At 31.1% G+C, this 57,671-nt stretch carries 42 protein-coding genes, 1 tRNA gene and 2 pseudogenes (1 of these 45 running past the window's edge); 31 read left to right on the top strand and 14 right to left on the bottom strand.

Going from position 1 to position 57,671, the window contains the following annotated elements; all coding sequences use genetic code 11:
• The 7 genes from C1I91_RS01030 to C1I91_RS01000 all read left to right on the top strand — a co-directional run.
• A protein-coding gene (locus tag C1I91_RS01030) for a DUF1189 domain-containing protein (RefSeq protein WP_128210828.1) crosses the window boundary here: on the top strand, positions 1–189 show its end. 612 nt of this gene lie to the left of the window's left edge; only the last 189 of its 801 coding nucleotides appear in the window; the start codon falls outside the window, past its left edge; the stop codon is at positions 187–189.
• A gap of 16 nt (positions 190–205) precedes the next feature.
• On the top strand, positions 206–1,429 hold the full coding sequence (gene pepT / locus C1I91_RS01025) for a peptidase T (RefSeq protein ID WP_128210827.1): 1,224 nt from the start codon (positions 206–208) through the stop codon (positions 1,427–1,429).
• Between the two features lie 386 nt (positions 1,430–1,815).
• Positions 1,816–3,144 carry a type I glutamate--ammonia ligase gene (gene glnA, locus C1I91_RS01020; protein ID WP_128210826.1) on the top strand — a complete coding sequence of 443 codons (1,329 nt, stop codon included), beginning with the start codon at positions 1,816–1,818 and terminating at the stop codon, positions 3,142–3,144.
• Between the two features lie 20 nt (positions 3,145–3,164).
• A complete protein-coding gene (locus C1I91_RS01015; RefSeq protein WP_128210825.1) occupies positions 3,165–3,737 on the top strand; it encodes an ANTAR domain-containing response regulator in 573 nt (190 codons plus the stop codon).
• Positions 3,738–4,401: 664 nt separating this feature from the next.
• Positions 4,402–4,581: a hypothetical protein gene (locus tag C1I91_RS01010; protein ID WP_128210824.1), complete on the top strand. Its 180-nt coding sequence runs from the start codon at positions 4,402–4,404 to the stop codon at positions 4,579–4,581.
• Between the two features lie 307 nt (positions 4,582–4,888).
• Positions 4,889–6,100: an exonuclease SbcCD subunit D gene (locus tag C1I91_RS01005; RefSeq protein ID WP_128210823.1), complete on the top strand. Its 1,212-nt coding sequence runs from the start codon at positions 4,889–4,891 to the stop codon at positions 6,098–6,100.
• A complete protein-coding gene (locus C1I91_RS01000; protein WP_128210822.1) occupies positions 6,101–9,241 on the top strand; it encodes an AAA family ATPase in 3,141 nt (1,046 codons plus the stop codon).
• 92 nt (positions 9,242–9,333) lie between these two features.
• On the opposite strand, the gene C1I91_RS00995 is transcribed toward C1I91_RS01000, so the two are convergent.
• Entirely contained in the window at positions 9,334–9,765 is a 432-nt protein-coding gene (locus tag C1I91_RS00995) for a nucleotidyltransferase domain-containing protein (protein ID WP_128210821.1), read from the bottom strand.
• 141 nt (positions 9,766–9,906) lie between these two features.
• Positions 9,907–10,782 carry a DegV family protein gene (locus tag C1I91_RS00990; protein WP_128210820.1) on the bottom strand — a complete coding sequence of 292 codons (876 nt, stop codon included), beginning with the start codon at positions 10,780–10,782 and terminating at the stop codon, positions 9,907–9,909.
• 621 nt (positions 10,783–11,403) lie between these two features.
• Here C1I91_RS00990 and C1I91_RS00985 point away from each other — a divergent pair.
• The 6 genes from C1I91_RS00985 (at position 11,404) to C1I91_RS00960 (ending at position 17,537) form a co-directional block, all read left to right on the top strand.
• Entirely contained in the window at positions 11,404–12,663 is a 1,260-nt protein-coding gene (locus tag C1I91_RS00985; protein WP_128210819.1) for an Nramp family divalent metal transporter, read from the top strand.
• Positions 12,664–12,995: 332 nt separating this feature from the next.
• Positions 12,996–13,925, top strand: a complete 930-nt coding sequence (locus tag C1I91_RS00980; protein WP_128210818.1) for a carbohydrate ABC transporter permease — start codon at positions 12,996–12,998, stop codon at positions 13,923–13,925.
• Complete coding sequence (locus C1I91_RS29915) at positions 13,925–14,746, top strand: carbohydrate ABC transporter permease (protein WP_128210817.1); 822 nt, start codon at positions 13,925–13,927, stop codon at positions 14,744–14,746. Before C1I91_RS00980 ends, C1I91_RS29915 begins: the two co-directional genes overlap by 1 nt.
• Positions 14,747–14,889: 143 nt before the next feature.
• Positions 14,890–16,245 (top strand): ABC transporter substrate-binding protein, encoded by a 1,356-nt coding sequence (locus C1I91_RS00970; RefSeq protein ID WP_128210816.1) that lies wholly within the window; start codon positions 14,890–14,892, stop codon positions 16,243–16,245.
• A 650-nt stretch (positions 16,246–16,895) separates the two neighbouring features.
• Positions 16,896–16,972 (top strand) — tRNA-Arg (locus C1I91_RS00965).
• A gap of 292 nt (positions 16,973–17,264) precedes the next feature.
• Complete coding sequence (locus C1I91_RS00960; RefSeq protein WP_128210815.1) at positions 17,265–17,537, top strand: hypothetical protein; 273 nt, start codon at positions 17,265–17,267, stop codon at positions 17,535–17,537.
• Between the two features lie 101 nt (positions 17,538–17,638).
• On the opposite strand, the gene C1I91_RS00955 is transcribed toward C1I91_RS00960, so the two are convergent.
• The 3 genes from C1I91_RS00955 to C1I91_RS00945 all read right to left on the bottom strand — a co-directional run bounded on the left by C1I91_RS00955 (position 17,639) and on the right by C1I91_RS00945 (position 21,088).
• Positions 17,639–18,796 carry a site-specific integrase gene (locus C1I91_RS00955; RefSeq protein WP_128210814.1) on the bottom strand — a complete coding sequence of 386 codons (1,158 nt, stop codon included), beginning with the start codon at positions 18,794–18,796 and terminating at the stop codon, positions 17,639–17,641.
• A gap of 45 nt (positions 18,797–18,841) precedes the next feature.
• Positions 18,842–19,039: a helix-turn-helix domain-containing protein gene (locus C1I91_RS00950; protein ID WP_128210813.1), complete on the bottom strand. Its 198-nt coding sequence runs from the start codon at positions 19,037–19,039 to the stop codon at positions 18,842–18,844.
• 198 nt (positions 19,040–19,237) lie between these two features.
• Positions 19,238–21,088 carry a DNA primase family protein gene (locus tag C1I91_RS00945; protein WP_238475905.1) on the bottom strand — a complete coding sequence of 617 codons (1,851 nt, stop codon included), beginning with the start codon at positions 21,086–21,088 and terminating at the stop codon, positions 19,238–19,240.
• Positions 21,089–21,675: 587 nt separating this feature from the next.
• On the opposite strand from C1I91_RS00945, the pseudogene C1I91_RS00940 reads away from it, so the two are divergent.
• A pseudogene (locus C1I91_RS00940) lies at positions 21,676–22,737 on the top strand (IS630 family transposase).
• Here the strand turns inward: C1I91_RS00940 and C1I91_RS00935 are convergent.
• The 4 genes from C1I91_RS00935 to C1I91_RS00920 form a co-directional block, all read right to left on the bottom strand.
• Positions 22,720–23,763, bottom strand: coding sequence for a hypothetical protein (locus C1I91_RS00935; RefSeq protein WP_128210812.1), 1,044 nt, complete (start codon positions 23,761–23,763; stop codon positions 22,720–22,722). The pseudogene C1I91_RS00940 and the gene C1I91_RS00935 sit on opposite strands and share 18 nt — an antisense overlap.
• Before the next feature lie 447 nt (positions 23,764–24,210).
• On the bottom strand, positions 24,211–24,405 hold the full coding sequence (locus tag C1I91_RS00930) for a helix-turn-helix domain-containing protein (protein WP_128210811.1): 195 nt from the start codon (positions 24,403–24,405) through the stop codon (positions 24,211–24,213).
• A 94-nt stretch (positions 24,406–24,499) separates the two neighbouring features.
• Complete coding sequence (locus C1I91_RS00925) at positions 24,500–25,378, bottom strand: hypothetical protein (protein ID WP_128210810.1); 879 nt, start codon at positions 25,376–25,378, stop codon at positions 24,500–24,502.
• Between the two features lie 30 nt (positions 25,379–25,408).
• Complete coding sequence (locus tag C1I91_RS00920; protein WP_164880402.1) at positions 25,409–26,362, bottom strand: zinc-ribbon domain-containing protein; 954 nt, start codon at positions 26,360–26,362, stop codon at positions 25,409–25,411.
• A 205-nt stretch (positions 26,363–26,567) separates the two neighbouring features.
• Between C1I91_RS00920 and C1I91_RS00915 the strand changes: the two genes are divergently transcribed.
• A complete protein-coding gene (locus C1I91_RS00915; RefSeq protein WP_128210809.1) occupies positions 26,568–26,897 on the top strand; it encodes a helix-turn-helix domain-containing protein in 330 nt (109 codons plus the stop codon).
• Positions 26,898–27,061: 164 nt separating this feature from the next.
• Here C1I91_RS00915 and C1I91_RS00910 read toward each other — a convergent pair whose 3' ends face one another.
• Both C1I91_RS00910 and radC read right to left on the bottom strand, forming a co-directional pair.
• Positions 27,062–27,367 (bottom strand): DUF960 family protein, encoded by a 306-nt coding sequence (locus tag C1I91_RS00910; protein WP_128210808.1) that lies wholly within the window; start codon positions 27,365–27,367, stop codon positions 27,062–27,064.
• 23 nt (positions 27,368–27,390) lie between these two features.
• Complete coding sequence (radC, locus tag C1I91_RS00905; protein WP_338032593.1) at positions 27,391–27,918, bottom strand: RadC family protein; 528 nt, start codon at positions 27,916–27,918, stop codon at positions 27,391–27,393.
• A 412-nt stretch (positions 27,919–28,330) separates the two neighbouring features.
• Between radC and C1I91_RS00900 the strand changes: the two genes are divergently transcribed.
• The 9 genes from C1I91_RS00900 (at position 28,331) to C1I91_RS00860 (ending at position 39,386) form a co-directional block, all read left to right on the top strand.
• On the top strand, positions 28,331–30,244 hold the full coding sequence (locus tag C1I91_RS00900; protein ID WP_128210807.1) for a site-specific DNA-methyltransferase: 1,914 nt from the start codon (positions 28,331–28,333) through the stop codon (positions 30,242–30,244).
• Entirely contained in the window at positions 30,241–32,454 is a 2,214-nt protein-coding gene (locus tag C1I91_RS00895) for a DEAD/DEAH box helicase (protein WP_128210806.1), read from the top strand. Before C1I91_RS00900 ends, C1I91_RS00895 begins: the two co-directional genes overlap by 4 nt.
• Positions 32,455–32,469: 15 nt before the next feature.
• Entirely contained in the window at positions 32,470–33,396 is a 927-nt protein-coding gene (locus tag C1I91_RS00890; RefSeq protein WP_128210805.1) for a hypothetical protein, read from the top strand.
• 386 nt (positions 33,397–33,782) lie between these two features.
• Entirely contained in the window at positions 33,783–35,213 is a 1,431-nt protein-coding gene (locus C1I91_RS00885; protein ID WP_128210804.1) for a hypothetical protein, read from the top strand.
• Positions 35,214–35,664: 451 nt separating this feature from the next.
• A complete protein-coding gene (locus C1I91_RS00880) occupies positions 35,665–35,901 on the top strand; it encodes a hypothetical protein (RefSeq protein ID WP_128210803.1) in 237 nt (78 codons plus the stop codon).
• 391 nt (positions 35,902–36,292) lie between these two features.
• Complete coding sequence (gene lepB / locus C1I91_RS00875) at positions 36,293–36,853, top strand: signal peptidase I (protein ID WP_238475904.1); 561 nt, start codon at positions 36,293–36,295, stop codon at positions 36,851–36,853.
• A 356-nt stretch (positions 36,854–37,209) separates the two neighbouring features.
• On the top strand, positions 37,210–37,581 hold the full coding sequence (locus C1I91_RS00870; protein ID WP_128210802.1) for an SdpI family protein: 372 nt from the start codon (positions 37,210–37,212) through the stop codon (positions 37,579–37,581).
• A 26-nt stretch (positions 37,582–37,607) separates the two neighbouring features.
• Positions 37,608–37,886, top strand: coding sequence for a hypothetical protein (locus C1I91_RS00865; protein WP_128210801.1), 279 nt, complete (start codon positions 37,608–37,610; stop codon positions 37,884–37,886).
• Positions 37,887–38,204: 318 nt separating this feature from the next.
• Positions 38,205–39,386 (top strand): cation diffusion facilitator family transporter, encoded by a 1,182-nt coding sequence (locus C1I91_RS00860; protein WP_128210800.1) that lies wholly within the window; start codon positions 38,205–38,207, stop codon positions 39,384–39,386.
• Positions 39,387–39,787: 401 nt separating this feature from the next.
• Here C1I91_RS00860 and C1I91_RS00855 read toward each other — a convergent pair whose 3' ends face one another.
• On the bottom strand, positions 39,788–40,579 hold the full coding sequence (locus C1I91_RS00855; RefSeq protein WP_128210799.1) for a glycoside hydrolase family 16 protein: 792 nt from the start codon (positions 40,577–40,579) through the stop codon (positions 39,788–39,790).
• A gap of 579 nt (positions 40,580–41,158) precedes the next feature.
• Here C1I91_RS00855 and C1I91_RS00850 point away from each other — a divergent pair.
• From C1I91_RS00850 to C1I91_RS00830, 5 genes and pseudogenes are all read left to right on the top strand, one after another.
• Positions 41,159–42,148, top strand: coding sequence for a polysaccharide deacetylase family protein (locus C1I91_RS00850; RefSeq protein ID WP_128210798.1), 990 nt, complete (start codon positions 41,159–41,161; stop codon positions 42,146–42,148).
• A 358-nt stretch (positions 42,149–42,506) separates the two neighbouring features.
• Positions 42,507–42,654: pseudogene (locus C1I91_RS29695) on the top strand (glycosyltransferase); the annotation flags it as partial.
• 116 nt (positions 42,655–42,770) lie between these two features.
• Positions 42,771–45,089, top strand: coding sequence for a glycosyltransferase family 39 protein (locus tag C1I91_RS00840; RefSeq protein ID WP_128210796.1), 2,319 nt, complete (start codon positions 42,771–42,773; stop codon positions 45,087–45,089).
• A gap of 344 nt (positions 45,090–45,433) precedes the next feature.
• A complete protein-coding gene (locus C1I91_RS00835) occupies positions 45,434–46,549 on the top strand; it encodes a response regulator (protein WP_128210795.1) in 1,116 nt (371 codons plus the stop codon).
• Between the two features lie 193 nt (positions 46,550–46,742).
• Complete coding sequence (locus C1I91_RS00830; RefSeq protein WP_128210794.1) at positions 46,743–53,144, top strand: immunoglobulin-like domain-containing protein; 6,402 nt, start codon at positions 46,743–46,745, stop codon at positions 53,142–53,144.
• A gap of 360 nt (positions 53,145–53,504) precedes the next feature.
• On the opposite strand, the gene C1I91_RS00825 is transcribed toward C1I91_RS00830, so the two are convergent.
• Positions 53,505–53,900: a DUF1259 domain-containing protein gene (locus tag C1I91_RS00825; RefSeq protein ID WP_128210793.1), complete on the bottom strand. Its 396-nt coding sequence runs from the start codon at positions 53,898–53,900 to the stop codon at positions 53,505–53,507.
• Positions 53,901–54,163: 263 nt separating this feature from the next.
• Here C1I91_RS00825 and C1I91_RS00820 point away from each other — a divergent pair, with 263 nt between their 5' ends.
• Positions 54,164–55,723, top strand: a complete 1,560-nt coding sequence (locus tag C1I91_RS00820) for an FAD-dependent oxidoreductase (protein ID WP_128210792.1) — start codon at positions 54,164–54,166, stop codon at positions 55,721–55,723.
• A gap of 294 nt (positions 55,724–56,017) precedes the next feature.
• Here the strand turns inward: C1I91_RS00820 and C1I91_RS00815 are convergent, their stop codons facing one another.
• Positions 56,018–56,752: an MBL fold metallo-hydrolase gene (locus C1I91_RS00815; RefSeq protein ID WP_128210791.1), complete on the bottom strand. Its 735-nt coding sequence runs from the start codon at positions 56,750–56,752 to the stop codon at positions 56,018–56,020.
• A 345-nt stretch (positions 56,753–57,097) separates the two neighbouring features.
• Here C1I91_RS00815 and C1I91_RS00810 point away from each other — a divergent pair, with 345 nt between their 5' ends.
• Positions 57,098–57,466, top strand: a complete 369-nt coding sequence (locus C1I91_RS00810; protein ID WP_128210790.1) for a VOC family protein — start codon at positions 57,098–57,100, stop codon at positions 57,464–57,466.
• Positions 57,467–57,671 lie beyond the last annotated feature (205 nt).

The raw sequence follows: 57,671 nt of genomic DNA, 5'->3' as shown, positions 1-57,671 counted from the left end.
GAGAATTTATATAAACTAGCTATCTATTCATTAACTTTACCAACAATAGTTGATATATTAAGAGTTGCATTTGGACTTAATGTACCACATTCTTATAAGATATATATATTAATAACTCTTATATACCTCGGTCTTGCATTAAAAGCAATAAAGGATGATAATAATAGAATGGAACTAAGTGAACTATAAGAAAAGAGGCGATATTATGTCACAAGTAATAGAAAGATTTTTGAAGTATGTTAAGGTTAATACTAAGTCTGATCCTACAACTGGTACTACACCTAGTACAAAGGGTCAATTAGAATTAGCTAAGTTAATAGTTGAAGAGTTAAAACAAATAGGTCTTGATGAGGTTGTATTAAGTGAATATGGATATATATATGCCACAATACCTTCTAATATAGATAAGCAAGTACCTACAATTGGATTTATAGCTCATATGGATTCATCTCCAGACATGAGTGGAGAAAATGTTAATCCTAAGTTTGTAGAAAATTATGATGGTGGAGATATAGTACTTAATGCTGAAAATAGCATAGTATTATCTCCAAAAGAATTTCCTGAACTATTAGAGTATAAAGGAAAAACCTTAATAACTACTGATGGAACTACACTTTTAGGTGCTGATGATAAGGCAGGACTTGCTGAAATAGTAACTGCAGCAGAATACCTTATAAATCATCCAGAAATAAAACATGGAAAGATAAGAATAGGCTTTACTCCAGATGAAGAAATAGGTGAAGGTGCAGATCACTTTGACGTAGAACTATTTGGTGCAGACCTTGCTTATACAATGGATGGTGGCGCTATAGGAGAATTAGAGTATGAGAACTTTAATGCTGCTGGAGCTAAGGTTACTATCAAGGGAAGAAATGTTCATCCAGGTAGTGCAAAGAATAAGATGATTAACTCTATGCTTATAGCTAACGAGTTTATTAACTTGCTTCCATCAGAAGAGGTACCAGAGAAAACTGAAGGTTATGAAGGGTTTATACACCTTACTGATGTAAAGGGAGAAGTTGAAGAAACTCATCTAGGCTTTATAATAAGAGATTTCTTTAATGACGGCTACGAAGCAAAGAAAAATAAGTTAAAGCAGATTGAAAAGTGCTTAAATGATAAATATGGTGCAGGCACTGTTAATGTAGAGTTAAAAGACCAGTACAGAAATATGAAGGAAAAGATTGAACCAGTTATGTATATAGTTGAGAATGCTATAAAGGCAATGGAGACTGCTGGAGTAAAACCACTTGTTAGACCTATAAGAGGTGGTACAGATGGTGCTAGATTGTCCTTCATGGGTCTACCAACACCTAACATATTTGCTGGAGGAGAGAACTTCCATGGTAAATATGAATATGCAGCAGTGGAATCAATAGAAAAGGCTGTTGAGGTTATATTAAATTTAGTAGACATATATTCAAAATAATACAAGTTATTAAGAATAAGTTTTACTGAACTGCCGTATTTCTGTAATATATAATTGAAGTGGCATATAAGTAAAATAGATATTAAAGATGTTAGTTTTTATAATTCTTTTGCTTGAGCATTGAATAGTTGGCGTCAGTATAAAACTAGTGAAAACTATTGCTCAATAATGATTAGCTGGCAGGCTTCAAGGTATATTAGATACAAGAAGGTATATTTACAATTTTTAATATCAATTGATATTGACAACTTTATAAGTACAGAATATTATTAATAGTATGATATAACTAAGGATTAATTCGATGAACAAAGGCGTTCTATATCGAGTCTAATAAAGGCTCTATATAGGCGTCTTTAATTATTATTAAGGGTAAAGGAGAGAATTTTATGTCTTATTCAAAAGAAGATATTGTCAGGCTTGTTGAAGAAAATGATGTTAGATTTATAAGACTACAATTTACAGATATTTTTGGAACTATGAAGAATGTAGCCATAACTTCCAGACAGCTAGACAAGGCTCTTAATAATGAATGCTTCTTTGATGGATCATCAATTGAAGGATTTGTTAGAATAGAAGAAGCGGACATGTATCTAGCACCAGATTTAGATACTTTTCAAGTAATGCCATGGTCTACACCTGATGGAAACATAGCAAGACTTATCTGTGATGTTTACACTGGTGATGGAAAGCCTTTCGCTGGTGATCCAAGATACATTCTTAAAAAGGTTATAAATGAAGCAAAAGAATTGGGGTATACCTTCAATGTAGGTCCAGAGTGTGAATTTTTCTTATTCCACACCAACGATGATGGATCTCCTACAACAAATACCCACGATAATGCAAGTTACTTTGATTTAGGTCATATAGATCTTGGAGAAGAAGCAAGAAGAGATATGTGTATTGCCCTAGAGCAGATGGGCTTTGAGATAGAAGCATCTCATCATGAAGTAGCAAGAGGCCAGCACGAAATTGATTTTAGATATGATAATGCATTGAAAACTGCTGATAACATTATGACTTTCAAATCTGTTGTAAAAACAATTGCTCAGTCTCACGGTTTACATGCGACCTTTATGCCTAAACCTATATTTGGAATCAATGGTTCAGGTATGCATATGAACATGTCTTTATCAAAGAATGGTGTTAATGCATTCTATGATGAAAAGGATGAGTTTGGAATAAGTAAGGATGCGTACAGCTTTATAGCTGGATTACTTAACCACATAAAAGGAATAGTTGCAGTAACAAATCCACTAGTTAACTCTTATAAGAGATTAGTTCCAGATTATGAAGCTCCTATATATGTTTCATGGTCTGCAAGAAATAGAAGTCCTTTAGTTAGAATACCAATATCAAGAGAAAACTCAACTAAGATTGAACTTAGATGCCCAGATCCATCCTGCAATCCATATTTGGCACTAGCTCTTTGTCTTGCAGCAGGATTAGAGGGAATAAAGAAAAATCTTACTCCTCCTAAGAACATAGAAGCTAATGTATTTGCTATGACTGAAGAAGAAAGAAAAGCAAATGGTATAGATAGACTACCAGACAATCTTTATGATGCTGTAGTAGAATTCAGTAAGGATAGCTTAGTTAAAGATACTTTAGGAGATCATGCATTCCAAGTTTATAGAGAAGCTAAGAATTTAGAATGGGATGACTATAGAACAAAGGTACATCAGTGGGAGATCGATCAATATTTAAGTAAATTCTAGTGGTAAATGGGGGGAAGTGCATGCTTAACAGTTATAAGATTGTATTAGGAACAAGCACTTTAAAAGCAGGTGGACAGATAAAAAGCCTTCTCCTTCAAAAAGGATTTAATGTTGATGGCATCTGCACTTCCGGAAGTATGCTCATAAGAAAAGCCAGGCTTACAAAGCCGGATATAGTCATTATAAATTATGAGCTTACAGATACAAATGGGGCAGAGGTTGCAAAAGTTATTTCAGGGGAAGCAATAAGCAAGGTAATACTTCTATGTACTTCGCAGCAATATAACCTAATTTCTAAGTGGACATCTCAGATGGGAATAATATGTATGCAAAAGCCCATAAAACCTAGCGGGTTCTTGCATACCGTAAGTGATATTATTGAAGAGATAGCCCAGAACAAGAGAGGGAAAGCTGAAGGAAGCACTAGACCAGTGGGGGATAAACTTTTAATAGATAAAGCAAAACAATTATTGATGAAAAAAGAAAACATCGAAGAAAATGAGGCCTACAGAAGGATTCAGAAGGAAAGTATGAATAGCAAGAGGCCTATGAGAGATGTAGCAAAGAGGATAATAAATTCTTATAAAGCATAAGCAATGGCGCTTAATTCATAGGTATATGGATTTTGCGTCTTTTTTTATTCTTTAGTAATTTATATAAAAGATAAAGTTATGGACAAGTATGTATAGACAGTATAAGTGTATATATAGGAGAAAGAATAAAAAAGAAAAATTATATCGCCTGCCAGATTTTCCTCATATACACTCGGAAAGGCAGATGCGCAAAAAATTCACTAAATAAAGTCGCTTCAGCGAATTTTTAAAATAAAAGTCATACAAACATAAAGAGATAAGGCAGACTTTATACTGCCTAAAATTAGTATGACTTGAAATTATAAAGTTAAGAGGGCTAATTTAATATAGAAATAGATATATACAGAGATGCAGGATTTCAATTTAACAGTTTATAGACCTGTTATAGAAATCAAAGCATCCAATAAAGAAAAAGTATAACCAAGTTAAATAATATAGCTTATGATTGTATAAATTTAATGTTTTTATGGGGATAATATAGCATTAAGTTTTTCCTATCAAAGCTGTATATTTAAAATATTACTATTTAACCTCCAATTTAATATTATTTTAATCAACGACAAATTATAAAGAGATAACCTGTACTTGAGTTCAAGTACGGGTTATTTCTTGTGTATATATTACAGTAAATGTTATTATATAAAATATAAGGAGATTATTAAAAATGAAAAATAATATTAAAAAGATACTCAGCAGTAAGTTCTGGTTTGTATTCCCTGTCTTTTCATTCCTTATAAATGACAATGTACTGTTAGTGATATTTTGGATGATTGTTTTAGTCACATTCCCTGTGGCATATTCTGCAAGCTGTAAGTCTAAAGTAAATCAAGCAGAAGTGAATTAATTACTTCTGCTTGATTTATTTTATTGTTAACTAGTAATAAGGCATTTTATTACCATAATTTTTTCATAAGGTTTTTTACATAGTTTTTTAGAGATTAGTTCAAAAAGAATATAGTGGTTGGTACTAATCTAATTGCATTAGGTCAATAATCTATAATATGAATTATTATGTAGAAGTATAAAATATAATTAGTATTTTACAGTATTTAATATGGGTCTATATAAGGTTTTAGTGATATTATTATTTATATATTACATGTTAAAATACGACTAAGTACATTATAGATAAGTTTTAGGAGGTGCATATAGTGAAGTTTATACATACAGGTGATTGGCACATAGGAAAGATAGTAAATGAAATAAGTATGATTGAAGACCAGCAGTTTGTTTTAGAGCAGCTAGTAAAGATAATAGAAGAAGAAAAACCAGATGCTTTAGTTATTGCTGGAGATTTATATGACAGATCGGTACCTTCTGTAGAGGCAGTAACATTACTAGATAAGGTGTTTTCTAAGATATTGCTTGAATTAAACACACCTATAATAGCTATAGCTGGCAATCATGATAGTGCGGAGAGAGTATCCTTTGCTTCTGGAATACTGACTAAGAACAAATTATATATTCAAGGAAACTTTAATGAAGGCATAAAGAAGGTTGAACTTGAAGATAGCCATGGAAAGGTTAATTTCTTTTTGATACCTTATGCAGAACCAGTGGTTATAAGGGAATTATATAAAGATCCAAACATTAGAACTCATGAAGATGCTATGAAGAAGCTCATAGAGGAAATAAAAAAGCAGTCAAACTATGGGGATAGAAATGTTATTGTGGCTCATGGATATGTTTCTTTTATGGGGGATATAGAGGAAGTTGCGGTAGACGACTTAGGAGAAGAAAAGAAGAAGAGAGCCGGTCTTGAGGTTTCCGACTCGGAAAGACCATTAAATATTGGCGGTACGGATCTAATAAGTGGACAAGTATTTGAAGGTTTTACATATACAGCCTTAGGTCATCTTCATGGACCACAAAAGGTGGGTTCCGATAGAATTAGATATTCTGGTTCACTTTTAAAGTACTCTTTTTCGGAAGCAAGGCAAAGAAAAGGTGTTACCTTGGTTGAGGTGGATGCTCAAGGAGAAGTAAGTGTTGATATAAAAGACTTTAAGCCTAGAAGAGATATGAGAACCATAAAAGGACCACTTAAGGAACTTATTAATCCAGAGGTATATAGAGGAACAAATACAGAAGACTATATATTTGCCGTGCTTACTGATGAGGGGGAACTTGTGGATCCTATATCAAAGCTTAGAGCGGTTTATCCAAACATAATGGGACTTAGCAGAGAAAATTCTATTCAAAAGGAAGGTAGTAAGACTGCAGCTTCCTTAGGATATAAGACTAAGGGAAAAGCTGAGCTCTTCAAAGAGTTTTATAAAGCCATAAGTGGAAAGGATATTGAAGCTGATAAGCTAGATATAATAACTGACATCATAAGGGATGTAGAAAGGGCGGTAAAGTAGATGAGACCTATAAAATTAACTGTTTGTGCCTTTGGCCCTTATGCTGATGAGCAAGTTATTGATTTTGAAGCTCTTAAAGGTAAAAATATATTTTTAATAACTGGTCCAACTGGGGCGGGTAAAACAACTATCTTTGATGCTATAAGCTTTGCTCTTTATGGAGAAGCTTCTGGAAGCAGCAGAGATAAGGACAGCTTAAGAAGTGACTTTGCCTCAGATGAAAATGTAACTTATGTAGAGCTTGAGTTTGAGCTTAGAGAAAAGGCATATAGGATAAAAAGACATCCACAGCAGTTAAAAAGAAAGGCTAGAGGAGATGGTTATACCTTGAAAACTGCAGAGGCGGAGTTAATTTTGCCAGATGGAACTGTTATAACTAAGGTAAATAACGTAGATGAAAAGATAAATGAAGTTCTTGGTATAAATAAGCAGCAGTTTAAGCAGATAGTGATGCTTCCCCAAGGTGAGTTTAGAAAGCTTTTAGAGGCTGAGAGTGTAGATAGAGAAGCTATATTTAGAAAGATATTTGGAACAGAAGCCTTCTTAGAGGTACAAAATAGGCTTGATATCCAGAGAAAAAAGCTCTATGGAGAGATAATGGATGTAAGTAATGAGAGAAGAACTTACATAAGAAACATAGATAGCGGTGAGGACGAAAAGCTAAATACCCTTGTAAATGCAGAGAACATAAATATTACAGAGGTATTGGAGCAGAGCAAGCTTAAGATAGAAGAAGATGAAGCTAAGGTTCTTGAAATAAGGAATGCTTTAGAAAAGGTGGTAAATGAGCAAGACAAATTACAGAAGCAGTTGTTTCAAGGACAAGAGATAAATAGAAAAATAGATAACAGCAAATTACTTAAGGAAGCCTTAGAGAAAGAATTAAGTAAGAGAGAAGAATATATTAATAAAGAAACCTCGTTGATATTGGCTAGAAATGCTTCTGAAGTAAGGCAAGTGGAAGAAATGCTTGAAGCTAAGCTTCAGGAGAAAAAGTCTAAAGAATATCTAATAAACCAAGGAACCATAAGTTTAGAGAATAGCGTAAAGCTAGTAGACGGTTCAAAGTTAACACTTGATAATGAACTAAAAAGAGAAGTTGATAAGAACAAGCTTTTAAGCGAGGTTTCACTGCTTAAAAGTTATGAGGCGAAGGTTAAGGAATACGAAGTTAAGAAGAAAAACATAGTAGAATTAGATAGAGTTATTAAGTCAAAGGATGAAGTAAGAAAAGACTTAAGACAAAAGCTAATACTTCAGAAAAAACTAATAGAAGAGAAAAACTTAAAGGTAAGGGAATTCCAAAAGGAGCAAGAAAATCTTTCAGTTAAGGAAGTACAGTTTGCAGCTAAGAAAACTCAGACTGATGAACTTAGGACTTTATACAGGTACTATCAGGATTATAATAAAGCAATCTCTTTATATGAAGCTGAGAAAAAGGGATTTTTAAACACTGAAATACAATTTAAGAAAACAAAGCATGATTATGAGTATATGGATGAACTGTTTAAGAAAGGTCAGGCAGGTCTTTTAGCTAAGGAACTTTCAGAAGGAATGCCTTGTCCGGTTTGTGGATCAACTGAACATCCAAGCCCTGCAAAAACCATTGAAGCTGTACCAACAGAAGATGAGCTAAAGCTACACAAGAATAATTTTGATAAGATAAATGAAGAGTATCAACAAAAGCTTCAAAAGCTTTCTGCTTTAAATGCTTCTTTAACTGAATTAGAAAATAAGTATAAAGAACAAGAAGATAAGCTTAAGGAAGTATTAAGTGGTAAGTTGTCAGACTTAGATATAAAAAGCAAGCTCAATAATACTGCTGAAGCCGGAAAGACACTAGCAAGTGATCTTGAGGTTTTAAATAAAGATATAGAGAAGCTAAAGAATAACATCAACTTAAAAGAAAAACTAGAGTTAGAAATTGATAAGTTGGATAAGGAATATGAGCTTGGAACTAGCAATATAGAAAAGTTAGATGGTGAATATACAGAGCTTTTTGGTAAGGTAAAGGCTGAACAGGAACTTTTAGTTAGCGTAGAAAATGAAATTCCTGAGAGTATAAGAGTTTTAACTGCCCTTGAAGCTAAGATAAAAGGTAATGAAAAAATTATAGAAGATATGATTCAAGCACTTAATAAAGCTCAAGAGGCTTTTAACAGAGCTACAACTAATAAGGCTTCTATAGAGGCAGAGCTTAATACTCAAAGAAATAATCTTAAAGAAATAGAAGAACAGGCAGTTAACTTAAAGGAACGGTTAGAGTTAAAGCTAAAATCTTGCGGATTTGATAGCTTTGATCAATATAAAGCAGCCTTTTTAACTATAGACAGTATAAAAATATTAGAAAAGCAAATAAAAGAATATAATGAGAACTTAAAATCACTTCAAGATAGATATGCTGCTTCTGAGAAGGAAGTTGAAAATCTAAATTATATAAATCTAGAAGAAATAAATACAAGTCTTCTTCAATTAAAAAATGAAGAAAAGCTTGTTAGAGATGATGAAAAGAAGATAGCTTTTAGAGTAAGTACAAATATAAAAGCATTAGATAAGATCCAGCAGCTTACAAGCTTGATTGGAGATAAAGAAGAAAAATACTCAAAGGTGGCGGAGCTTGCAAGAATAGTAAATGGAGATAATTCTGAAAGACTTACCTTTGAAAGATATGTATTAGCGGCATATTTTGATGAAATAATAGATGCTGCAAACTCAAGACTTTACAACATGGCTGGAGGAAGGTTTGTATTAAGAAGAAAAGAGGAAAAGGGTAAGGGAAGAAAACAAGAAGGCTTAGAACTTGAGGTTTTCGATAACTACACAGGAAAAGCAAGACATGTTAAAACCTTATCTGGCGGAGAAGGCTTTAAAGCTTCCTTATGCTTGGCCTTAGGTCTTGCAGATGTTATACAAGCTTACGCAGGAGGAATAAACCTAGATACTATGTTTGTAGATGAAGGCTTTGGTACCTTAGATCCAGAATCCTTGGACAATGCTATACAGTGTCTTATAGATTTACAACAGGGTGGAAGACTTGTTGGTATCATATCTCACGTTCCAGAGCTAAAGGAGCGTATAGATGCAAGACTTGAAGTCACTCCTGCTAGAGAGGGAAGTAAGGCTAGGTTTAATGTTCTATAAGATATTCTAAAGTAAGTACTTTTGCAAATTATTAAATAGAGCCAGTATAGGATTAGGTAAGCCCAATCTATACTGGCTCTAAAACTTATAACTTATAATAAGGTGTCATCTACGATAGCTCCAAAATAGCTATATTGTTCATCTATCTTTAGCATTCTTTCAAACTGTCTATTTTGTCTAGCGAATTTTAAAACGTAATGTTGAAAATCAAACCATCTATTTTCGTCCAATATATATTGTTCTTCACTATCAACAGCTATCCTTGCATATTTGCTTGAGAAATCACCAAATAAAATAAAGGTCAGATGTATATTATCATAATAATAATATTTCTTACATAAAGCTGAAATACTGTCTTCCATATATAGAGTATCCATAAAGGAGATGCCAGGTGCTACTATTATAGCTAAATCAATGTCGCTTCGGGCTTCTATCCAATACTTTGTACCATGACTTCCGAACTTACATATAGCTACTAGGTCATTGATTTTACTTAACTCTTCTATAAAATCTTTTCTTGTCACGTTAACATCTCCTTTAAATTTTAATTTCAACACAGTATTTAGCAGAGTATAACTTAATAATAAGATTTTTTACTATTATTTAGATTATACACAATGTGATTTATACTATACAAAATATACTGAAGAAGGGCAATATTATGCTTAAGGCTCTCTAGTATCGCCAAGGAAGAATAAGCCGATAGTTCCAGCTCCAGTATGACTGCCTATGACAGTACCTATGTAGTTAATAACTACGTCTTTGACCTTATACTTATCTTTTATCATTTGAGCTAAGTCTTCAGCACCTTCTAAGTAGTCGCTGTGACAGATAAATATAACCTGCTCTTCAGGATTTACTACATGTTCTTCAAACTTTTCAAATAACATCTTTATAGCTCTTTTACTTCCTTTTGCCTTTAAAAAGTTTTTTAGTTCTCCATTGTTATTTACATAGAGTACAGGCTTTATATTCAATAGACTTCCTATAGCTGCAGCTGTAGGGGATACTCTTCCTCCTCTTTTCAAGTGTTGAAGATCATCAACGGTGAAAACATGGCAAAGCTTCAGTTTATTATCTTCAAGCCACTGAACTACTTCTTCCTTTGACTTTCCTTCTTCTCTAAGCTTTGCTGCATAGTATACCAAGAGGCCATGTCCCATTGAAGCCGATTTTGAATCTACTACAGATATATCTGCTTCAGGATATTTTTCTAATATTTCCTCTCTAGCTATTGCCGCACTATTATAAGTTCCACTTAAAATCGAAGAGAAACCTACATAAAGAACAGGTAAGTTATTCTTTACAGCTTGCTCAAATTCTTCGTAAAATCTATAGCTGTTTACCTGGCTAGTGGTAGGCATAGAACCGCTTCTTATACTATCATAAAACTTCTTGTAAGAAAGAGTTTTACCAGAGTCTTCAACAAATTCTTTTCCATCCAGATTGCAAACAAGACCTAAGTAGTGGATATTTAGGTTATTAAGCATATCCGATGGTAAGTCACAGCATGAATCAGTGAGTATAATAAAGTCTTTCATATAATCGCTCCTTTACTAAAGATGAAGCTAATAGAATCTAATAGATATAAAATAGCTTGTGCTTAAAAGCACTTATCAATACTTATAATAAATATAAATTTACCTACAAGACAATAAGCTCACCTTGGTTCATATTTTTGGAAAAAATAAATTAAAATGATGTTAATAAGACCTAAAATTATTTATTTAAAAATTATATTATTTCATAATTAATTATACACAAAAAGTGTTAAATTTACTAAGTATGGTTAAACTTTTGTTATTTACACAGCCCTATCATATATTGACGATAGATTACATTGGGTTAGTAATATGATGATTTATCACCAACAGTTGGTCTATGTACAACAATTTTTAATTGGCTAATTCTAATATTATTGCATGACATAGCTTACCATCCATGTTAAAAGTATTATTATAATTTAGATAAGTAATTTTTTAACGATAATATACGTAGAGATATAATATAAAAGAAATCAATAGCATTAACATCTTTAATTGCATATAAATAAAAAGGGGTAATTTACAAATTTTATTAAAATATAGACTAATAGGATAAAGTGTGTTATTGTTTTATTAGATAATAACGATTATTATATAATAGCGTAAAGGAGGGATAGTATGAAAGTTAAAGACTTTTTCAAAAAAGAAGAGCGTAAGCCAAAGCATATGGCATTAGACTTCTTGAAATATATAGGACCAGGAATGTTAGTAACAGTTGGATTCATTGATCCAGGTAACTGGGCATCTAACATAGCTGCTGGTTCATCTTACGGATATAAGCTTTTGTGGATGGTTACTTTATCAACTATAATGCTTATAGTGCTTCAGCATAATGCAGCACACTTAGGAATAGTTACAGGTCTTTGTATATCAGAAGCTATAAACAAGCATATAAAACCTGTATTGGCAAGAGTGATAACTAGTACAGCGATTATGGCTGCTGTTGGAACTGCAATGGCAGAGATACTGGGAGCAGCAATAGCTCTTAAAATGCTATTTAATTTACCATTAAAAATCGGTGCTATATTAGCTAGCTTAGTTGTACTTTGGATGTTATTTACTAATTCATATAAGAAGCTTGAAAAAATTATAATAGGCTTCGTCTCAATAATAGGACTTGCCTTCATAGTAGAGGTATGGTTGGTAAATGTACACTGGGGAGAAGCAGTAAAGGGATGGGTAACTCCATCATTTCCATCAGGTTCTCTTCCTATAATAATGAGTGTTTTGGGCGCTGTAGTTATGCCTCATAATTTATTTTTACACTCAGAAGTAATACAAAGTAGACAGTGGAATCTTCAAGATAAAGATATAATGGAGAAACAATTAAAATATGAATTTATGGATACTTTATTCTCTATGATAGTAGGATGGGCTATAAACAGTGCAATGATTCTTGTTGCAGTATCATTCTTCGTAAATCATATGCAGGTAACTGAACTTGAACAGGCTCAGGTGTTATTAAAACCATTGTTAGGAAATGGAGCTGCAGTGATATTTGCAGTAGCCTTGCTTTTTGCAGGTATATCCTCCAGTGTAACAGCAGGTATGGCTGGAGCATCAATATTCTCAGGGTTATTTGATGAACCATATGACATACATGATAAGCATACAAAGATGGGTGTACTAGTAACAATAATTCCAGCTTTAATAATTATATTCTTCATATCTAATCCATTTAAGGGACTTGTATACTCGCAGATGTTATTAAGTGTCCAACTGCCAATAACAATATTTACACAAATATACCTAACATCTTCTAAAAAGGTAATGGGAGAATATAAGAATACTAGATGGGAAAATATTGTGCTTTGGATTATTGGTGCAATAGTAGCGGTATTAAATGTAGCTCTTCTTATAGACGGAATTATGGGATAGATCGCTAAGAATCAGATTAAGATTTATTAAAAATAATATAATGTTATTTTTATAAAAGATTGTTTGTATGAAGCAATATAGGCTTCATTTACAGGCAATCTTTTTATTTTGCTTTTAAAGTATCGTTTGGGTCAGCTTAGTAGTGATGTGAGGCTTGTATGAACTTCAGCAAAGCATCAATATACTATAAAGTTAAATTGTTATTAGTATAAGGATTTAATCAATCATAACGCTATGTTAATATATGTAAACTAACCTTAACTGTACCTCAATTAGTACTTAACATTCTTACAGTAACATTAAACCTGTAGTAATTATTAGGAGGTACGAAGATGCAACAAGCTATACAGGAGAAAACTTTAGATAAAGAGATTGTTATTCCAGTTCTTAGAGAAGTTAAAAAAGCTAAAAGGTTTTCTGTTAAGCCATATCTATATTTGCTTCCAGCTTTCATTACATTCATAACTTTTATATTTTATCCATTTTTAAAGACAATATATCTAAGCTTTACCATAACCAATCCTAGAGGAGAGGTCAAGTCCTTTGTAGGTATAGATAATTATAAAGATATCTTAACATCACCAGATTTTTTTAAAAGCGTTATAGTAACCTTAAAATTTGTTCCTATGCTTGTAATACCATCAATGGTAATTGGACTTATTTTAGCTTTGCTGGCTTATAGGAAAATAAGAGGGTCAGCGACTTATGAAGTAATGTTTTCCATGCCTATGGCAGTAGCTTCTGCCCCTGCAGCTATAGTGTGGACAATGTTATTTCACCCAAGCATAGGCCTTATAAATTATGTGTTAGGTACTAATATTGGATGGTTAACAGATGAAAAATGGGGTTTGATATCTGTTTCCATAGTTACTGTTTGGTTAAATATTGGGGTTAATTTTATATTTTTAGTTACTGGTTTAAAGGGTATACCAGAAGAATTGTTAGAGAGTTCAGATATAGATGGGGCAGGTTTCTTTAGAAAATTATTTAAGATGATAATACCATTAGTTTCACCAACCTTATTCTTTGTTTTATTCTTCAATGTGGTAAATGCTTTTCAAGCCTTTGGACAAATAAAGATATTAACCGGAGGAGGTCCAGCAGACTCCACTAATGTGCTAGTTTACTCAATATATAAAGAAGCCTTTATGAATAATCGTTTTGAAACAGCATGTGTTCAGTCCTTAGTATTATTCTTCATGATGTTAATAGTTACCTTACTTCAATTTAAGTTTGAAAAGAAGGGAGTACATTACAGCTAATGTTTAATAAAAGAAAGAGATTAACCTTATGGATAGTAAATATAATAATTGGGCTAATAATAATATTCCCAATTCTGTACGTATTGTCTCTTAGTTTTATGAATCAAGATGAGATACTATCACCTACACATAAATTAATACCATCAGCTTTAAGGTTTGATAACTATAAGCAGGTTATCGATTCTGTTCCAATCTTCCAGTTTATATTGAATAGTTTCGTTGTTTCCTTGGCGATAACAGTAGGGCAAATAATAACTTCAAGCCTAGCAGCTTATGCTTTTGTGTATTTCGAATTTCCTGGGAAAAAGTTTTTGTTTTTGGCTGTTTTATCAACCATGATGATACCTGGCGAAGCCATAATAATATCAAACTATCTTACAGTAAGCTCTTTAGAATGGCTTGATAGCTATAAGTCACTTATAATTCCGTACTTAGCTTCAGCAATGGGCATTTTTATGCTTAGGCAGTATTATCTAACCGTTCCAAAGGAATTAAAGGAATCTGCTCAGATAGATGGCTGTTCTGATTTTAAGTTTTTCCTTCAGATATTACTTCCTATATCTAAACCAACCTTGGGGGCTCTTGGAATATATACTTTCTTATCAACTTGGAATCAATATATGTGGCCACTGCTTGTGACCAATACACCTGAAAAAAGAACTGTGCAGATTGGTATAAGCATGCTTCAATTCTCAGAATCTCAATCCTATGGTCCGATTTTAGCAGGAGTTGTGATGATATTAATACCTTCAATAGTCATATTTATGATTGGACAAAAGCAGATGGTTAAGGGAATCATAGCAGGTGCGGTTAAGGGCTAATAGTAAGATTATAGAGTTCCTAACTTAAATTTTAAGTTTCAATATAGAAATTTATCAGCTAAAGACTACAACTTTAAGTTACCAAGTTTATTCGCATTAGCGATTAGTTATAAATCAGGTTTATATTTGAAAGGGGATTTAATATGAAAAAATCTATAATTGCCTCGATGCTAATAGCAGCATTAGGTGTAGGACTTTTTGCAGGCTGCTCTAAGAATGACAGTAAACAGGCTAGTGCAGACGGAAAACCAGTTGAAATAACCTTTTGGCACTCTATGGGTGGTGCTGGTGGAGATGCCATAAAGAAAATGGTTGAAGACTTCAATAAAACTCACTCAAATATTAAAGTTGCCGATCAATATCAAGGAGCTTATGATGATGCAATAAATAAGCTTAAGAGCTCTCAACAAGGTAATTCAGGTCCAGACGTAATGCAATTATATGACATAGGTACAAGATGGATGATCGACAGTGGATATGCTACTCCAGTACAAAAATTCATAGATGCAGAAAAGTATGATGTATCATCCTTAGAAAAGAACATAGTTGGCTACTACACAGTTGATAATAAGCTTAACTCAATGCCATTTAACTCATCAACACCAATACTTTATTATAATAAAACAGCTTTTAAGGAAGCAGGCTTAGATCCAGAAAAAGCTCCTAAGAATTTTGATGAATTAAAAGATATGTCCTCAAAGTTAACTAAGAAGGATTCAAGTGGTAAGATAACTAATTATGGTTTTTCTATGGCTATATATGGATGGATCTTTGAGCAATACATGTCAAAGCAAGGTAAGTTCTATGCAAACAATGAAAATGGAAGAAAAGATAAAGCTACAGCTGTAGACTTTGATAGCAATGGTGCTGGATTAAAGTTCGTTAAGATGTGGAAAGACTTATACGACCAAGGACTTTTAGGTAACTACGGAAGAAAGACAGACGATACTCAAAATGCCTTTGTAGGCGGTAAAGCTTTCATGTATATAGACTCTACAGCATCATTAAGCGGAGTACTTAAAGGTGTTAATGGAAAGTTTGAAGTAGGAACAGCAGCACTTCCAAACCTATCCGACGATGACAAGGGTGGCGTTTCTATAGGTGGTGGTTCTTTATGGATAATGGACAAGAAGGATAAGAAGGATGACAAGCAAAAAGCTGCTTGGGAATTCGTTAAGTTCATGGTATCACCAGAAGAACAAGTTTTCTGGAACAAGAGTACTGGATACTTCCCAGTAACAACAAAGGCTTATGATATTCAAGATATGAAGGATAACTTAACTAAATATCCTCAGTTTAAGACCGCTATAGATCAGCTACATGCATCACCACTTGAAGCAAGAGGAGCATTACTTGCAGTATTCCCAGAAGCTAGACAAACTGTTGAAACAAATATAGAAAGCATGCTTCAAGGAAAAGAAACTCCAGAGCAAGTTATAGACAATGCTGCGAAGGCAATAAATACTTCAATAGATAAATATAACAAATCAAACAAGTAAGCCATTAATATACACCAATATGTCATTACAACCACTAGAGTAGGAGCTTATACTAGAACAGCTTTTGCTCTAGAATGACATAAAAGTATTAATGATATATAGAAAACCCGCATTATAACTATATATTTATATGAATATATGATTATATAAATATAAGAATTTATAATTAAAAAGATAGTTATATAATCTTAGGATTATTTAATTATACTGCTACTCAGAATACCTGATATTTGCAATATGGTTCCTTTTTTAGATTATCTTATGTTGGGAGAATTAATAGTTCTATGATTATTGATTCTCTTATTTTTGTTTTTGATAGCAGGCTATGAGGGATAATAACATTATGTAGTGTAATTAACGTTTCTTGCTATAAAGTCATATTTCACACGTATTCTATAAATACAGGAAAGTAAGCTCTTAATTAAGGCTAATGAATAAAAAGCATACTTAGGAACTAGAATCAAATCGATATGAAAGGGTGTTATAGTATAATTATATAAGGTTAATAATATAGAAGAAATATAATGAAGTTCTCCATGTAGACATAGTAATTACAACGATTATAATGATTTTATACATACATGAAATTAGGTTTCTATTGATTTATGTAATCCTTTGTGATAAAATTATTTCGTTGTATAAATGAATATGCGGTGGTAGCTCAGTTGGATAGAGTAGCTGGCTACGAACCAGTTGGTCGAGGGTTCAAATCCTTTCCGCCGCACCAACAAACCTAGGAATATCAATGATTCCTAGGTTTTTTTATTCGTATAATATCAACTATATCAATTAAAATAACACAATTATAACACAACCACGTCAATAACATTAAATTTATGCATATATCTATGATAATAAAAATATTAATTTGAAGCATATTTTAGTATATAAAAATATGCAGAAGTTTTTTATAAATAAAAGAGGTATCTTTGTATGAGAAATACTAGTGTAGTCAAGAATTCGTATATAGACATATAGATGAATGATAGTGTCTAAAATATTTGTATAGGAGGTATATTATGTTTTTTCTTATACCAATTTTTGCGACAGTTGCTACAACAGCGGCAGCTGCTACGTCAGCAGTAGTTTCAACAATTCCTGTAGTAGGAACCATTGTAGCTACAGGGACTACAAGCTTGGGAACTATTGTAGCAGGAACTGTTGCTTCTGCAGCGACCGAGGCTGGGTTAACAGCTGCTACTTCTTTAGGAGTAGGAACAATTGCTGGGGGAAGTACCACCACCGCGGCTAATGCAACTGTAATTAAGGCTATTTCTGATATGGTTAAATAATATTTCTTGAAAAGATCTATATGCTAGTAATTTAGGTGCAAAAAAGAATTCTCAGTTCTGGGAATTCTTTTTTATATTTTATAACAATAGTTTATAGCTAACTAAAGTACATCATTAAGTAATTCAACAGCTTTAATTTTTTCATCTAAATGTACATGAGTATATATATTTGCAGTTATCTCTAATTTACTGTGTCCCAATAATTTCTGAACTGTTTTTAATGAAACTCCTCTTTCAAATAATCTTGTGGCATAGGTATGCCTTAGAGAATGAAATTTTTTATCAGATATATTAGCATTATTCAATATCCTATGAAAACTTCTAGATAAATTTCTACCGTCAATAGGATGACCTAATTCAGTTGCAAATACTAAGTCATTGTCATTGTATGCATCTCCAGCTTTCAGTTTTTCTTCTAATTGCCTTCTTTTATGATGATTTAGTTCGGAAATCATAGATGAAGGAAAAGGTACTGTTCTAGCGCTATTTTTAGTCTTAGGGGGTTGCTCTATGATTTCTGTTTTATTACCGCTAGTTGAATTAATTTTTGCAACTCTTTTAAGGGTTCTAGAGATCTTAATATTATTATTGATAAAATCTATATCACACCATCTAAGTGCAATGATTTCACCAAGACGTAGGCCTGTGCTTAAATCGAGTTTAAAAAGAGTGCGAAGTCTATGCTTACTATTATCTAGGTAGCTTAAAAAGGAATGTTGTTCTATTAATGAAAATGCTTGCACCTCTTCTTTTTCCTCAACTTTAGGCGTTTTTACGCCTGTGCATGGATTTATAATAATATATTGTTCTCTGCAGGCTTGATTAATACCTGATTTAAGCAGTTTATGCAGTGTTTTAACTATATTAGCACTTTTGTTTTTTGCTAAAGTGTTATAATAAGCCTGTACATGCGAAGATTTCAGATCTTTTAATTTGATAACTCCTATCTCTGAGTTTTTAATATAATTTCTATATATTCCATTGTATCGCTCTATCGTGGCTGGTCTACTGTCGTTTACTTTAAAATTAGTTAGCCAAAAATTCATCCATTCTTGAAGAGTTATTTTTTCATCTTTTGAAATTAATCCAAAAGTTGATTTACTTTTATAATCATTCATCTTGCTTATAACTTCAGATTTAGTTCTACCGTAAAATTGCTTTCTTTTTAGTTTTCCAGTATCGTCTCTTCCAATTGTTATTGTAGCTCTCCAGCCATTTTTATATTTATTAATTGAGCCTTCACCATTTGACTTCTTCATATTAGTTTACCTCCAATAATTTAATAACTATGGTAGAAAAGTGTTTTAAAAACACTTTCCTGCTTGATTAAACATCCAGTCATCCACCTTAGACCTTATAATTACATACTTTTTACCGCATCGAATTACAGGAAAATTAGTGGAATTAATTAATTCATATGCTTTATTTAATCCAATACCATATTCGGTAGAAAACTCCTTAACAGACATGGTTTTTTTAATATTTAAATCATTGTAATTCATAAATAAAACCTCCAAATATATTCTTCAATTTAATAGTATATAATTGTAATTAAGAATAATTACTTCAATTTTTAAAGTGATAAGATTCCAAATATAAATGGAACAAGTTCCATTTATAAGTTTTATTGTTAAGCTCAAATACTAGAGATGTGCTTGGTTTTGAATGATTTGTTCCAAAGTTCCATAGTTAAGAGCAACTTAATTTTCTAGGAGCTTTAAGCCTTCAAACCCATATTTATTCCCTTCAAATCTATTTAAACGCCTATATTGCAATTTGTATTTATCTTGTAGGATGGTCTTTAGATATTTTTTATCTTTGTTTGAAGGTATATCTATAAGATTATCATTACAATAATTTACAAGAGCTTCAAATAATTTATCAAAATGAACATAGCTATCTTTATCTAGTAAGCATTTATCATTAATAAACGATAAAATTGAATTACTATTTTGAACATAGTTATTTAAAATGTTTGATGATAGATAACACTCGGAAAATTTATATCCATTAGTAATGTAACGAATTAACCCATCTATAGCCCAAGAAAAGATAATGTCTTTTTCTAAAAGTAGTTTATGTACTAAATCTTTATCTTGGTTAGCCTCTGGTACGCTATAATTAAAAGGAATAATTATCAATCTATTGAAAAATGCTAAATTATTCTTATATGAAGATGTTTTTATCTCAGGAAGATTGTTTGTGGCAAAGAGCAATTTGCATTTATTATAGAACGAAAAAGGATTTTTAAATAATTTTCTAGCTGAAACTTTATCAGTTTCACTTACTAAAGCTTTAAATGTGCCAGTATCAACTATTTCTTTATCAGGAAGTTCGCTAAATATATTTATTAACTTTCCGTATAATTCAGCAACATACTTCTCATCTGATAAATTTTGAAGTGGAATATTTGATACATTATTTTCTCCACATATACTCGATATAACTTTAAGAAGGACGCTTTTTCCTGAGTTCGACTCACCAAATAATAAAAATGCTTTTTTAGCATTATTAAAATTTGAAAAAACATACCCTAGGACTTCTTGTATTAAAAATATTAATTCATTATTACCTCCTGTTATAGTTAAAATAAATCTTTCAAAAACTGTATTTTTAAGTGTGTAGTTAGGGTTATAACTAGCTTGTACACAATTAATAAAACAATATGAATTAGAGTGCTCTAATACATAAGGATGATGAGAGCTAAAAGCACTATTAAGATCCAAAACCCCGTTAATACAATTTATTAGATACTTTGTATCCATTAAGTTTTCAGTTCTTAATTGAATATTAGGATCTAATCTTATTGCAGCGTATATTTTTTTCAAATCAGAGGGTTCAAGAATATTTCTTATATTAGATGGAATAAATCTATTTATTTCAATAAGAATATCATCAATTGAAAGTGATTGATAATAACCATAATGGCAATTATATAATCTTAACTGTTCCATATTAATAAACGGTATTCTTGTCATAATGAGAATTTTTACATTTTCAACATTAATTCTTGGGTCTTTTGAATGTCTAAAAAAGTCAAGCTTATTAATACTACTGTTTACATTTGGATTTAAAATTTTATTTAATTCAGCAGCTTGAATTTGTTTCAATGCATCAGAAGTTATAACTTTTTCCTCACAGTTTTGCATTGGTTCTATTTTAGATGATAAATCTGAATTTATTTTATTGGTTTGATTGAAATTGTTAATTTCTTTGGGTGCGGTAGCATGAATGATCTTGCCCGTACTGTCGGGCATGGTCATAAAAGAACTTCTTTGCGAATTGTTATATATCTTTTCAAGATCTTGTAACTTCTTTTTGCAAGCATTAATCATTTTTTCTGAAAGCTCAGAACCATCATCATTAATAATAAGGTCATCTAATTTCATCTTGTGAAATTCATATGGATTTATATCGGTTTGACTAATGGCTTTACTCATTGATTTATTTTCTTCAAATCTAGTATCTGAAGATATGTTAGAGTTAGAACTATAAATTGTTGTTTTTAAACTATCTATTTGTTTGGAAATACCGAATGAATTAGTGGTCATATATACTCCTCCTAGCCTAATGAAAAATTTAATCTTATAATCTAAGTAGCCTTGTTTAATTAAGATTTTATAATAACAAAATAAGCTAGTCTTTACTTGGAAGAGATACAAGTGATAATTGCGAAAACAAAAACTCCCATTAATTAATATTAATGGGAGAAAAACGATAGATGTATTATTTATTGTTGTCGCTATGACTATATTCTTTTTTTAATGTTAATAGTAAGGTTTGTCCTAATAATAAATCTAAGTTGTGACGTATTTGTTTCCCAGACATAGAGGAATTAGGAGAAGTTAGTTGAATAAGAAGGTTTTGCTTATCTTCACAATCTTTTATTTTAAGGTTGTATATTTCATTGGCATATCTATTAATATCATTATTTAATGAATCTTTATGGCAGTTAGAAAGCTTTTGAATATATCTAGTAACATTTCTACCATCAATAACGTAATTTGATGATCCATATATATATATGTTGCAAGATGAAAATTTCGATATGATATTTAGGTAAGAACATCCATTAATATAAGATAACTAAAATATCCAAACTAGAATATAAAATAAAAATTATAGCGAGGTTTTAAATATGGATATTTTGATTCTTAATAAGATTGCTGGGCATGAAGATGATATAAACGAGTTAAAATCAGCTTTAAAAAAGACTAAAAACACAAGGTTATATAAAAGATATTCTGTTTTACTTAAGCATTTTGATGGATTTACAAATAGAAAAATAGCTGAAATGGAGAATCTAGAAGAACATACTGTTTCTACATATATAAAAAATTATAAATCAAAAGGAATAGATGGATTAAATATTGGCCACGGCGGCGGAGCGCAAAGAAAATCAATTCACTTCAAGAGAAGCTCATTGTAGAAACTATAACTACAAAAACTCCAGAAGATGTAGGCTTCGAATCTAAAATGAATTGGACTATTGAATTAGTGAGGCAATGGGTTATTAAAGAATTTAATATAAATATGTCACATAGAGGAATAGCATATGTACTTCATAGATTAAATTTAAGTTATACTAGACCTACTTACGTCTTAGCGAAAGCTGATAAAGAAAAGCAAGAAATTTTTAAAAGTGACTTTAAAGCTTTAAAAAAAATGCCTCAATGGCTTAGTTGATACCATCTTATTTGAAGATGAATCAATGATTAGAGATTATCAAGCAATTCAAAAGAGCTGGTTTATAAGAGGACAACAAAGGAAAATTCCTACGTTCGGTAAAAATGCAGGTGTTAAACTTATGGGAATATTGGATTACGAGACTGGTAACGTATATTGCGAGGAACATGAAAGATATGACGCTAAGATATTTAATGACTTTTTAGAAAACGTACTTAAGCAGTATCCAAAAGGAAAAATTGTTGTGGTATTAGACAATGCTAAGATTCATCATGCAAAGCTGATTCAGCCATTTCTTAATAGAGTTAAAGATAGGCTTGAATTGATGTTTTTACCACCGTATAGTCCAGAAATGAATCTTATAGAGGGGTTATGGGGATGGCTAAAGGCATCTGTTATTAACAATGTCTTTTATAAATCTCTGCCACAAGTTAGAACTGCAATTCAAAAGTTTATAAGTAACATAAATAAGGTTCCTACTCAAACAATAGACAGGCTATGTGTTAGATTGTAGAAACCAATTTGCAATATATATATTAAAATTTAATAAACCTTCATGGAGTTTTGATTTTACAAATCTAATATAATCATCTTTTAAACTGATTATGGATGAAGGTTTTAAGGCATCCTCAATATTTTCAACTGTTTTTTCTATGTTTTCATAATGTGACTCTAATTTTTGTAAACCCTTTGGTGGGATATAAGTTCTATTAAGAAATTCAGTATAACGACTTCTTATTTCATCTGTATTATCATTGGTAGCCTTAGTTTCATTTTTAAGTATATTATCCAAAAGATCTTTAGGTATATTGCTATTAAATGAGTTATCATTTCTGTAAAATTTCTTAAATCCTCTTTCTAATATAAGATCAATTGAGTATCCAGCGTTGCTTTCTAAGTTAATTTCGTTAGATGCGCTTATGTTAAGAATAGGTATATCTGAATTGTTTTTATAATTTTCAAGTTCGTTATAGTGCGTAAAGTATTGGTCAATCCACTGATCAATAGATTTAATTAAATCTATCATTATATTACCAGAACTTGAATTACTAAATAGAGTTATAGTAGCAAATAGAAGTGTTAAACGATCTAATAATAAAGGAGCATATTTAGATAGAGCATAGTTAAATTTGAAATTCTCATCATTTTTTATAAAGAATTTTAAATAGTCAGGAAGATTTTCTATATCTTTAATTATCGTATTATTATAATCAATTATATTAGTTGCTGTTACTTTATCTAAAGAATCCCTTCCGTCATATAGGGGGTTTTGGGTGAAATCTTTGAGCATTATACAAAATAAATCTGCAATATCGTATTGAATCTCATACTCTGCTTCCTGGATATTATCTCGTTTCAAGTTAGCTTTATCAATATTATATTGATTAATCATATTATCTAAACGCTCTTTAAAGCTATTTGAGGTTATGGTTTGACTTTTGTATTTTTTAACATATTCACTTCTTGAATAATTAATCTTTACTTTCTTTCTCCAATTAATTTTATTTTCTTTGGTTGATAATTTGTTTTCATTAGTCATTTGATTTTAATCCTCCCTAATTAATCTAAAACTTGTATATTATTACTTTATAACAAGTTATTTAAAGCTTCAATAGATAAATCAATTACATAATATATCTAATTCATATATACAGAGCATTATAATGATAATTAATAATTTTTTGAAGATTTATGAAGTATGTTAAAAGAAGGGATAGGGGTTAAGGGGAAAGGGAGAGAATGAAAAAATCCACAGGATTTTTGAATTCCAATTTCCCTTTCCCCTTAAAAAAAGTAGAGGCTGTCGCCTCTACTTAATACATATTAAATATTAATTATATGTTATCACATAAAAAAATAACTAATGCATTTTAAACAATATTAATCATAATAATTGAATGATAAAACCTATTAATTTCATGTAATGTTATATAAATATTGAAGAATGAAATAATTTAATATTTAAAAAGATAGCAGCAGTAAGCTACTATCTTTTTAGTCCACTATTAAATAATATATATTCCTCTAATGCTAATTTGGGTATTTTCCAAACACGTCCATGGCATGGTTTGAAAGCCTTTATTTCCCCAGAGTTTAATAACTCATAAGCTGTATTCTTACCAATTGACAACACTTCACAAAGCTCGTCTACATTTAATAAGTCATCATATTGATTAAACATAAATATCAACCACCTTTAAAGATTATATTTATATTTATGTTGGTTAGATATATGTATAAATACTCAATAAAAGTAATGATAATAAAAGATTGCTCTATTTCTTATGGAGCTCAAAAAAAGATCCCCCGCCATACAGTATTAGAGTATCATTATCTTTTATATAAAAGGTACATGAGCATGTATTATTTGAATTAAGTACAGTTATTTCAGTAATGGAGGTTCCTTTTACACCTAATTTATCAAATGGAATATTATAATTTATTTGAAAATCTTTATTAGAAATTACTGAACTTTTATATATGGGATTTCGAATAGTATCATTCATATCGCTAATATCATCGCCAAAGGAACTAGATTGATCTTTTGAAAAAATCAAAGTATTACCAATTATTTTATTAATATCATCATCACTATATGACCCTACTGCAGAATTAGTAACTAATTTACTAATAACCCACTGGCCATAAAAGCCTTCTTTAGTATCATTGGTGTTGTTAGTTTTATTAGAATTCTCATTTGCAGTGGTAGTTGTCTTTTGTGATGTTGATTCCTCAAACACTTTGCTTAATAGTGCAGCTGTTATCAATTGACTTTGTGGAACATCATTAAATGATAAAGCTCCTGCCTCAAATGTTCCAGACTTTACATCTAAGATAAATTGCATTCTTGCTTTAACTTCAACATTTTGATATGTACAATTACCAGTAAATTCAACAATATCTTTCCCATCATCAGACTTAAAGTATTTCCATGTTGGTGAAGCGAAAAACTTTTCAAAAGATGTACCATAAGGTGATTTTGGATAATCTGTAGGATGCCCGTTTTTAACCATAAGAACATTTTTGTTTTCCTTGTCTGATATGTTTTGTATTTTATCAGATGCATCTTTTTTTATGGTATTTAGCCCATTGTTTGAGCAACCAGAAATATTAAATAATAATAATGCAATAATTAAGAATAGTATCTTCTTCATATTGAAAACCCCCATTTGTTTTAAGAAATATTAATTGTATCTATAGTAAATATTGTTGTGATTTGGATCTCTGTCTCCATAGTTATCTAGTGTGTAAATTTCCATTCTTTGGCCATCTTCATAAAATTCAATAAAATACTGTAGATCATGATATTCTTGATCTGTTTTGTTCCAAACATGATAGATTATAGTATTGCTATTTGAAATACTATATTTTGTCCTAAAAGCCCCATTTCCTTCATCTTTGACTCCATCTGAAAATTTATTAATGAATGCAGAAATGTTAGGTTCATTCATACTCTGCTCAAGCACCCAATTACCTTCTATTAAAGATTCAACTTTCTCTTTTGTAACTTCCATAGGTTTTTCCTTGCCAGCGGTTAAATCAGTTATAACAATTGAGTTAACAGGGCTATGAAAGTCATTACAGATATATTCAATTGAAGTTGTATTGTCATTAAGTCTATATTCCATTATAAAACCATTATTATTTAATTCTTTAGTTGGATTACCAAGTTTATTTTTTACATCCTTAACTGATGTACCAACTGGAATGCCATTGGCATTCTGGCCTGAGCTTTTTATTTCAATAGAAGAAACTTTATTTTTATCTATAGTGAAATAAAAGGTTTTATAATCATATAATTCACCACTTTGAGCTCCGTCAATCTTACTTGGAGTTCCGAAGCTCTTCTTTATGTCGTCTTTACTCTTTCCTATGTAGCTTAATAAGTCAATTCCACTTTTTATATTATCCTTTGTTTCATTTGATGAATTAGAAGAAGGTGATTTAGATGTTTCTAAAGTATTCTTACCATTATCTTTACCTGTAGGAATAAGCATAACAATTATTATTAAAGCTATAATTGCAAAGATTATATAGCGTAGTTTTCTCCTCTTCAATTTTGAACCACAATGAGGACAAATTTTTACTGAATTACTTATTTCCTCTCCGCACATCTTACATATTTTTAATTTGCTCATAAAATACATCTCCTTATATATTTTGTTGTTTTAAGTTTTTTTGAAACCTATTTGGTAGTCACAATACTACAAAATAACTCACAATACTGTAATTATATGTATAAGTATATCGAAAACAATGCTTATAGTAAATGTTAATAACGCTAACAGCGTGTTAAAATGCAACCTTTTTACTTATAAAGTATAGGTTGAGGGGTGAGTTTTAATGGATTATATAAAGTTAGGTCAAAGAATCAAGGAAGAAAGACTAAAGTCAAGATTAACTCAAGAGCAACTAGCTGAAAGTATAGATATTTCAAATTCATATATCGGGCAAATTGAAAGAGGTGAAAGAAATTTATCTCTTGATACCTTAATTAGACTAGCAAATAGGTTAGGTGTCACTATTGACTATTTATTGCAAGATTATATAAGTGTAAATGATGATAATTTTATTGATCAGATTAACCAGATTATTAATGGAAGAGATTCTAGACAGAAGAGAATGGCTTTAGATTTGCTAAAAGTAATGTTTTCTCATATTGATGATTTATAGTGTGTAGATTCAAGGAAATTAAGTTTGTCTATGATCCTTTATATGTTCCGAATCTCTCGCGAGGATTACCTATCAGAATAGGTATCCCATATATAATATATAATTAAAGATTTGTATAAAACCAACATGATTAATTGATTATTATTTAATAGAATTAAGAGTGCTTAATACTCTTCAGATAACATCATAGTTGAATATTCTCCACTGTCTATAACAAATATTTTTGCATTTATGACGTTGATGGAATTCAATTTATATTTCCTTTTATGTTCAGGAATTTCTTGCCTATGTTCAATAATTTGAATATGTTGTTCATTATACTTTGGTTTAGTAAGTGTAAATACTTGAAGATAGTCTAATTGAATATCTTTATTTTTTAACGAATTTATAGAATTCCACATAAAGAGTTGTAATTCTAAAGGTATACTTTCTTGTATACCCTTAGTTATATATTTATCATTATTAAACATGAATTAAGCTCCTTTCTACTTTTCTAAATAACTCCTCTTTCTTTTAAACTCACATGATTACTAAATCCAATAATTACATGATCAAGAACATCTATACCTATAATCTTTCCAGCTTCTTTTAGTCTAGTTGTAATGTTAATATCCTCTGATGAGGGGGATGGGTCACCGCTTGGATGATTATGAGCTATTATAACAGAAGCAGCATTTCCTAATATGGCAGCCTTAAAAACTTCTCGTGGATGCACTAGAGAGCTATTTAAAGTACCTATACTAGCAATATTAATTAGAGTAGGTTGATTTTTACTATCTAAACAACATACTACTAGCATCTCTCTATCTGAGTCTTGTAAGAACGGACTTAGCAAGTCAGCGGCATCATCAGGAGAGTTTATATTTCTGTTTGAATATAATAAGCTACCTTCCTTAACCATTTTTATTGAGATGATATTTACTCTCTTTGATGAAGCTCCTTTTTCTTGTGGATTCACATTTAAATCCATAATAGTTTCATTTTTATTCATTTTACTTATACAGTATAGTTTGTTGGACATTTTTTGCTCCTTTCAAATTTAAGTTGTATTTCTACAAGTAAATTACTTTATTCATAGAGATAATATATGTTTGAAAAAAACATAAATTTCAAATTTACTGGTAGAATTAGCGAGAGTAATATAAAGTGTTGAAAGATATATTTTCAATTTTAGTAAAATGATGTTAGTAAATCCTTGAGTTATAGTAGAGACATAATCTTAAATATGCTATACTTTAATGGTTATAACTGACCAAGTTATGTTACAAATAGTATAAGATTTCGTATCTAAATCTTATAAATTAATAAGAGTATCTCAAGCAGATTATGTTTACTTGGAAGGTATTATAGACAGTGTATATAAGAATTATAGAAATAATATAAGCTTATAGAGAATTTTATGGGCTAGTGTAGATAAAATAGGAGGAAATTTTATGACAAATATATCAAAGAAGAAACGCGAAGATATGATTTATTTTCTTACTCAACTTAGAGAATTGCATAATGATGATGCATCAATAATAGCTTTTAATGAAATTCAAGCGGCTTTAACTGAGAAAAAGTACGGATTAGTTTGGGAAGAGCATACCGAAAGAGTTGATGAGGAACTAAAAACAAAGATTCCAGTTTTTACGGAAGTAAAAGAAAAGAAAATAAACTTATCTAGTAGTGAAGAATATAATTTTTTACTTGAAGGGGATAATCTTCATAGTCTATATTTATTAGAAAAAACTCATTTAGGAATGATTGATGTTATATACATAGACCCTCCATATAATACAGGAAATAAGGATTTTAGATATGATGACGACTATGTAGATGAAGAAGATGGTTTTAGACATTCTAAATGGCTTTCATTTATGTCAAAAAGGTTATGGATAGCTAAATCATTATTGTCAAAAGATGGAATTATATTTATAAGTATTGATGATAATGAGCAGGCGCAATTAAAGATGTTGGCAGATACTATATTGGGGGAAAATAATTTTATTATTGAGATGCCAAGGCAGACTAAGAAAAGTGGAAAAACAACAGGTTCATTTTCTAAAAATCATGACTATGTGTTAGTTTATGTTAAAGAAAATAAGGATGTGTTCATGATGCAGGAACATATTGATGATGATTATAAGAACGAAGATGAATTTGTAGATGAGAGAGGAAAATATAAATTAAATCAAACATTGGACTATGATAGTTTAACATATAGCTCCAGTATGGATTATCCACTTGAGGTCGAAGGAGAAGTTTTCTACCCAGGGGGAGATTATGAAAAGTATATTGAAAGGCAAAAAGGTAATCATAAGAGAGCTGATTGGGCATGGAGATGGAATAAAAAGTTGTTTGACTTTGGTTATGATAATGGGTTTATTGTTATTAAGAGGAAAAATGATGGAACTGCTAGAATATATACAAAAACATATCTAAATGCGAAGATAAAAAAAGACAAAAAGAGTAATTACTATATAGATTATGAGAAGAAAACGAAGCCAATGAGTTCTATAGAGCTCACTGAAAACACTTACTCAAATGATAGAGCTAAAAAAGATTTAGCTTTCTTTGGTTTAGAAGATGAATTTGACTACTCAAAACCAGTAGAGTTAATTAAAACATTAATAAAATGCCATAAAAATAAAGATGCAATAGTTCTGGATTTCTTTGCAGGGTCTGGAACAACTGGGCAAGCTACATTAATAGCAAATGTAGAAGACGGAGGAAATAGGAAGTTTATATTATGTACTAATAATGAGAATGGTATATGTGAAAATATAACTTATAAAAGATTACATGATACAATAACTAAATTTCAATGTTCTTTAGAAACCTCTGAATTACTATATGAGGCTTCATTTAATCAAACATTGCTTAAAAATGCTAATAATGTTTTATCTCAGATTGATACTATAAAAAAAGAGAATAAGGAGAAATTTGATAAAGTAAATGTTTCTTTTGAAGATAAAAAACTAGCTGTTTATGGTATTAATATTCAATCAGTAAATGATGGGATAAAAGCAAACTTAAAGTATTTTAAGACAGGTTATGTAAATAAGTTCGATGATCAAGATGCTGTGATTTCAGATGAACTTTCTTCATATATAAGTGAGATGGTTGAATTAGAAAATGGAATTGACTTGGCAACAGACTATTATAAACTAATTATATCTGAAGATTGTTTGGAGGATTTTGTAACAGATATATCAGCTGTGAAAAAATGCAGTAAGGTTTACATGTCTTCCGAAATTTTATTGACTGCAAAACAAGAAAGAGTTCTTAAAGAAAATGAAGTAGAAATTAATATTATTCCAGATTATTATTTTGCTAATGAATTAAGAGAGGTAGGGGAACTATGATAAATTTAATAAATGGATTGTTTGGATTTCAGGATGATTGCGTGAGTTACTTACTTGATAAAGCTTCTGATTCAAATAGTAAGCAGACAATTATTGTTAAGAGTCCTACTGGAAGTGGCAAAACTATAATGCTGATAGATTTTATTGATAAATATTCTAATAATATAGACCCTAATACATGTTTTGTATGGCTTTGCCCAGGTGATGGTGAATTAGAAGAACAGAGTAAAGAAAAGATGGAAAAGCTAATACCTAATTGTATAACAAATGATATAAATGATGCATTGCTGCAAGGATTTAATAAAGGAAGAACAATATTTATAAATTGGCAAAAGGTTACTAAGAAAGGTAATAAAGCTATAACAGATAGCGAGCGCTCAAATTTATTTGAGAGAATTGCAGAGGCACATCGTAAAGGAATAAAGTTTCTAGTTATCATTGATGAAGAACATAGGAATAATACATCAAAAGCGAAAGATATAATAGATGCTTTCAATGCAAAAAATATTATTCGTGTATCAGCAACTGCAAACAAAGATAGAATGTCAGAGTGGTATGAAATTAATGAAATGGATGTAATAAGTTCAGGATTGATTACAAGAGCATTGTATGTAAATGAGGGAATAGAGAATGGTACGAGTTATGATATAGAAAATGAATATGACTATCTTATCAACCTTGCAGATGATAAGAGAAAAATCATATCAGAAGAGTATCAAAAACTCGGAGGGAAAATTAGACCACTTGTTATAATTCAATTTCCTAATTCATCCAACATGCTTATAGAAACAGTAGAGAAGAAGCTTGAAAGTATGGGGTATAGCTATACAAATGGTCTGTTAGCTAAATGGTTAGATAATGATAAAATTAATATATCAAGTATTACACCTAATAATGGTATTCCAGTATTTTTATTAATGAAACAAGCAATATCAACTGGTTGGGATTGCCCAAGGGCAAAAATTCTTGTAAAACTACGTGAAAATATGAATGAAGATTTTGAAATTCAGACTATTGGTAGGATAAGACGTATGCCAGAAGCAAGGCATTATGATAATGAGTTACTAGATTATTGTTATCTTTATACTTTTGATGAAAAATATAAAGATAGCGTTATGAGTGGTGGAAATGCATTTGAAGTAAAAAGAGTATTTCTCAAAGATAAATGTAAGACATTTACATTAACAAAGCAAACAAGGGATCTTGATTTTGATATGCTTGGTGATAAGGAGACATTAATAAAAGCATATAACTTTTTTATGGATAAGTATAAATTATCTAATGACTTTAAAAAAAATAGATATATACTAGAGAATAATAATTTTGTATTTGGAACTACATTAACAGAAAGTGTGCGTCAAGGAAAGTTTATAAAAATTGAGGATATTGCAAGGGATAACTTAGGAAGTTTTTTGGATGTTAATTTTGAGGTGAACACTCATGGTAATGGTATAGATTTACTTCATTCAATAGATATGATTAAGCGTGAGATAGGAATGACAAGTGAGAAAACAAGAACTGTACTAAGACATCTATTCTTTTCAAAGAGTAAGAGCAAATATAAGCTTCTAAAGTTAGAAAATCGTGAGTGGTATGCATTTATTATAAATAATCGTTCACTTTTACGTAATGATTTTGCAATTTTAACAGCTGAAAGTGTTAGACAGATGAGTATGGCTTTAATTCCAAAGATAAGTGAATTTAAGATACCACTTGAAGAATTATATAGGTATGATCCTTCAGACACAGATGTAGAGCAAATGTTGAGCAATGCCTATCAAAAATATGATAGTAGCATGGTTGTAGAAGGTGTAAGATCGAAGAGTGAGCGATTATTAGAGAATTATTGTGAAAATAATGATAACGTAGATTGGGTATATAAAAATGGGGATAAAGGATTACAATACTTTTCTATAGTTTATACGACATCATTGCAACATCAGCAATTATTTTATCCAGACTATATAGTTAAGTTAAACAATGGTGATGTTTGGATACTTGAGACAAAAGGTGGAGAACAATATGGACAAGATAAAAATATAGACAAGCAGGTCCGTAATAAATTCAATGCGTTTAAACATTATGAAAAGTATTACCATGTTAATTGGGCATTTGTAAGAGATAAGAATGAGAAACTTAAATATAACAATACTGAGTATTTTGATGAATTATCTAATGATAATTGGAAGCCACTAAAGGATTTATTTTAAGGAGGTGTCATTGATATGCAAAAAAGTAGAAAGTATAATTACTCTCAGATTGATTCTAATGTTATAATGTTTGTAGCAAAAGATCAAATATCTAGATATACAAATGATAATCTTGAAAGGATTGCCAGTAACACGGCGAATACTTGGCAAAGGGACAGAAATGAAGATGAACTTTTAGATAATACAATTCAAGGTAAGATTGCTGAAGACATGTTTGGTGACTTTATTGAATTTTATCAGACTCAGCAAGATATTATTTATACGTCTTATGATGAATTCAGAGAGGATGATTTTGAAAAACATGCACCTATAGATGGAATACTATGCAAAGCTATCAATGATTCTTTGAGGGATGGAATTAAAAGGATAAATGAGGATATACGAAATGGTGGCAAGTTCGGGAAAATATCTAATGAGACTAGAGCGTTTTTAAAATCAAAGCAACTATATACCGTTGAAATAAAATCTTCCATTATACCTATAGCAGATTATAATGGTGTAGATAAAAGTAATTTTAGCAACGTATATCAACAAAGGAATCTTATAAAAAACCTAAGAAAGAGGGATATGTTTGTTTATCCTGAGTTTACAAGAACATTAGGAAAGACAGTACATGATTTTAAGAAATATTGTGAGCATGTAGGTGAAAATAACAGAGACTTTAGAGGAATTACAGGGGAAGATTTAATACAAAGAATAATTAAAAAAGAGTTAGAAACTAAGTGTAGCATATACACAAGAATTTTTTTTGATTTTGAAAATACCAGTTCAATAATTGGGTATATCACAGGGTACGCTTTAGGGAGTGATTTTTTTATAGAACCTGAAATAATGAATATATCTAAAAAGAATAAATCAGAAAGTGCAATTTATTATAAGTTTCCAATAGAAAAATGCAAAAATATGTTGCAAATTTTTAATGATACTAGAATTTGGCGATAGTTAATGTAATATATTTTTAATCACAGAGCCCAGTAGAAGGTTATATTTTCCGTCTTACTGGGCTCATTTGTTATTGAAGGGTTACTTTTAAAATTACTATTATTAATTGAGTATTTAAATTTTTAGTTATGCTACAGAATTTTGAGTGGATAATATTAATGTTATAAAAATATGCTTTTTGAAAGTTATATTTATATCTATAATTATCCACTTTTGTTGATTTTTGCGGTATAATGTTATATTATCAATACATAAAAAATAATAATCATTTTATATAATAGTATCGTTTATTTATAGAAGTATAAATGTTCACATATGTAAAAAATAGAATGTTTCTTATTTTAAAATTAGCAATTTTATATAATATTTGTATTGGGGGAAAAGAGATGTCAGATGAATTGATTTTGGTTAGCAAAGATCAATTAATTACGTCAATTAGTGATTTTAATGATCCACTTACTAGTTATTTAACTAGATTAAATCTTCCTATTCAAGGTGTATTATATCCAATAAACGAAAGAAAAAAAATAATTAATGCACTTGAAGAAGCTTTGGATATCTTGCCTATAGAAGAAAGAGAAAAGGCAGTATATCTTACTAGATTTACTGCCTCAGTAATTGCAGGATTATTTGATGGAGCAATTACTTACTTATGGAATGAGACTATTAAGTCTTTAAGAAAAATGGTTGCAAATTTTGACTTAGAATTTTTTTATAAGATTTCTGAGAGCATAAATAGTAGATATAAAGGATTAATGTCTTTTGAGGATTTATCAATAGTAAGCGAATACGATCTATTAACTGTATGTAATAGAATGGGATTAATAACAGACCATGTATTTGAAATATTTAAATTTATAAATTATATGAGAAATCATTCTAGTGCAGCACATCCTAATGAGAATAGTATAAATGCATATGATATACTTAGTTGGCTTGAAAATTGTATACAATATGCAATTAATGCTACACCTAATCATTCTGCTATTAAATTAAAGCAACTACTACATAATATTAGAAAAGAGGATATCCCAATTAATGATGCAGGTATAATTGGTGAGAGTATAGCTAATTTACCACAACAGATGGTAGATGATTTATTGTGGACATTGTTTGGGTTATATACTGATCCTAAGACTATTAGCGGAACTACTAAAAATATTACACTTATCAGTAAATTTGTATGGAATGCTAGTTCAGATGATAAAAAATATGAAGTTGGAGAGAAATATGGATATTTCAGAAAAAATGCTGATATACAAAGAAAAGAAAGAGCTGATGAGTTTCTAAAAAATGTAGGTGGTACTAAATATAAAGATGAAGATAGCATTGCATATGAAATAAGAGATAAATTAAACAGCCTCCGTAGTGCACATTTTTCAATGAATAATTTTTATAATGAATATCCATGGGCTAAAATGCTACAAGAATTAATTCCTGAAAGCGGTATAATTCCTGATTCTGTCTTAAAAGAATGGGTTAAGGTTATAACTATTTGCTATATTGGAAATGGACTAGGTTATAGGGATGGAATAGATGAAAGTGCAGCGTATTATTACAACGAATATATAAATAGTTTTGGAGACAGGGAGATAAATGAACTATTGAACCTTATGAATGATCAAGAGTTATTAAGTGATATACATATTTCAAAGCCAGAAAGAAGATTCAAGAGTTTATGCAGGATTCTACATGAAAAAACAAATAATATTTTCCTTAAAAACTGCTTGAAATTTATAATAGATTTCTCAAGTAGTTTAGATAAAGTCTATATGGTAACTGAATATAAGAATAAACTACAATTAATAAACTTATAAGCAGTATACAATTATTTTAAATTATCTATAATTATAAGCATTAGATGGTTATAAAGTAAAAAGAGAATGATGTTAAAGCTTAAATATAACACAACTATAACACAACATGAAAAAAATGACATAAGAAATTATAATTTAAAATAATATCAAAAGTAGTAGAAGTGTTATAGTATAAAGGATTTATATATAGGATAAAACATAAAGAAATATATTTCCACGTTCCAGTTGGTCGGGGGTTCGAATCCTCTCCGCCGCACCAAAAGGCTCTTAAAGCTTGATAATTCAAGTTTTAAGGGCTTTTTTGATATAAAAAGTTGTCAAAATGTAATTAAAGCAGTACTTAAGTGGAATATAATATATATAGAGCGGTTATAGTATCGTTAAATGTAAATAAGTAATTATACATAATAGGTTATACAATTATGATTTTATTTTTTGGAGGTAAGAGTAGGTGTTTGCTGGAAGCGGGATTTTTTCTATGTTGATTACAATTTTAATTTTGTCATGTCTATTATATTGGATATTAAAAGTTATAAAGATTTCAAGTGTGAAAATAATGTTATTTGGAATAGCTTTAATTGTTTTTTCAAACTCTGTATTAAAAGGAATGGTATTATATGGAGCAGATGATTTCATTTCAGTTATAGGATTAAGTTTTTGTTTAGCTGGCTTGATTAAGAAAGATTGAAATACTTTTTCAAAAGAACATCCCAAAAGCAATAAAGTAATTGGAACAATTAATATAGGAACAAAAAAATATAAGAGATAAAAAACTCGTAACAAGATACGAATTTTCTATCTTTTTTAGGTAGTACCTTATAATAAACCTTATTTATAATTATAAAATCCATCTTTAAAAGTTTTTAAAACATTTAAATTTCAATATAAATTACAAAATAGTGGTTTCAGATAGGAAGAAAATGTGTTAATATAATTACATAATTTACAATATATGTAATTAAACTAATTCAACACTATTTAATAATATGTTTGAATAATACATTTTTAACTGTGTATAAAGGCAGATATTAAGTGCCTATGTATTTTAGAAAAATAATAATTGAAAGGTGGATTAAATAATGTTAAAGGCCATAAATAAGAAAAGTAGTGTAATGAAACGAATTATAGATATAATAAAAGACTATGTAATACCTATAGCAGCTGCAGTGTTAATTGCTTTCCTAGTAAATAAGTTTTTATTATATAAAGTTTATGTTCCCTCAGCCTCCATGTACCCAACTATTAAAATAGGAGATCAGATAGTGGTGACAAAGGTTTATGATAGAAGTAAGTTGCAAAGAGGCGATGTTATCGTATTTCATTCCAAAGAATTGAATGAAGACCTTATAAAAAGATTAATAGGGCTTCCTGGAGATACAGTTGTTATAGACAATGAAGGGAAGATGACTATAAATGATAAGGAATACTCAGAACCATATGTTAAAAATAAAGAAAATTTAGCTGGAAGTTTTAAGGTTCCAAAAGATAGTTATCTATTTATGGGCGATAACAGAGCAGAATCAGATGATGCTAGAAGGTGGAAACAGCCTTATATAAATGGAGAAGAGATTATGGGAAAGGCTCGATTTATAATATATCCCTTTAACAGACTTGGAGGATTTTCTACCAAAGGCAATTAATTATAAAATGACACTTAAGCAAATTCATTAATAGTAGTCTAATTAAAGAAATATGCACCTTGTAAATAATAAAGGGTTTTAAAAGCCTTTATTATTTACAAGGTGCTTTTTTATCTATAAATAAGACGTGCTTTGCAATAGTATTTGGTAAAAAGTCAATGTACCATTCTTTAAGTATTCAATGATATTTAAAGCTAATGTAACTTAGTTTAACACTAAGGAGGAATAGTGTAATAAATGATATGGTTTGAAAAAATTGTAATATAAGTAAGCAGTAGTTATAATTAGCTTAATGAATACCTAATTATAAGAAAGATCATATAATTAGAAAGTATATTTTATATGAAGGTGATATTATGAAGATATTTTTTTCAATAGTGGTACTGATAATACCAGTGCTTATGTTATTTATAGGGCTTAGGTGGAGGAACAATCCACCGAAAGATATTAGTATGATTTATGGTTATAGGACTACTATGTCCATGAAGAATAAGGAAACCTGGGATTTTGCTCACAGATGTTTTGGTAAGGTATGTTTATATATTAATGTACCTTTAATAATAGTATCTCTAATATTACTAGTAATATTTATAAATAGTAATATTGATAAACTTGGGCAAGTAGTTGTAGCTATAGTATTAATACAGTTATCTGCAATCATTGTAGGATTAATTTATACAGAGAAAAAGTTAAAAAACAAGTTTGATAAAAATGGATTGCCTAGATAAGGTTTTACTAAGAAAGGGTGTAAAAAATGAAGACTTTTATATTAGGACTTATAGTTGAGGCTGTAATTATCATTGTTAGCTTAATTCTTAGACAAATGTGGATATTTACTAAGGCAAATGAAGTAATCTTTATATTTACTGTTATGATAGGGGCAGCGGGAAGTGGTTTGGGAGCAAGATCTTATCCTTTCGTTGCTCAAAAGAATGATGAGGAACTTGATAGATTAAAAGTTCTTAGAAAATATGCTTATTTTGCAGCTCCTATGTTTGTAGCACTCTTAGTAAATTACTTGTACATTGATTAAATAGCTAGCTATACTTTGTAGAAGTAAGGTTTATTGGGATTTACAAGCTGATAACTTGTTAAAGGCTATTACTCACCCATCAACTGGCTATCTTATCTTGTGCAAGTATGTGGATTTATATGGTATAATATTTAGGTGTAGTTTGCTGAAAGATGGATATACTGCTTATATTAAAGATGTATTTTAAACACTTTTACACTAATAAAGGTGCGATAAGATACTTATCTTTCAAAGTAGTACATGCATGGCAGTTTTATCAATTCACATGTAAAGAAACACAAGATATAAGAATAGAATAATAATTGGAGGTGAGTTTACTTGAAGTTTATATTTGATTATTTAATCAAAAGGTTTGTAAAGGACTATAAGAATATTAATTCTCAAGATGTTAGACAGTCCTATGGTTCTCTTGGAGGTAAAGTCGGTATTATAATTAATTCTTCGATCCTGATTATGGAGCTTGTTATAGGGCTACTTCTAAACAGTATAGCTATTACAGCAGATGCATTTCATAATCTTACAGATGCACTATCATCCTTAGTCACAATCATTAGCTTTAAGCTTTCCAATCGTCCAGCAGATGACAAGCATCCTTTTGGATATGGAAGAATAGAGTATCTTACAGCGTTGCTATTTGCGGGAGCTATATTGGTAGTAGGAGTGGAATTTTTAAGAAGTTCTTTTTTACGTATATTACATCCTGTGAGCGTTCCTTTTAACCTCATAAGCTTTGTTTGTATGCTATGTGCACTACCCTTACAGATATTTCTTAATAGGTTTACTAACTACATAGGTAATACTATTAATTCATCAGCTCTAAAGGCTTCGGCTTTAGAATCTTTCACTGATATATTAGTTTTATCTATGGTTACACTATCTTTATTGATAACTCGATTTACTACTTTTCCTATAGACGGATACGTGGGTGTTGTGGTATCAATATTTATCCTTCATTCAGGGTTTGAGCTTGGTAAGGATACGTTGGATACTATAATAGGAAAGGCTCCAGAAAAGGAATTTGTAGATGAGCTTATTAATAGTGTGTTAAGCTATGCACCTATAACTGGTGTACATGACTTGGTTATTCACAACTATGGACCTGGAAGGTACATTGCTTCTCTTCATGCAGAGGTTCCATATAATATACCTGTGATGGAGATTCATGATGTTATTGATAAGGCTGAAAAAGAGATTGGTCATCGTATGAATGTATATCTTTCAATACACATGGATCCTATAAAGACTGACAATCCAGAGACCGTTAAGTTAAGAGAAGAGGTATTTGAGCATATAGGCAAAATAGAGGGAGTAATATCTATTCATGACTTTAGAGTTGTTGGAGATTGTGATGAGAAAACTCTAATATTTGATGCAGTATTGGATAAACCTTATTTTGCTGAAGCAAAGGAAAAAGAGATTAAGCATAGGATAGAAGCAACTATAACTGAAATGTATCCATCTTATAAAAGTATTATAAATTTTGATAGAGAATTCTATTAAATTTGTACAACTTGTAGCCGAAAGCTATCATCAAGACTCCTATGGATTTTGAGAGGATAATTTGAATATGTAAGTTTTAATAGCAAGTGGTATAGCTATTCTTTATGAAACTTGTTCAAAGATAGTTAGGGCTAGAAACCTTATGGCATGTATAAATTTATATTTGTCGTTAAAACCACACAGTACCTAGAAAGGCGTATTGATTAGATATGCCTCTCTAGGTACTTTTTTTAGGCTATGTTTAATAATATTGTTGAAATTAAGTGGTTATGAAGGATATGCTATATGAATGAGCTACTAGGACAAAATTATATTAATTCTTTGCGTAAGCTCATCTAAGCATCGGATGACTGACCACTTAATTTCAACACAGTACTTTAACAGAGATTTATTTTAAAGTTCTATTGATATACTCTAACGTAATCAACTAGCATTTGAGCAGGGAAAGCAGTTGAGCCACTTGGGTTACCAGGCCAGCTTCCTCCAACAGCTAGATTTAATATTATAAAGAATGGCTTGTGGAACTCGTCAGTACCGTTTATGTTGTTTGCTATATTAGCTTCATTGTATTGAACTCCATCAACAAACCATTTTATTGAGTTAGTATCCCATTGTATTGCATAGGTGTGGTATTGAGTTACATCAATATTACCGGATTGATTTCCATAGGACGCATGACCGTTGTTATCCCAGTGGATAGTACCGTGAACCACACTTTCAGAATTGATATGCTCCATTATATCTATTTCTCCACATCCTGGCCATCCGACTTGGGTTATATTTTGACCAAGCATCCAAAAAGCAGGCCAAAGACCTTGTCCATTAGGCATCTTTATTCTTGCTTCAACTCGTCCATAGGTCCAGTTTTTAAGACCTTGAGTTTTTAATCTAGCTGAAGTGTAAGCTGAACCGCCATAGTTTTCTTTTCTAGCCTCTATAATTAGATTGCCATTTGCTACTCTGGCATTTTCAGGTCTGTTTGTATAATATTCAAGTTCATTATTTCCCCAACCTCCTGCACCTGTTTCAAAGGTCCAATTTGAGGTGTTAATAGAGCTGCCATTAAACTCATCACTCCAAACTAAGTTTGAAGCAGTAGCAGCTTTAACTGGAGTTGAATTGGTGTAAGGCATAATAGATGCAGTAAGAGCAAGTATAGCTGGAATAGTAAGAAGTTTTTTAATTTTTAACATAATAATCCTCCTAAATATTTAGATTTTATTCTTTAGAAAAATATAGCCTGCCAGAATTTCTTCACCCATCTCAAGAAGAGTACAGATAAAGAGAACTACTGATGAAAGCTGCAGTTTCAATTATTGCTAAGGACAAAATAGTAAAAATCTAGGTGAGTTTATAGAATGTCTGGTATCGGTAAGATAATCCTCCTTTCTTTAATCTATTTTAAGAAAAGTGTAAAAGATAAGTTAATTGTTACGAATGTGATGCAACATTACTACATATAGAACAATATGTTTTCTATGTATGTGCGAATAGTTAGAAGATTAAGAATTTTATAAACTAATTATATCATAATATGTTAATAAGTGTATATATAAAAATAATTTATTTGTTATATTTTTAGTATTTACTGAAAATGTATAGGTGGTAAGTGATAATACATTAACAAGTTTTTTACGAATAAAGCATAGGTAATAATCATATCAATGTATAGAAATAAAGTTGAAAATAGATTTTATCGTACAATAATAAGATATCCTTCTGACAAATATGATTGTTCTTAAGATTAGTAAGATAATAGATTGGGGGAACCTATGTTGAAAAATAAGAAAGCTAGTAAGAATGCCTGGGTAAAAAGACTAACTACTATAATATTTATAATGTTAATTATAATGTCTTCAAGGTTTACTGAATTAAATAATATGATTGATAATAAAAAGAATATAGAAAATGGACAAGCAACCATACATAATCAGCAATTAAATATAGATGAGCAATTACCTAATAAGACTGATGATAAAGTAAGGGATATAAATAATGAAGAGGGACAGTTAGAGGTAAGAGCCAAAGCAGGGAATCCAGTATATAAAGTCATGACTGAAAAGTATGAATCTACAATAGAGATAAATAAGAATAGCTTTGATGCTTCTAAGATACAAGATCTATTAACGAAGCATATTAAAATAGAAGATGGAAAAAAGATTGCGTTTTTAACCTTTGATGATGGGCCGTCTACCACTGTAACACCTGAGATACTAAAGGTTTTAAAGGATAACAATATAAAAGCAACATTTTTTGTTATAGGAAAGCAGGTAGAGGACACGCCAGAAGCTAAGCGTATTTTGCAGGATATATACCATCAAGGGCATGCAATAGGTAATCACACATACTCACACAACTATTCTAAGCTTTTTCCTAAAGGTAGAGCCGATGCAAATGCTTTTATGGCAGAAGTAGAAAAAACAGATCAAATACTTAAAAGCGTATTAGGTGAAGACTTTACTACAGATATAGTGAGGTTTCCAGGAGGGCATTGTTCTTGGAAGGGAACAGAAGACTTGGACAAGCAATTAGCTGATAAAAACTATAAATATATAGATTGGAATGCCTTAGTAGGGGATGCTGAAGGTGGTCCAAAGACCAGAGAGCAACTTATTAAAAGATATCACCAGACTTTTGTAGGACAGCAGCAGGTGGTACTGCTCATGCATGACACCTATGGTAAAAAAAGTACAGCGGAGGCTCTTCAATATATAATAACTGACTTGAAAAATAAGGGTTACGAATTTAGGACTATCAGATAATTAATAGAGATGTATAGCTACACTAAAATAGTGAAGTTACACATCTTTTTATTTTGGCTCTGTTAAAGTACTGATTTGAAAGTAAGTAGTGAGTCATCTGATGCTTTAATGGGCCTGTGCTAAGGTCTCACTCGTATAGCATCTTCTTCTTAACCACTTAATTTCAATGAATATTATTGAACATAGCCTTTATTTTTTATATACAGTTAAGTGTTATTATTTTCAATGAATGTTTTGGTATTGTCTTTCACACAAAGTTCACATTTTATTTCGATATTAGTTAGATTATTTATTTTTATAATCTTAATCAAGGAAGCAGATATTAAAAGATTTCTTATGTATTGTAGAGGTGATTAAAATGAGTAAGGAAGTTAGTTATTCTGTTCTGATACCTTTGTATAACGAAGAGTTAGTGGTTAGTGAAAGTTACAGAAGATTAAAGTTCGTAATGAATAAAACCAAGGAACGTTGCGAAATTATATTTATAAATGATGGTAGTAAAGCTAACACAAGAAGAAGCTTTAGTGAAAGTAAAGATAGGCCTACTTATATAGTAGAAAGCACAATGAATTATGATAGTGCAAATAAATTACATTAGTTTTATATTAGGGGAGGATTAGTGATGAAAAAGATAAAAGCTACTAAAGAAAATATAGCTTTAGCTTTAATAACAATATTATCAGCAGTACTTAACTTATGGAATTTAAGTATTGAGGGAACAGCCAATTCTTATTATGCAGCAGCAGTAAAGAGTATGACTATGAGCTTTAAGAATTTCTTCTTTGTATCCTTTGATCCAGCTGGGTTTGTAACTATAGATAAGCCACCTTTAGGGTTCTGGCTTCAAGCCATATCAGCGAAGATATTTGGATATAGTGGTTGGAGTATAATATTACCTCAAGCTCTTGCTGGAGTAATATCGGTGGTATTAATATACCACATAGTCAAGAGAAGCTTTGGAAGTGCAGCTGGTCTTATATCAGCCTTAGCACTAGCAATAACACCAGTATTTGTTGCGGTAAGTAGGAATAATTCAGTTGATAATACACTTGTTATGGTGCTTTTACTAGCATGCTGGGCGCTAACAGTGGCAGCTGAAAAAGGGAAGCTTAAATATCTTATATTAAGTATGGTTTTAGTAGGTGTAGGTTTTAATATAAAGATGCTACAAGCATATATGATAGCTCCAGCACTTTATATAACTTATCTTCTTTCAACTGCAACTTCAATAAAGAAGAGAATAATAAACTTGATAATAAGTACATTTATACTTATAGCAGTTTCTCTATCCTGGGCAGTAGTTGTAGATTTAGTACCTGCAAGCAATAGGCCGTATGTGGATAGCAGTACTAACAACACTGTTATGGAACTTATAGTAGGGCACAATGGATTAGAGAGAGTTAGTTTAAGTAGTAGTAGCAACGGAAATGGCGGTCCAGGAGGTGGATCTGGTGCAAAAGGCGAGCGTCCTTCAATGCCACAGGGTAATTCTAATTCATCTTCAGCTACAACCGACAATCAAAGTGGAAATACTTCAAGTTCTACGCAAAGTAACCAAAGTGGAAGCAATAATCAAGGAACAGACAGTAATGCACAGGATGGAAATGGTCAGATGGCACCAGGAGGAAATGGACAGTTTACACCGCCAAGTGGAGGTATGGGACCAGGAGGTAACATGCAAGGCGGAGGAGGAATGGGCGGAGGCTCAGGACTACAAGGCTCCTTTGGAGGTCAAACTACTTCTAGCATAACAAGATTATTTTCAAAGAACATACTTTCAGATCAAATAGTTTGGTTTATACCACTTGCTATGTTTGGATTCCTAGCAGCAGCTATCAAGGAAAAACTAAGCTTTAGATTAGACAACATCAAAAAACAACAACTAGTTTTATGGGCAATGTGGTTCTTGCCAGTGTTTGTATACTTTAGCTTTAATACAGGAACTTTTCATCCATACTACTTAACTATGTTAGCTCCACCAACAGCCGCTTTAGCAGGCATTGGAATAACCTATATGTGGAAGATGCATAAAGAAGGAGGATGGAAGTCCTGGTTCTTGCCAGTAGCACTTCTTGCAAATGGATTAGCTCAAATGCTTATGCTTTACTACTTTGTAGATACTTCAAGCATAATAAAGATATTAGCAGCGTTAGTTATAGTGTTATGTTTTGGTTCTTCAATAGTCCTTTTAATATTAAACCTTATGAACATAGGTAAAAAGGAGCTTGAAGATGAAGCTAGTAGTAAAAAACATAGTAAGGTACTTAAATTAAAGAAAATACTAGTGAGTTTAGCAGTAGCAGGCCTTATGGTGACTCCTTTTGTAGGATCAGCGGCAACTTTAGTTTATCCTGTAAACAACTCTTTCCCGGCAGCAGGCCTAGAGCTTTTATCTGGAAGTTCATCAGGAGAAGGAATGATGGGGAAAGGTATGGAGAACACCAAGGATTCAGCTTTAGTTAGCTTCTTAGAGAAGAATAAAACAGCTAATCAAAAATACCTACTTGTTGTAGCTAATGCAAATTCAGCATCTGAGATAATAATTCAAACTGGAGAACCTGTTATGGCAATAGGTGGCTTCTTAGGTAATGATAAATCAATCACTCTAGATCAATTTAAGGAATTAGTTAAGAAGGGTGAAGTACGATATGTAATGACTGGTGGAATGGGTGGTGGAGGAAACTCAAGTGCTAGCAGTGAAATAATGAGCTGGGTACAGCAAAATGGTACAGTAGTTTCTTCTAGCGAATACAGTAACTCAACAGATGAAAATGCACCAACAGATAACAACTCAACTGCTGATCAATCAAGTAATTCAAAAGCTAATAGCAATTCATCAACGCAAGATGACCAGACTAATCAAAGAGATGGAGGGTTTGGAAGAAACTCTGGAACTCTATATGATTTACAAGCATATACAGATAGTGTATCTTCAAAATAGTATAGTGGGGTAATAAAAATACAACATACATGTAATAGCAGTAAATTGCTACTTGCATGTATGTTTTTTGATGTTTTCATTTTAGTATATACTTCTGTAAAAGTTATATCAGTTATTTGTACTCTGCTAAAGTGCTATGTTGAAATTATATATAGCCATTATTTGATATTTTGTTGATATAAGTTTAGTCATATTAAGGTGATTATAAAAAGTTTAATGGATTATATGAAAAAATATGTCTAATAGTGTAAGAAAATGTTAGTATATAATAAGGTGAAAAAATAAGTTTATTTACCAAATAATAAAGGGCTGAATTAAATGCTATGATTTTGGAGTAAAAAGGGATGAAGATATTAATTGCTGATGATGAGAATTTAGCGGTAGAATCACTTAAAATGATATTAAATGATTTTGAATTTGTAGAAATAGTTGGTGCATATACTGATATTATGAAGGCCATTGAGTTTACAAGGCATAATGAAGTTGATGCTGTATTCTTAGATATAGAGATGCCTAAAATTAAAGGAATTGATGCAGCTAACGTCTTTAGAACTATCAAGCCTGGTATAGAAGTGGTTTTTGTAACAGGTCATAGAAAGTTTGCTGTAACAGCTTACGAAATTAATGACATAGACTATATATTAAAACCAGTATCTGAGGAAAGAATTGAGAAGACCTTAGATAGGCTTAAACTTAAACTTAGTTTGGTATCCAGTGTTGGTATCAGCAAATTGAAGTTAATAAGATGCTTTGGTGATATAGATATTATTTTTAATGGAGAACCTAGTGATAATATAAAGTGGAGAACTTCAAAGACTAAGGAACTATTTTGTTTTTTAGTTCATAACAGAGATACTATGGTGCCAAGAAATAGAGTGCTAGAAATTTTGTGGCCTTATATGAGTAAAGATAAAGCAGCTGCTTTATTATCTACTACAATTTATAATATGAGACAACTTGTAAAGAACTTAAGAATTGAAGATCACTTCGAGTTTTCAAGTAAGGGTTATAAGTTTTTAACCAATAAGGTTAAATGCGATTTTATTGAGTTTGAGGAAGTTATAAGTGGCTTTGATCAAGTTTATGATGACAATATTAATGCATTAGAAGGTGCTATAGAATTATATACTGGCGATTACTTCGAAGATAATGATTTTGTATGGGCAATCTTTGAGAAGGAGAGATTAAAAAACTTATATATTAATACTTTAAAAAAGATGGCTAATTATTATGTTAATAAGGCAGAGTATAACAAGGCTTTAGTTAGTTTAAAAAGCATACTAATTAAAAATCCACTTCTTGAAGAAGTAAATGAACTTGTTATGGAGGTGTATGCTTTGATGGGAGATCTTAAGTCAGCTGAGAATCAATACCGACATTATTATGACATTGTTATTGAGGAGCTTGGAATAGAGCCTGGTTCAAGGATGAAGAAATTATTATATTCAATATTTCAATAATTAGAAAAGCACTACTATAAATTGATATTAAGTATCAAATTATAGTAGTGCTTTTTACTGCATAAGAAAATATAAAACTTTTAATATGCATTTTAATCACTTTTTTATATGTTTAGATTTTGTTTAGATGAAGTTGATAAAATTTATGTATTAATTATATTTTTTGTAAATTATTAAATAAAGGAGGAACATTATGAAGAAAAGACTTAAGCCAATAAGTTTTCTTTTAAGTTTTTTATTTGCCTTTCAGATTATTTTATCGAATGCAAATACCGTTGCTTATGCACTTACAAATCAATTGATAAGCTTTGCTTATCAAGATTTCAATGCCTTAGCTATGAACAATATGCTTACCTTACAAAGTGATGCAGCACTTGTGAATGGACAAATAAGACTTACTAGAAACTCTGGCAATTTAGCAGGAAGTGCTTTTTATAAGCAAAAGGTTTCGGTAGCTAGTGATAAATCCTTTAGCTCATTCTTCACTTTTCAGATGAAGAGCACTGGGTCAAGAGCAGACGGAATAGTATTCGTACTTGATACAAATACAAATAGCATAGGATCTACTGGAGCAGCTATAGGATATGGAGGTATTCAAAATAGTATAGGTATTGAATTTGATACTTATCAAAATACTGGCTATTATGATGTAACAAAAACTGCAAACATGAATGATCCTGACAATAATCATATAGGTATAAATGTCAATGGTAGCCCTGTATCAGTAGCTTCCAAGAGCTTAAAACCATTGGGGATAGATTTAGCTGATGGTGCTACCAAGTATGCTTGGGTTGACTATAAAGGAGATACTAATCAGTTGGAGGTCAGAATAAGTAACATTAATTCAAGACCAGAACTACCAACACTAGCTTATACAATAAATCTATCTCAGACTCTAGGTTCTAATGAAGTTTATTCTGGCTTTACAGCAGCTACTGGTGGAAGCTATGAAGAACATGACATAGTATCGTGGTATTTTGATTCAAAATATAATCCTATAGATACTACAAAAAATACATATATATCAGCACCTACAACGGTCTCTGTATCTGCGGCACCTTCTACAGAAGTTACTAATAATAGTACTGTAAATATAAATGTAAAGAATGCAGATGGAAGTAATGCTGCCAATATACCTGTTACCCTTACAACTGACTATGGGACATTAGATAGATATAATGTAATAACAGATGGCAATGGAAATGCTGCGGTAACATTTAACAACAGTAATTATAGCCCAGGAAATGCTGTAGTTAAGGCTGTAGCTCAAGGTGGGGCATATAATTCTTGTACTATTAATTATGTTGGAGTTCCTAGAATAAGTAACTTCACCAAAAATGGCGTTGGTGATGCATTAATGAATTTTACTAAATCTGATTTTTTAGTAACATATACTTCAATGTTTAGCAATTTAGCCAGTGTAATTATTAAATCACGTCCGGATAATGGGGTCCTTGCTTATGACGGGGTACCTGTAGGAGTATCACAAGAAATACCTATTTCATATATAGATAAGTTAACTTTTATACCGAATAAGTATTGGCATGGGAACACATCATTTGACTGGGCTGCTAGAAGTTCTATAGGGGCTATCTCTAATACAGCTACAGAAACCTTATCTATTTCAGCGGTAAATCATGCGCCTTCAACACCAGGAGGATTTACAACTAGTCTTTTTGATCAGCATCATAAAGCTGGTGATGTAATAACGCCTAAATGGGCAGCTTCTGTTGACCCAGATAATGATAAATTGACCTATGTTTTAGAATATGGTGCTGATGATAACTGGACCACAATATACTCTGGTAATGATTTAGAGTACACTTATACATTACCTAGTGGATATTCATCACCACATTCAGCATTTAGAGTAAAAGCTGTGGATCCAGGTAAGTTAGAATCTGGTTATACTTATTCAGAACCATTTGCTCAAGATAGCGAAAAACCTGTTATTAGACTAATAGGAATGCAATCTAGAACGATACAAGTTGGGTTAACCTATACTGAAGAAGGTGCAACTGCCTTTGATAATTTTGACGGAGATTTGAATGACAAGCTTGTCAAAACAGGATCAGTAGATACCAGCAAGGTAGGTGACTATGCTATCACATATACTGTATCTGATGCTGCAGGAAATACTTCTACTGTAGTAAGAGATGTTCATGTAGTAGATATAACTAAGCCTATAATAGCCTTAAAGGGTGATTCAGATGAAACTTTAGAAGTTAATCATGATTACGTAGAAAAAGGTGCAACTGCTACTGACAACTATAATGGAGATATTTCTAAGGATATAGTTATTAGTGGAACGGTTGATACTCATAAGCTAGGTGATTATGTTATATCTTATGATGTTAAAGATTCATCAAATAACAGTGCCGATACGGTTAAAAGAACTGTACATGTTGTAGATACAACTAAGCCTGTGATAACTATCAACGGTGACTCAGAAGTTACTTTAGAAGTTCATAATGAATATGTAGATGCAGGTGCTATAGCAAGTGATAATTATGACCCGGAAATTGCTTCAAGACTTTCAGTAACAGGAACTGTTGACAAGGATAAGCTTGGAGATTATACGATTTATTACAATGTAAAAGATATATCAAATAATACTGCTGATACAGTAAAAAGAACAGTACATGTAGTAGATACAACTAAACCTGTACTAAGCATAAATGGTAAGGAAGATATTACTGTAGAAGTTCATAATAATTATTTAGATGAAGGTGTAACAGCTAAAGATAATTATGATCAAGATATAGAATCAAAGGCAATAAAATCTGGCGAAGTTAATACAGACAAGCTTGGAGATTATGTTATATCCTATGATGTTAAGGACAGCTCAAATAATGTTGCTGCTACAGTAAAGAGAAACATACATGTGGTAGATACTACAAAACCTAATATTAGTTTAGTAGGAAAGTCAGATATAACATTGGAAGTTCATAGTTTATATGTAGATCTAGGGGCTGTTGCAAGTGATAACTACGACGAGAACTTAAGCTCAGCAATTGATGTAAATGGAAACTTAAATACAGATAAGCTTGGAGATTACACTATAGCTTATAATGTTAAAGATAGTTCGGGAAATAAAGCTGATACAATATTAAGAACCATCCATGTAGTAGATACAACAAAACCTGTTATAAAGTTAAAAGGTGAGGAAAGCCAAACTATAGAGGTTCATAAGAATTATGAAGAAGCTGGATTCACAGCTAATGATAATTATGACAATGATTTAACATCCAAGGTTTCAGTTTCAGGAGCAGTTAACACTGATAAGCTTGGTGATTATACTTTAAGTTATGACGTTAAAGACAGCTCAAATAACACTGCTATTACTTTAAAAAGAACAGTACATGTAGTGGATACTACTAAGCCTGTAATTACCTTAAAGGGTGATTCTGATATAAATGTTGAAGTTCACAAAGGGTATACTGATGAAGGGGTAAGCGCAGCTGATAACTATGATAATGATATAACTTCAAATGTAACTGTTAGTGGAAAAGTTAATACTGATAAAATTGGACAATATATTATAAGCTATGATGTTAAAGATAGCTCAGGTAATGTGGCTGATACAGTAAAAAGAACTATACATGTATTAGATACTACTAAACCTATCATAAGCTTAAAGGGAGAAACAGATAAAACTATTGAAGTACATGCTTCTTACGTAGATCCAGGTGCTATTGCAACTGATAACTATGATGAGGATATAACTTCTAAGATAATTAAGTCTGGAGAAGTAAATACTGATAAGGTTGGAGATTATAGTATAAACTATGATGTTAAGGATAATTCAAATAATGCTGCAGATACGGCTAAAAGAGTTATACATGTAGTTGATACTACCAATCCTATAATAGCCTTAAAGGGCGATTCAGATGAAACTTTAGAAGTTAATCATGATTACGTGGAAAAGGGTGCAACTGCTACTGACAACTATAGTGGAGATATTTCCAAGGATATAGTTATTAGCGGAAATGTTGATACTCATAAGCTAGGTGATTATGTTATAACTTATAACGTAAAAGATGCTGCTAATAATAGTGCTAGTACTGTAAAAAGAACAATACACATAGTAGACTCAACTAAACCAGTTATTGCCTTAAAGGGTGATGCTGAACAAACAATAGAAGTTCATAGTAAGTATGTAGACCCTGGCGTTGCTTTAAGTGATAATTATGATAATGACATAAATTCAAAATTGGTTGTTTCAGGAGCAGTTAACACTGATAAGCTTGGAGATTATACAATAGTTTACAATGTTAAAGATGGATCAGGAAATGCTGCTGATACAATAGTAAGAACAATTCATGTAAAAGACACAACAAAGCCAGTTATAAATATAGTAGGGGATTCAGTTGTTACAGTTGAAGCTCAGAACATTTATACTGATGGTGGTGCTACTGCAACTGATAACTATGACAGTAATCTTACAGATAGTATTAAAACTAAGGGAGTAGTTGATACTAATAAAATAGGTGAATACACTATATCATACGATGTGTCTGACTTATCTGGGAATAAAGCTGATACAGCTAAGAGAATAGTAAAAGTTGTAGATACGAAAAAGCCTATCATAGAGATGAAGGGTGATTCTGATATAACATTAGAGGTAGGAACAGAATATAAGGACCAAGGTGCTGTTGCTAAAGATAACTATGATGGTGATATCACTGGTAAGATAGCTATGGATAGTAATGTTAACACTAATGTTAAAGGCAACTATTTTGTAAAGTATAATGTTATGGACGCAAGTGGCAATGCTGCCAAAGAGGTTGTTAGAAACGTTCATATTATAGATAAGATAGAGAGCATTAGTCTATCAGGTGAAGTAGTGAAACAGGAAGATAATTCATTAATTGCAGGAGCAGATATAAGCCTTTATGATCTAGAAGGAAAACTTATATACAAAACTACTTCTGATTCAAAGGGAGTTTACTCATTACCTAATGTTAAGTTAGGTCAGTATATATTAGAAGCTCATGATAGCAATAACAACGTTACATCAGTACAGATTGATGCTAAACCTAATAGTGTCTTAGATCCTACTATGAAAAAAGATATAGCTCTAGTTAATTACAACATAGAGATGGATTCTAATCCAAATACAATAGTTGGAGATGGCGTTTCAACAACGAAGCTTAGCGTAGTTGTTAAGGACAAGAATGGAAACACTCTAAAGGGACTAAAGGTTGATTTTGATGCGTCAAAGGGTAGCTTCCCTAATGGGAATTCAGCTGTGACAGATAATAATGGTACAGCTTATGTAGATTATAAATCTGATAAAATAGAAAGCACTACAAGTGAAGTAATACCTGTAAAGGCTACTATCACAGACGCTAAAAATGGCTTAAGCACAAGTAGGCAAATTCTTGTAACCTTTGAACCTGGAAGTATCCAAGGTATCGTTGTGGATAATGAAACTGGAAAGCCTGTAAGTGGAGCAGCGATTGTGGTTTCTAAGGACTTTAACAATGATGGAATAGTAGACTTCTATTCTAAGATGGTTACTGATGAAACTGGAAAGTATAAGATTGCAGTACCTAAAGGTAATATTGGTTATGATGTTAATATTACAAAGCCAGTAAAGATAGGTGATGCTGTACAATTAAAGACTTTCAAACAGAACTGTGTAGCAGGAGATATAACTGGAGATAAGAAGGAAACTTATGCCTCAAATAATACCGTTGCTGGACTATTACTTACTAAAGATACTAATGGAAAAACAAGTGTACTTACATCATTTAGTGGTTTAAATATGGCTGTATTTGATAGCTCTAAGACTGACATAAAGAAAGGACAAGACATATCAAATGTTAAGCCAGAGATGCTAGCAACTATGGATAATAACCAAAATGAAGGTGGTTTCCAGGCTGATGGACTTTCAGTTGGAAAGCAATATGTTTTAGCTGTTTATTATACTTTTGCAAGTGGTCAAAAGATAATTGTTGGTACTGCAAATGTTAATGTAGCAGAAAGTGGCCAGATTAATATAACTAATGTATTAATTGACCCATATGGAACAATCACTGATAGTGCTACAGGAAAAGTAATTGATGGAGTACATGTCGTTCTTTATTATGCTAATACAGCTAGAAATATAGCTAAAGGAATAAAGCCAGATAGTATAGTAAATCTACCAGAAGTTAAGGGATTTAAACCATCTGACAATGCCAATCCTCAAGAAAGCAATGTTGATGGTGAATATGCATTTATGGTATTCCCAAGTACAGACTATTATGTAAAAGCAGATAAAGAGGGCTATGATACATTTAAGAGTCCTACTATATCTGTAGATAATGAAATAGTAAGATTTGATGTGACCATGAATAGAACCGCTAAACCTGTGGTACCAGTAACACCAGATAAGACTGAAGTAGTTAAAGCTACCCCAAATACAGTTGTAACTGACAAAGTTGGTACAGGTAAAACCATAACACCGGTTAATGCACCAGATAAAACTATTAAGCAAACTAACCTTCCTAAGACAGGTAGTTTAATATCTTCTAATCTACTATTAGTTATAGGGATAATTGTTATTATTATCGGTGGAATTGTACTAGCCAGAAGAAAAAGAAGGTAAAAGTATATATTAGAATTTGCTTCTTAAAGAAATATAGCTAGAACACAAATAAATTAAGAGGTTGAAGTTAGATATAAAAATCTATGCTTCAACCTCTTTAATATATTATGATTAAATAAAGTTAAACTTAAAATCTTTTTATGGCTATAGGGAACCAACTTCAACTATTAATTTATACATGCCACAAAATCCCCAGAAGCCGGGATTATCAAACATATAAAAATTAAGTTTTCGTAAAGGATACCTATATATATAGTTCCTAACCGAACTATTAAAATTAGCGAGAGTCCAATTTCAAAGCAAGTATAAATTAAGTTTCGCTATAGGAACTCTTTATTATTTGTATATAGAAAAGTTAATCTATTTTAAAACCTTAAGAGCTTCAGCTACCTTCTTTGCAAAAGCTAAAGGATGATCTATAGCTTCAAAGTGAATATACATAAGTCTTGGATCCTCAAACAGCCAGTGATTGTGTAGGGCCGTTACAATTATTCCATACTTTCTAAGAACACTGATAAAATCATTAATTTCTCTTTGTAAGATAACTGTTTCACCTAGGTTAAGTGCTTTACCTTCTCTATCCATAGATTCGAAAGAGAACATGGCTGCTAAAGCCAATGGTGAATGGGTTGGTCTTCCAAGTATTTCTGCATCTATATCTCTCATAAAGGTAACGGTACATAATCTCTTGTTAGATATCAATATTTCTGCACCAAGAGTTTTCGCAAATTCTGCACAAAGATTGCATTTTTCCATAGTATTTAAATCCTCCTATAAATTTTTTAGGAAACCCAATTTAGTAACTTTCAACAAGTGTATTATTAAGCTAGATTTCCTATGTAATATAGGAGTTTATATAATATTATATGAAGGGTAAGGGGATATTGGTACAAGCGTTGCAAATAAAAGTGAATTAATATTAACGTATAAATATTTAATGAATCTAGATTAATACATAAATTTTCCCAACTAGTAAATTATAAATGTAGTTTATAAATATATTAGTTTGGAGGATTAATATGAGTAACAATAACATGGATGTATTTTTAAGCAATCATGAGCCCTATTGGATTGCCTCAGTTGATAAAACTGAATATCCAGCTTTGGCTGAAGATATCAATGTAGATGTTGCAATAATAGGAGGGGGAATGGTTGGCATAACCTCTGCGTTTCTTTTAAAGAGAAGAGGCTTTAAGGTAGCTATTTTAGAGGTTAATAATATAGCCCATGGAACTACTGGGCACACAACTGCTAAAATAACTTCACAGCATGGGTTAATTTATGACAAAATTACAAAAAGTGTAGGACATGATAAGGCTAGGAAGTATGCGGAAGCAAATGAACATGCTATTCATTTCATCGCTGATTTAATTAAAGAAAAGAATATAGATTGTGATTTTGAAGAGAAGCAAGCTTATATATATACTCAGTCTGATGAATATATAAAGAAGATTGAGAATGAAGTTAAAGCGGCTTCAAACTTAGGAATAAAAGCCACTTATCTAGATAAGGCTCCATTACCTTTTGATACAAAGGCGGCTGTTCGCTTTGATAATCAAGCACAATTTCATCCATTAAAATACTTACTTGCATTAGCTAAGGATATACCAGGAGACGGAAGTAGTATCTTCGAACATACAAAGGTTGTTGATGTTGATGATAGCAGTGATAAATGCATAGTTAAAACAGATGATGGCAAAAAGGTTTTTGCTTCTAAAGTTATAGTAGCGTCACATTTTCCTTGCTATGATGGACTTGGATTGTACTTTGCACGAATGCATTCTGAAAGGTCTTATGCAATAGGAGTTAAATCAAATGTACCATCGCCTGATGGAATGTTTATAACAGCAGAAAAGCCACTAAGATCTATACGCTCTCAAAGGTTTGATGACGGTGAAATATTAATAATAGCAGGGGAACACCACAAGACAGGAGCGGAAAATAAAACTAATGTTCATTATGATAACTTAGGCAAGTTTGCAAAGGATAACTTTAACTTGCAAAGTGTACTATATAGGTGGTCTACTCAAGACTGTATAACTATAGATAACCTGCCATACGTTGGTCTTATCAATTCTAATACATCTAGAGTTTTTGTTGCAACCGGCTTTGGTAAGTGGGGCATGACTAACAGTACTGCTGCAGCAATAATTATTACAGATTTAATTGCTGACGGAAAGAATAAATGGCAGGAGGTATATAGTCCTTCGAGATTTGATATATCTTCGGTACCTAAGATAGTAGAAACAAATCTAGATGTGGCTAAAAATCTTATAAAGGGAAAGCTTGAAGCATTACCTGAAGAACTTGAAGTGAAAAATGGAGAAGCTAAGGTTGTAAAGGTGAATGGAGAAAGATTAGGGGCATATCGCGATGAAGATGGCAACCTTCATGTTGTTAATACTACATGTACTCATCTAGGCTGTGAATTAGAATGGAATGAAGCCGAAAAAACATGGGACTGTCCTTGCCATGGCTCTAGGTTTAATTATGATGGTGATAATGTTGAAGGACCTGCCTTTAATAAGTTAGGCAATAGTGGTGAAATAGAGAATAAGGTAAAACCAGATATATTTTAATTATAATTGCTCGCTCATATAGCATCTCCTTCTTAACCACTTAATTTCAATAATATTATTAAATGTAGCCTAATTTAAAAAAAATAAAATTATGTTGACTAATTGAATTTCTTAACGCATGTTCAGGAAAAGCTTATAGGCCCAAAAAAGTCACTGAAGACCTTCAGCGACTTTTTTCTATTGAGACCAGTATAAGTTTTTTTGTTATCTAAGCCTAGCAGTATAAAGGATTTACAATAGCTATTTGGGTTAAACAGTAAAAAAATGAACTTATTTCGCCTGTATTAACCGAAGTTATAGATTAAACTCTTCTCCTCTACCGCTAATTGTTTTTACATCAACATCAGAGTCAGCCATTTTTTCTTTAAACTTTTCAGTGGTAGCATAGTCTTCACCAAAGTGCATTGGTATAAAGACTTTAGGTGAAAGCTCTTTTATAAAGTATTCACCACCTGCACAGTAGTTGTGTTCTAGTCTTGGATCTACTGGGAAGAAAGCAATATCTATCTGATTGCCCTTTATTTTAGAAATCTCTTCTTTAAATAATCTTTCAGCTTCAGCTATATCTTCTTTAGTGTCATCCCACCAATACCACCAATTTAAGTCTCCAGAGTGGAAGATACTCACTCCATCTACCTTAACTAAAAAAGATATTCCGAGGTCTGTGGAGCCAAAACTTTTTATTTCTATTCCCAGAAGGTTTAAGGTTTCATAAGGATTCATAATATTTATGTTTTTACTATTGCTATTTGGTTGAATGTCACTGCTTAGTACATATCTTATATCTGGCCTTATTCCTTCCCATTCAAGGATGACTGGATTGAAATGATCTGCATGACTATGAGAAGAAAAGACTATTAATTTTTTAGAAGTTTGTAGGTCGTCTTCACTTATAGCACCAGTAGTTCTGTCTTTTATATCATTATCTACTGTATTTTTAAAGTAGTCAAAGATTAAAAGATAGTTTTCTGTTTCTACTGAAAAACCACTATTAAAAAGGTAATTTGCTCTTATGTTAAAGTTGCTCATATATATCACTCTTTCCTATAAATTTTGCTTCAATTTTATTATGCATAAAATTGTTTAAATTAAACGTGCTATATACCATATTATAGGACTATGTATAATATATGTAAATAAGGACATCTTGCTAATTATCAAGTAATATCTAATTTATAAAAAGCTAACTTCAGCCATACTTTTTATAAAGACTTTATATTTTAAAGTAAGCAAAAGTTGATAATAAAAGATGATTAGTTATTTTTGCTTATCATAAATATTTATTACCACTAATTTTTATAATATAATTATAATTAAGAAAATAAACTTATATATTGAAATAGTTATTATTTAAATTTTGGGGAGGTTAACATAATGAATTTTAGATTTGATCATAATAATATAAATGTATTAGATCTTGAAAAAAGCTTAGCATTTTATGAAGAGGCATTAGGCTTAAAAGAAGTTAGAAGAAAAGTTGCAGCAGATGAAAGCTTTATATTGGTTTATCTAGGTGATGGAGTTTCAGCTCATACTTTAGAGCTTACATGGCTTAGAGATTGGAAAGAACCATATAATCTTGGAGATAATGAGTTCCATCTTGCATTAAAGGTAGATGACTTTGAAGCTGCTCACGCTCTTCATGAAAAAATGGGATGCATATGCTTTGAAAATAAAGCGATGGGTATATACTTTATAAATGATCCAGATGAATATTGGATAGAAATAATCCCAACAAGATAAAAGAGAACTTCAGGTTTATTAATATAAATCTGAAGTTTTGTTTCATATTAAATACAACGAAGTAAATAATAATGTATACTGCAATAATATATTTGTATTTAAGGTCGTAAAAGATCAATTTAATACAAATAATTTAAATACAGAATAAATATTAAGAGACTTTAAGAAGTTTTTTTGAAGTTAAAAACAAACTAATCGTCTCTTA

It is taken from the genome of Clostridium manihotivorum, from assembly GCF_004015185.1.
Taxonomy (GTDB): domain Bacteria; phylum Bacillota; class Clostridia; order Clostridiales; family Clostridiaceae; genus Clostridium_AR; species Clostridium_AR manihotivorum.
This window is presented reverse-complemented; position numbering and strand designations above follow the sequence as displayed.

Bases quoted from the DNA above. Each gene is read 5' to 3' on its own strand.
- C1I91_RS00985 (WP_128210819.1), top strand. From the start codon at position 11,404: ATGAAAGTTAAAGACTTTTTCAAAAAAGAAGAGCGTAAGCCAAAGCAT.
- C1I91_RS00955 (WP_128210814.1), bottom strand. From the start codon at position 18,796: ATGAAGAAGTCAAATGGTGAAGGCTCAATTAATAAATATAAAAATGGC.
- C1I91_RS00970 (WP_128210816.1), top strand. From the start codon at position 14,890: ATGAAAAAATCTATAATTGCCTCGATGCTAATAGCAGCATTAGGTGTA.
- C1I91_RS00840 (WP_128210796.1), top strand. From the start codon at position 42,771: ATGAAAAAGATAAAAGCTACTAAAGAAAATATAGCTTTAGCTTTAATA.
- C1I91_RS00910 (WP_128210808.1), bottom strand. From the start codon at position 27,367: ATGTTTAATAATGATAAATATATAACTAAGGGTATACAAGAAAGTATA.
- C1I91_RS00850 (WP_128210798.1), top strand. From the start codon at position 41,159: ATGTTGAAAAATAAGAAAGCTAGTAAGAATGCCTGGGTAAAAAGACTA.
- C1I91_RS00890 (WP_128210805.1), top strand. From the start codon at position 32,470: ATGCAAAAAAGTAGAAAGTATAATTACTCTCAGATTGATTCTAATGTT.
- C1I91_RS00820 (WP_128210792.1), top strand. From the start codon at position 54,164: ATGAGTAACAATAACATGGATGTATTTTTAAGCAATCATGAGCCCTAT.
- C1I91_RS00815 (WP_128210791.1), bottom strand. From the start codon at position 56,752: ATGAGCAACTTTAACATAAGAGCAAATTACCTTTTTAATAGTGGTTTT.
- C1I91_RS00835 (WP_128210795.1), top strand. From the start codon at position 45,434: ATGAAGATATTAATTGCTGATGATGAGAATTTAGCGGTAGAATCACTT.
- C1I91_RS00920 (WP_164880402.1), bottom strand. From the start codon at position 26,362: ATGAGCAAATTAAAAATATGTAAGATGTGCGGAGAGGAAATAAGTAAT.
- C1I91_RS00865 (WP_128210801.1), top strand. From the start codon at position 37,608: ATGAAGACTTTTATATTAGGACTTATAGTTGAGGCTGTAATTATCATT.
- C1I91_RS00930 (WP_128210811.1), bottom strand. From the start codon at position 24,405: ATGTTTAATCAATATGATGACTTATTAAATGTAGACGAGCTTTGTGAA.
- C1I91_RS00925 (WP_128210810.1), bottom strand. From the start codon at position 25,378: ATGAAGAAGATACTATTCTTAATTATTGCATTATTATTATTTAATATT.
- C1I91_RS00895 (WP_128210806.1), top strand. From the start codon at position 30,241: ATGATAAATTTAATAAATGGATTGTTTGGATTTCAGGATGATTGCGTG.
- C1I91_RS00990 (WP_128210820.1), bottom strand. From the start codon at position 10,782: ATGAAAGACTTTATTATACTCACTGATTCATGCTGTGACTTACCATCG.
- C1I91_RS00960 (WP_128210815.1), top strand. From the start codon at position 17,265: ATGTTTTTTCTTATACCAATTTTTGCGACAGTTGCTACAACAGCGGCA.
- C1I91_RS00825 (WP_128210793.1), bottom strand. From the start codon at position 53,900: ATGGAAAAATGCAATCTTTGTGCAGAATTTGCGAAAACTCTTGGTGCA.
- C1I91_RS00830 (WP_128210794.1), top strand. From the start codon at position 46,743: ATGAAGAAAAGACTTAAGCCAATAAGTTTTCTTTTAAGTTTTTTATTT.
- C1I91_RS00950 (WP_128210813.1), bottom strand. From the start codon at position 19,039: ATGAATTACAATGATTTAAATATTAAAAAAACCATGTCTGTTAAGGAG.
- C1I91_RS01015 (WP_128210825.1), top strand. From the start codon at position 3,165: ATGCTTAACAGTTATAAGATTGTATTAGGAACAAGCACTTTAAAAGCA.
- C1I91_RS00885 (WP_128210804.1), top strand. From the start codon at position 33,783: ATGTCAGATGAATTGATTTTGGTTAGCAAAGATCAATTAATTACGTCA.
- pepT (WP_128210827.1), top strand. From the start codon at position 206: ATGTCACAAGTAATAGAAAGATTTTTGAAGTATGTTAAGGTTAATACT.
- C1I91_RS01000 (WP_128210822.1), top strand. From the start codon at position 6,101: ATGAGACCTATAAAATTAACTGTTTGTGCCTTTGGCCCTTATGCTGAT.
- C1I91_RS00855 (WP_128210799.1), bottom strand. From the start codon at position 40,579: ATGTTAAAAATTAAAAAACTTCTTACTATTCCAGCTATACTTGCTCTT.
- C1I91_RS00945 (WP_238475905.1), bottom strand. From the start codon at position 21,088: ATGACCACTAATTCATTCGGTATTTCCAAACAAATAGATAGTTTAAAA.
- radC (WP_338032593.1), bottom strand. From the start codon at position 27,918: ATGTCCAACAAACTATACTGTATAAGTAAAATGAATAAAAATGAAACT.
- C1I91_RS00935 (WP_128210812.1), bottom strand. From the start codon at position 23,763: ATGACTAATGAAAACAAATTATCAACCAAAGAAAATAAAATTAATTGG.
- C1I91_RS00900 (WP_128210807.1), top strand. From the start codon at position 28,331: ATGACAAATATATCAAAGAAGAAACGCGAAGATATGATTTATTTTCTT.
- C1I91_RS00810 (WP_128210790.1), top strand. From the start codon at position 57,098: ATGAATTTTAGATTTGATCATAATAATATAAATGTATTAGATCTTGAA.
- C1I91_RS00870 (WP_128210802.1), top strand. From the start codon at position 37,210: ATGAAGATATTTTTTTCAATAGTGGTACTGATAATACCAGTGCTTATG.
- C1I91_RS01010 (WP_128210824.1), top strand. From the start codon at position 4,402: ATGAAAAATAATATTAAAAAGATACTCAGCAGTAAGTTCTGGTTTGTA.
- lepB (WP_238475904.1), top strand. From the start codon at position 36,293: ATGTTAAAGGCCATAAATAAGAAAAGTAGTGTAATGAAACGAATTATA.
- C1I91_RS00980 (WP_128210818.1), top strand. From the start codon at position 12,996: ATGCAACAAGCTATACAGGAGAAAACTTTAGATAAAGAGATTGTTATT.
- C1I91_RS29915 (WP_128210817.1), top strand. From the start codon at position 13,925: ATGTTTAATAAAAGAAAGAGATTAACCTTATGGATAGTAAATATAATA.
- glnA (WP_128210826.1), top strand. From the start codon at position 1,816: ATGTCTTATTCAAAAGAAGATATTGTCAGGCTTGTTGAAGAAAATGAT.
- C1I91_RS00915 (WP_128210809.1), top strand. From the start codon at position 26,568: ATGGATTATATAAAGTTAGGTCAAAGAATCAAGGAAGAAAGACTAAAG.